This is a genomic window from Mesorhizobium sp. WSM4848, from assembly GCF_055811375.1.
In genome coordinates, this window is the sequence record NZ_JBVVPX010000034.1 from 1 (window position 1) to 57671 (window position 57671).

Genomic DNA, 57671 nt, shown 5'->3' on the forward strand with positions numbered 1-57671 from the left:
CAGCATCGGCGGCAGCGCCACCGGCAGCATCGGTGGCAGCGGCAGCATTGACGGCAGCGGCAGCGTCAGCGGCAGCGTCGGAGGCAGCGGCAGCGTCGCGCGCTGACGACGGCGGGCAATAGCGGCAATGTTAACGCCGGATTCGGCAACGGTGGCGAAGGTCCTGCCGACGAGATCGAGATTGCCTGAGTCATGACCTGACCGCGATCAGCGCCGCGAACGCATCGCGGGCAGCCTGTCGACGCGGAGCCAGCCGTGCTTCGTGCTCAGCGGGCCAGCTTGCGGGGATGTAGCGGTTGATCGCCGCCTCGACCAACGCACGCGAACCACGCAGATCGCGAACCAGCACATTGGCCTCACCCTTTCGCCGACCTTGACTGGCGATGTAGTTCTGGACGTAGGGCTTGCGGTGATCGGGGTGACCCGGATCGCCGAGGTCCTTGCCGCTGCCAGTCTCCAAGTTCTCGATCCAAGGCAGGCCGAGGTCGGCCGATCTGCTCGCGTGTCAGACCGATGCGCTCGACGCGGTCGGCGACGGATCGAAGTCGACGCCCTTGACGGTACGGCGTCTGCTTGGCTGGTGTAGCAGGATCGGTCCAAGCGGACAGATAAGCTTGCGGGATGAAGTGCTGACTCTTATTTTTGAAACGCGCCAAGCTGATCCCTGCCCTGCATACCCCATGGACCGCCGATACTCGCAGGAACCGAGGCGAAATCAACGAATGGCGCCGCCCTATTTCGCGGACACTATGCGGACACGGTTTTGCGGACACAGAAAATGACCGCCTGACCTGCTGCATCTGGTTGATTTTATTGGGCTTTTTGGTGAGCGCGCAGGGATTCGAACCCTGGACCTACTGATTAAAAGTCAGTTGCTCTACCGGCTGAGCTACGCGCTCCCGCGGGCTCAGGATGCCGCCCTCGAAATTGCGCGGAACATAGGGAGAGTGTCTCGAACGGTCAACCGGAAAAAGAGGCCTCGCTAGCCGGACTTTTCGCCGCCTCCTGACGCCTCGCTAGCCGTCTCGACAAGATCGGGGTGGCTGTCTCGCACAAAAGCCGAAACCTATTACAAATCAGCAGCTTGCTATTTTTCGCGGAACAATTGCGCAACCTGCCCGTTTTGTGGGCACAAGGGACGACGCTTTCAAGGAGAAGACCATGAACAGGATCATGTCGGGCTTGTTGGCGACCGCTCTTTCAGCGTCATTCGCTGTAGCGCAGATCGTGCCCGTCAACGCCCAGCCCATCTACGTGCCGCTGGGTCAGAACATCTCGTCGGATGTCCAGACCGTTCAGTATGAACGGTGGGGGTGGAGGAAGCGGGATTTCTCCCGTCGCGATTTCCGCCGTGATTCTTCCCGTCGCGATTTTCGTCGTTTCGCTCGTGACGACGATTTCAGGTATTGGCGCGGCTATCGCGGCTATCGCTACTATCGTCCCGGCTATCGCCGTTACGGCGACTACTGGTTCCCGCTGGCTGCCTTCGCCACTGGCGCGCTGATCACCGGCGCGATCGTCAACAACCAGTACCGCCGCGTCTATCGCGGCGATGCCCACGTGCAGTGGTGCTACAACCGCTACAGATCTTACCGGACCTATGACAACACGTACCAGCCTTACTACGGCCCCCGCCGGCAGTGCATCTCGCCCTATTGATAACCCAGGGCAGAGCTGAACAAGAGTCGTTGAAGAGAAGAGCCTGCGCCGGCAACGGCGCAGGCTTTTTCTTTTCGGTGCGCGGATCTACAGCGTGCTCAGTGTCCGGCGCACAGCATGGCGCCAACCCGCCAGCTTTGCGGAACGGACCGATGCATCCATGTCCGGTCGAAACCGTCGCTCCAGCGCCCAGCTCCTGGCGAATTCCCTTGTCTTCGGCCAGGCGCCCGCCTTCGAGCCGGCCAACCATGCCGCGCCGAGCGCCGTCGTCTCCAGGATGGTCGGACGGTCGACCGGCGCATCGAGGATGTCCGCAAGCCGCTGCATCGTCCAGTCCGACGCCACCATGCCGCCATCGACCCTGAGAACGGTCTTCGCTGACGCGCCCTTCCAGTCCCTGCGCATAGCGTCGAGCAGGTCGCGCGTCTGGAACGCGACGGATTCGAGTGCGGCGCGGGCAAATTCCGCCGGGCCCGTGTTGCGGGTCAGCCCGAAGATGGCGCCGCGCGCCTCGGCGTCCCAGTGCGGCGCGCCAAGCCCGACGAAAGCCGGCACCAGATAGACTTCCTGGGTCGGGTCGGCGCCCGCCGCCAGCACGCCGCTCTGCTCGGCCTTGCCGATCACCTTGATGCCGTCGCGCAGCCATTGCACGGCAGCGCCGGCGATGAAGATCGACCCTTCCAGCGCATAGGTGGTCTTGCCGTTCAGCCTGTAGGCAATGGTCGTCAACAGACGGTTCTTCGAGCGCACCAGATCGCTGCCGGTGTTGAGCAGCGCGAAGCAGCCGGTGCCATAGGTGGATTTCATCATGCCCGGCTCGAAACAGGCCTGGCCGATGGCCGCTGCATGCTGATCACCGGCCACGCCGAGGATTTTTATCTCCGAGCCAAAGAGACTTTTCTCGGTGATTCCATAGTCGTCAGCGCAATCCTTCACCTGCGGCAGCATTTTTCGCGGTATGCCGAGAATGGCCAGCAGCTCGTCGTCCCAGGCATTGTTCTCGATGTTGTAGACCAGCGTGCGCGAGGCGTTGGTGGCATCGGTGGCGTGAACCTTGCCGCCGGTCAGCCGCCAGATCAGAAAGCTGTCGATGGTGCCGGCCAGCAATTCGCCCTTGTCGGCGCGTTTTCTGGCGCCCTTCACCTTTTCCAGCATCCAGGCGATCTTGGTGCCGGAGAAATAGGGATCGAGCAGCAGTCCGGTCTTTCTGGTGAACTTCTTCTCCAGCCCCTGCTTCTTCAATTTCTGGCACAGCGGCGCGGTACGGCGGTCCTGCCAGACGATCGCGTTATGGATCGGCGTGCCGGTCGCCCTGTCCCAGATGACGACGGTCTCGCGCTGGTTGGTGATGCCGATGGCCGCGACATCCGACGCATCGCGGCCGGCGCTCTTCAGCGCAGCCTTCGCCGTCGCCACGACGCTCGACCAGATTTCCTCCGGATCATGCTCGACCCAGCCGGAGGCCGGATAATGCTGGGTAAATTCCTTCTGCCCGCTGCCCACGACCTTCATTTCACCGTCGAACAGGATCGCCCGGCTCGATGTCGTCCCTTGGTCGATTGCTAGGATAAGGCCAGTCATTCTCACTCCCTCGGCGCAAACAGGGGAGACGGCAAGATGCCGCCTCCCCCGATTGGTGCGATGCGGGCGCGGACGCCCGGACCGATGCTCAGTTGCTCCAGCTCTTGACCAGCTCGTCGTAGTTGATGGTCTGCGGCTTGTCCTTCTCCGGCTCGATCTTCAGCTGCGGCGCGAGATTGCCCTTGGCGACGGCATCGGCGTTCCACTCCTCCAAGGTCTTTTCCTCGGCGAGTTTCGGTCCGATGTCGCCCTGCACCCCAGCGCGCTCCAGGCGCTCAAGCACCTCTTCCTGCTCGGCACAGAGCGAGTCCATCGCCTCCTGCGGAGTTTTGGCACCCGACGAGGCGTCGCCGATCGCCTGCCACCAAAGCTGTGCCAGCTTCGGATAGTCAGGGACGTTCGTACCCGTCGGCGACCACTGGATGCGGGCCGGCGAACGGTAGAACTCGATCAGGCCGCCGAGCTTCGGGGCGCGGTCCGTGAAGCTCTTGTGCTGGATCGTGCTCTCGCGGATCAGCGTCAGGCCGACATGGGCTTTCTTAACGTCGACTGTCTTCGAGGTGACGAACTGCGCGTAGAGCCAGGCTGCCTTGGCGCGGTCATCGGGCGTCGACTTGAGGAGCGTCCAGGAACCCACGTCCTGGTAGCCGAGCTTCATGCCGTCCTTCCAGTACACGCCATGCGGCGACGGAGCGAAGCGCCATTTCGGCGTACCGTCCGCGTTCACGACCGGCAGCCCGTCCTTGACGAAGGAGGCGGTGAAGGCAGTGTAGGTGAACATCTGCTGCGCGACCGTGCCCTGCGACGGGACGGGGCCGGATTCGCCGAACGTCATGCCCTGGGCTTCCGGCGGCGCATAGGCCTTCAGCCAATCCAGGTACTTCTGGATCGAATACACGGCAGCCGGGCCGTTGGTGTCGCCGCCGCGAGCCACGCACGAGCCGACGGGCCGCGACTTCTCGTCGACCTTGATGCCCCATTCGTCGACCGGAAGACCATTCGGCAGCCCCTTGTCGCCATTGCCGGCCATCGACAGCCAGGCATCGGTGAAGCGCCAGCCGAGCGACGGATCCTTCTTGCCGTAGTCCATGTGGCCATAGACCTTCTTGCCGTCGATCTCGCGGCCGGTGAAGAATTCGGCGATGTCCTCATAGGCCGACCAGTTGACCGGAACGCCAAGGTCGTAGCCGTACTTGGCCTTGAAATCGGCCTTGTTCTTCTCGTCGTTGAACCAGTCGTAGCGGAACCAGTAGAGGTTCGCGAACTGCTGGTCGGGCAGTTGATAAAGATCGCCGTCCGGAGCGGTCGTGAACTTGGTGCCGATGAAGTCGGCGAGGTCGAGGTTGGGGTTGGTGACATCCTTGCCCTCATTCGCCATCCACTTGGTCAGGCTGCGCACCTGCTGGTAGCGCCAGTGGGTGCCGATCAGGTCGGAGTCGTTGACGTAGGCGTCGTAGATGTTCTCACCCGACTGCATCTGGGTCTGCAGCTTTTCAATGACATCACCCTCGCCGATCTCGTCATGGGTGATCTTGATGCCGGTGATGGCCGTGAAGGCCGGGGCCAGTACCTTCGCTTCGTAGTCGTGAGTTGCAATCGGTTCGGAGACGACCTTGATATCCATGCCCGCGAAAGGCTTCGCGGCATCGATGAACCATTGCATCTCGGCTTCCTGGGCGCCGCGATCGAGCGTCGACAAGTCCTTGATTTCGGTATCGAGGAAGGTCTTGGCTTCATCCATCCCGGCGTAGGCCTGGCCTGCTCCCCAGAGCAGGACAAGCGCAGTCGTTGATGTCAAAAATTGCCGTCTCATGTGTTTCCTCCACTGTTTCAGTTTCAAGTGCGATCGAAGCAGCCGCCGGCACGCGGCCGCCCCAACAGTTTCCCCCTCTATACGTAGCGGAACACGCCGATGGCGTAGACCACGGAGAGAGCGAGAGCCCACCACAGGTTGGGTCCGCCAAGACCCAGCCAAGCGAGATGGATAAAGGCGCTGCCAAGCAGCGATAGGAAGAGACGGTCGCCGCGCGTCGTCTCGAAGCGCAAGACGCCGATGCGCGGATTGCCGCCCGGCGAGGCGTATTCCCAGACCGCCATGCCGCAGAGCAGCAGGAAGATGGTGCCGAAGAAGGCGGCGGTCGGCCAGGTCCAGGCCATCCAGGAGAAGCTCATGATCACACCCTCCCCAGGGCAAAGCCCTTGGCGATAGTGTTGCGCATGAACTCTTGCGTTCGTTTCATCACACCCTCCCCAGGGCAAAGCCCTTGGCGATATAGTTTCGCACGAACCAGATGACGAGCGCGCCCGGTATGATGGTGAGCACGCCGGCTGCGGCCAGCACGCCCCAGTCGAGGCCCGAGGCCGAAACCGTGCGCGTCATGATCGCAGCGATCGGTTTTGCGGCGGTCGTGGTCAGTGTCCGCGCGATCAGCAGTTCCACCCACGAGAACATGAAGCAGAAGAAGGCCGCGACGCCAACGCCGCTCGCGATCAGCGGCATGAATATCTTCAGGAAGAAGCGCGGGAAGGAATAGCCGTCGATATAGGCGGTCTCATCGATTTCCTTCGGCACGCCCGACATGAAGCCTTCAAGGATCCAGACCGCCAGCGGCACGTTGAACAGGCAATGCGCCAGCGCCACGGCGATGTGCGTGTCGATCAGGCCGAAAGCCGAATAGAGCTGGAAGAACGGCAGCGCGAACACCGCCGGCGGCGCCATTCGGTTGGTAAGCAGCCAGAAGAACAGGTGCTTGTCGCCGAGAAAACGGTAGCGCGAGAAGGCATAGGCTGCCGGAAGCGCCACGGCGACAGAAATCACCGTGTTCATAACCACATAGATGATCGAGTTGATGTAGCCCCTGTACCAGGACGGATCATTAAAAATGACCGCGTAATTGGCAAGCGTCGGGTTTCTCGGCCACAGCGAGAAGGCGCCGAGGATCTCCTGGTTGGTCTTGAAGCTCATATTGACCAGCCAGTAGATCGGCAGCATCAGGAAGATGATGTAGATCGTTGGCACCAGCCACCAGAACCGCGACTCCTCGCCCCGCCGCCGCATCTTGCGGGCCAGCGCGGCGTTCGCCGTCTGCGCTTCCGCTGTAGCGGGGGTTTGCGGCATGAGCGTTCGTTCGTTGGCCGTGGTATCCTCGAGGCGCGCCATCTCACCGCTCCGCATCGTAGGCTGTCATGACGGTGTAGAACACCCAGGACAGGAGCATGACAATCAGGAAATAGACGATCGACATGGCCGCCGCCTCACCGAGGTTGAACTCGCCGATGGCCAGCTTCACCAGATCGATCGACAGGAAAGTGGTGGTGTTGCCGGGGCCACCGCCGGTGACGACGAACGGCTCGGTGTAGATCATGAAACTGTCCATGAAGCGCAGCAGGACCGCGATCAGCAGCACACGGTTCATCTTCGGCAGCTGGATGTAGCGGAAGATCGCCCAGCGCGACGCCCCGTCGATCTTCGCCGCTTGGTAATAGGCGTCGGGGATCGAGACCAGCCCTGCGTAGCAGAGCAGGACGACGAGGCTCGTCCAGTGCCAGACATCCATCAGGATGACCGTGACCCAGGCGTCGATTGGATCGTTGACATAGTTGTAGTCGAAACCCAGCCCCGACAGGGTATGGCCCAGCAGGCCGATGTCAATGCGGCCGAACACCTGCCAGATCGTGCCGACGACGTTCCACGGGATGAGCAGCGGCAGCGCCATCAGCACCAGGCAGACCGGAACGCCCCAGCCCTTCTTCGGCATGTTGAGCGCAATGAAGATGCCGAGCGGAATCTCGATGGTGAGAATGATGGCCGAGAAGACCAGGTTGCGGCCCATTGCTTCCCAAAACCGGTCGGAATGCAGGATTTCCTCGAACCATTCCGAACCCGCCCAGAAGAAGACGTTGTTGCCGAAAGTGTCCTGAACCGAATAATTCACGACCGTCATCAGCGGGATAATCGCCGAGAAAGCCACCAGCAACAGCACCGGCAGCACCATGAACCAGGCCTTGTTGTTCCAGGTCCTTTCCATGCTTAGCCTCCCATTTCGACGCGCCAGGAATCGGCATAGATGTTGATGCCGGCCGGGTCGAAAGCGATCTTCGGATCGGCGGGAATGTCCTCGTCCTCGCCGATGATCGCCGCGATGTCGCGGCCTTCGAAACTGGCGCGCACCACCTTGTGGCGGCCGATATCCTCGACCTTCCGGATTGAAACCGGCATGCCGCTAGCGCCAAGCCTGATATATTCGGGACGGATGCCGAGTTCGATCGCACCGGTGATCCCGGCCTTGGGCGCGCCCGGCAATTCGATCGTCTGGCTGCCGAGCCGCGCGCTCCTGCGTTCGACCGCGACCGGCATGACGTTCATGCCCGGCGAGCCGATGAAATAGCCGACGAATGTATGCTTGGGACGCTCGAACAGTTCGGCTGGAGAGCCGATCTGCACGATCTCGCCCTCATACATGACGACGACGTTTTCGGCGAAGGTGAGCGCCTCGGTCTGGTCGTGCGTGACATAGACCATGGTGAAACCGAAGCGCCTGTGCAATTGCTTCAACTGCGAGCGCAGCACCCATTTCATATGCGGATCGATGACGGTCAGCGGCTCGTCGAACAGGATCGCATTGACATCGGAGCGCACCAGCCCGCGTCCAAGCGAGATCTTCTGCTTCTGGTCAGCGGTCAGCCCCCTCGCCTTTCGCTTGGCCATGTCGGCCAGACCGGTCATTTCCAGGGTTTCGCGCACCTTCCGGTCGACGTCGGGTTCCGAAACGCCGCGGTTGCGCAGCGGGAAGGCCAGGTTGTCGTAGACGGTCATGGTGTCGTAGATGACCGGGAACTGGAACACCTGAGCTATGTTGCGCTCCTGCGTCGACAGATTGGTCACGTCCTTGCCGTCGAACAGAAGCTCGCCGTGCGACGGATACAACAAGCCGGAAATTATGTTGAGCAGCGTGGTCTTGCCGCAGCCCGACGGCCCCAGCAGCGCATAGGCGCCGCCGTCCTCGAAGGCATGATGCACCTCCTTCAGCGCATAGTCCTTATCCGACTTCGGATGCGGCCCGTAGGCGTGGCGGATGTGATTGCAGTCGATGCGCGCCATGTGCCCTCCTCCTCCTCAAGCCGCCAGCATCTGTGGCGGCGTGGCCGAGCGGCCGTTCGCGTCGAACACCATGATGTGCCGCGGATCGATGAATACCTCGATGGTCTGGTCCGGCTCGAACACCAGAATGCCGTGCTCCAGCATGACCCAGCGGACATCGGCGAAATCGAGATGCACAAAACTTTCAGAACCGGTGATCTCGGTGACCGACACCTTGGCTTTCACCGGAACCGCTGACGGGCTCGGCCGGGCAAGGGAGAGATGGTGGGGCTGGAAGCCGATCGTATAACTCGTATCGGCAATACCGGCGAGTTCAGCCGGCACAGGGAGGCTCACCCCACCATCAAGAAGGAAGCTCGAACCGCTCTTCTTCAGCACGATCGTGTTGAGCGGCGGATCAGCGAAAGTCTTGGCCGTGACGAGGTCGTTCGGCCTGCGGAAGACGTCGATCGTCGGGCCGAACTGGGTGATGCGGCCTTCGGAAAGCGTCGCCGTGTTGCCGCCGAGCAGCAAGGCTTCGTGCGGCTCGGTCGTGGCGTAGACGAAGATGGTGCCGGTCGCCGCGAAGATCTTCGGCAATTCCGCGCGCAACTCCTCGCGCAGCTTGTAGTCGAGGTTGGCTAGCGGCTCGTCGAGCAGCACGAGGCTGGCGTTCTTGACGATGGCGCGGGCCAGCGCGGTGCGCTGCTGCTGGCCGCCGGAGAGGCTGAGCGGTGTGCGATCGAGAAAGGGCGTTAGCTTGAGAAGGGCTGCGGCATTGCGCACCTCCTTGTCGATCTTTGCCCGCTCGGCACCGGCCACCCTCAGCGGCGAAGCGATGTTTTCGTAAACGGTCATCGCCGGATAGTTGATGAACTGCTGGTAGACCATGGCGACGTTGCGCTTCTGCACCGGGATGCCGGTGACTTCCTTGCCATCGAACCAGACCGAGCCGGATGTCGGCACGTCAAGGCCGGCCATCAGCCGCATCAGGCTGGTCTTGCCGGAAAGCGTCGGCCCGAGAAGGACGTTGAGCGAGCCGTGCTGAAGCGTCAGCGACACGTCGCGTATATGCTCCGTCGCCCCGACCGTCTTCGTCACGTTTCTCAGTTCCAGCATGATGCCTCCTCCCAGGCTTTCTGCATGACTATTCGGCCGCCGCGACATGGCGCCGGCTTATCCCGCGCATGAATTCGTCGAGCGCTGCCGCCTGCTCGCGGCTCAGCTGCAGGCCGCGCTTGGTTCTGCGCCACAATACATCTTCGGCCGTCATCGCCCATTCATTTTGAACGAGGTAGCGCACCTCGGCCTCGTAGAGATCGGCGCCAAAGTTGCGGCCAAGGTCGGCATTCGACCTGGCGAGGCCCAGCAGCATCCTCGCGCGAGTCCCGTAAAGCCGGGTCAGGCGGCGCGCCAGGCGCGCGTCGAGGAACGGATAGGCCGTTTTCAGTTTCGCCACTTCGGCGTCGAAGCCGCTGGCCGGGAAATCGCCGCCCGGCAGCGGCGCGTTTGCCGTCCACGGCTTGCCGCGCTTGCCGAGAAAACCCTCGATTTTCTCGAGCATCGATTCCGACAGCCGGCGATAGGTGGTGATCTTGCCGCCGAAGGAGTTGACGATCGGCGCCGTGCCTTCGCCGCCGTCGGTCTTCAGCACATAATCGCGGGTCGCTTCCTGCGCCTTCGAGGCGCCGTCGTCATAAAGCGGGCGTACGGCGGAATAGGTCCAGACGATGTCCGAACGCTTGATCGGTTGCGCGAAATATTCGCTCGCCGCAGCACAGAGGTAATCGATTTCGGCGTCGCTGATCTTCACGTCGCGCGGATCGCCGGAAAAGTCCCGGTCGGTGGTGCCGATCAGCGTGAACTCTTCCTCGTAGGGGATGGCAAAGATGATGCGGCCATCCTTGTTCTGAAAGAAATAGGCGCGCGGATCGTCGAATTTCTTGCTGATGACGATATGGCTGCCCTGTACCAGCCGGACATTGTGCACGTCGTTCAAGCCGACCGTAGCCGACAGCACGTGGTCGACCCATGGGCCGGCGGCGTTGACCAAAAGCCGCGCCTTGACCTCCTCGGTGTCGCCGGTCTGCGTGTTTTCCAGCCTGACCGTCCAGAGTTCGCCTTCACGGCGTGCGCCGACGACTTTCGTGCGGGTTCGTATCGTTGCGCCGCGATCGGCGGCGTCGCGGGCGTTCAACGCCACCAGCCGCGCATCGTTGACCCAGCCGTCGGAATATTCGAAGGCCTTGTGAAACAACGGCTTTAGCGGCTTGCCGGCTGGGTCGTTTGCCATATCCAGCGTCTTGGTCGCCGGCAGCAATTTGCGCCCGCCAATGTGGTCGTAAAGGAAAAGCCCGAGCCTGATCAGCCAGGCTGGGCGCAGGCCCTTGGCATAGGGCAGCACGAAGCGCATCGGCCAGATGATGTGCGGCGCGTTCTTCCAGAGGATTTCGCGCTCCATCAGCGCTTCGCGCACCAGGCGGAATTCGTAGAACTCCAGATAGCGCAAGCCGCCATGGATCAGTTTGGTCGAGCCCGAGGACGTGCCGCTGGCCAGATCATTCATCTCGGCAAGAAACACCGAGAAGCCGCGCCCAACCGCATCGCGGGCAATGCCGCAGCCGTTGATACCGCCACCGATGACGAAGATGTCATGGATCGGGGATGCGCTCACAAAAAGTCCTCCCGGATTTCGCATTGCAGCATATTTAGGTTTTTACGAAACCGTGTCGGGATTATTTCGAAATAGGAACGAATGTCAAACGAAATATAAACAGCAGGAGTTGCCGCAACGGCACCATCTAGGAGAGCGAGGTTTCGATCAGTTGAACCTCTGCTTCCTGGCAGATCTTGCGCACCGACGGGATGTCGCAGCGGTCGGTGATGAAAGTGTTGACCTGCGACAGGTGGCCGATGCGAACCGGCGCCGTCCGCTCGAACTTGGTCTGGTCGGAAACCAGGATGACATGCCGGGCATTGGCGATGATCGCCTGCGCCACCTTCACCTCGCGAAAATCGAAATCGAGCAACGCACCGTCATGGTCGATCGCCGAGGCGCCGATCACCGCGTAGTCGACTTTGAACTGCCTGATGAAATCGACCGCCGCCTCGCCGACCACACCGCCGTCGGAACCACGCACGACGCCGCCGGCAATAACAACTTCGATGGAAGGATATATGCGCATCCTGTTGGCAACATTGATATTATTGGTGATGACCATCAGGCCGGCATGATCGAGAAGCGCCTTGCTGACCGACTCCGTCGTGGTGCCGATATTGATGAACAGCGAGGCGTTGTCCGGGATCAGCCTGGCTGCGGCGCGGCCGATCGCCTCCTTCTCGTCGGCGGCGATCTTGCGCCTCGCCTCATATTCCATGTTCTCGATGCCGGACGGGAACAGCGCCCCGCCATGGATACGGGAAAGCAGGCGCTGGTCGCACAGATCGTTGAGGTCCTTGCGGATGGTCTGCGGCGTCACGTTGAAATGCGTTGCCAGATCGTCGACCAGCACGCGGCCATTGTCCTTGGCCATCTGGATGATTTCGGAATGACGCGGCGACAGATACATTGGTGACCCCCCGTTTTCGTTTTTCTTGTCTATAGCGGAAAACGAAAGCAATGAAAAGGTATGAGCCGGCTAACGAAATTGCATGCGTCCAAAGACAAACCTCGACGCAACTTTGCGGACCAATTTCAGGCCAGCCCGCGGGCGATTTCGGTGATGACCTCGAAAGCGGTGTCGACATCCGCCGCCGTCGTCTCGAACTGGCCGACCTGAAAACGGATCGCGACCTGCCCGTCCACCCGTGTCTGCGTCAGGTAGATGCGGCCATCGTCATTGATCGCGTTGACTAGCCGCAGGTTGTGTTGGTCCGAATTTGTGCCGGCCACCAAATGCCGGAACGAGAACAGCGACAGCATCGGCTCCGAGACGATCTCGAAATCCGGTTCCCTGGCCAGCCGCTCGGCCAGCCCTTCGCTCCAGGCGACATGGTTGCGGATCATGGTCCGCAGATTTTCCAGCCCGTGGGCGCGCAGCAGAAACCACAGTTTCAGTGCGCGAAAGCGCCGCCCGAGTGGCACTGACCATTCGGAATAGTCGATGATGCCGTCGCGCCCATGCGTCTCCAGGAATTCGGGCTTGATGGCCAGCGTGCGAACGAGATCCTCCGGCTGGCGGATGAACTGAACCGAGCAATCGAACTGCGCACCCAACCATTTGTGCGGATTGAAGACGATGGAATCCGCGTGCTCGGCGCCGGCCCAGAAATGGCGAAACTCGGGGCAGATCATCGCTGATCCGGCCCATGCGGCATCGACATGCAGATGGAGCCCATGGCGCTTGGCCACCGCGGCAACGCCGGCAACGTCATCCGTGCCACCGGTGCTGGTGCCGCCCACGCTGGCGATGATGCCAGCCGGCAGCATGCCATTTTCGCGATCGGCGACGATTGCTGCTTCTAGGGCGATGACATCCATGGCGCGGAAGCGGCCGGCAACAGGAATGCGCACGAGATTATCCTCGCCGACGCCCGACACCCAGATCGCCCGGTCGATGGAGGTGTGGACCTGATCGGAAGAATAGACGCGCAAGATCGGCTGGCCTTGCAGGCCCTTCTTGTTGCCCTGCCAGTCGAGCGCGCGCTCGCGCATGGTCAGCACGGCGGCGAGCGTCGCCGACGATGCCGAATCCTGCATAACGCCGGAAAACCCTTCCGGCAGGCCAAGCGCCTGACGCATCCAGTCGACGACGCGCGTCTCGAGTTCGGTCGCTGCCGGCGAAGTCTGCCAGAGCATGCATTGCGCGGCCATCGCCGAGACCAGATATTCGGCCACCACCGAGACCGGTGCGGCATTGGCCGGGAAATAGGCGAAGAAGCGCGGATGCTGCCAATGCGTCATGCCGGGCAGGATTTTTCGCTCGAAATCGGCGAAGATTGCCTGCATCGTTTCGCCATGTTCCGGCGGCGAGACGTCGATGCTTTTAAAGATTTCGCCCGGCTCGACGAGCGGCCGCACCGGTCTTTCGCGAAGTGTGCTCCTGTAGTCGGCGCCCCATTCGGCCGCGCGCAGCGACCATTCCCGGAATTCGTTGCTATTCATCTTGCTCTCCGTCGCATCGGGTCCAGCGATCAAAGAGCACGAAAAACGGAGGCTTTCACTCGGGAAAGTCAGGCAAGCTCGCAAAAGCAGCCTTCAGCGCGTTCGACCAGCCGTCCGAGATCGTCCGATAATATTGGTCTTCCTGGGCTATCCGCTTCTTCAGGCTGACCTTGAAGGCGTCCTTTTCGTAGAACAGCAGGTCGAGCGGCAGACCGACCGACAGGTTCGATTTCAGCGTCGAGTCGAACGACACCAGCAGCAGTTTCACCGTCTCGGCGAAACTCATCGCCTTTTCATAGGCGCGGATGATGATCGGCTTGCCGTATTTGGTCTCGCCGATCTGGAAGAACGGCGTGTCTTCGGTCGATTCGATGAAATTACCTTCCGGATAGATCATGAACAGCCGCGGCGCGCTGCCCTTGATCTGGCCGCCGAGGATGAAGGAGGCATTGAAATAGGAATCGGCCTTTTCGCCCGCCGGCGACGAACTGGCGATGACTTCCTTGACGGTGTCGCCGACCAGCCGCACCGTCTGGTACATCGACGGCGTTTCAAGCAGCGTGGCGTGGCGATCGGCCACCGCCTTGGTGCGTTCGTCGAGCAGGCTGACGACAGCTTGCGTCGTCGCCAGATTGCCGGCCGACATCAGCACGATGACGCGCTCGCCTGGCTCCTCCCAGACGTGCATCTTCTTGAAGGTCGAGATCGAATCCATGCCGGCATTGGTGCGTGTGTCCGACATGAACACGAGCCCACGATCGATCTTCAGGCCGACGCAATAGGTCATCGAATCTCTTTGGCAGCAAATCTTGCCGGGAATTACTGCTCCACGGTGACGGTGACCGCAAGCTGTTCTTCCGCTTGTCCCAGCCGAATTCCCGATACGGGCGTGGCGTCGCGGTAATCACGGCCGGTTGCCACCTTCACATAGCGTTCGTCGGGAGAAATCCCGTTGGCGACGTCGAACGCGACCCAGCCAAGGCCTGCAACATGCGCTTCGGCCCAGGCATGGCTCGCCGCCTGCTCGACCGCCGCATCCATCATCAAATAGCCGCTGACGTAGCGGGCCGGAAACCCCATGGCCCGCGCGACGGCGGCAAAGATGTGGCTGTGGTCCTGGCAGACGCCCGTCTTGAGCGCCAGCGCGTCCTCGGCCGGGGTCGCCGCATTGGTGGTGCCCGGCGTATAGGCGACGCGCTCGCCGATCAGGGCCATCAGCCGGTGCAACCTTTCGATATCGGCGCCCTCGCCGACCGAGGCCGCGAGTTCGCGAATGCCGCCGCCGATCGTGGTCAACGGCGTTTCCTGGCCAAACAGCCAGAGCGGCGCGAAACCCTGATGTGGCCCGGAGACGCCTGATGTGTCGCGTGTCACCACCTCGCCCGATGCCTCGACGGTGATGAAATCACGGTCGCCTTCGACGCTCAACAGCCGCGTGTCGTTGCCGAAATGGTCGGTGAAGCGCACTTCTTCGCGCGCCCCTTCGATCTTCAGCGCCCAGGACAAGACGGTCTGCGTCGGTCCGCTGACTGGTAGCAGCCGCAGCCGCTGCAACAGATAGTGCACCGGCGCATCGTAGCGATATTCGGTCCGGTGAGTGATCTTCAGCCGCATTGCTCTCGTCCCCTGAGCATGATCTTTTCCGGAAACCGGCTTCCACTTTCCGGGATCATGCTCGTCCCCTGAGCATGACCTTTTCCGGAAACCGGCTTCCACTTTCCGGGATCATGCTCAATTAAACCTGTAGTCTTGCGCGATCTCGTCGCCGAGCCTGGTGTTGTCGCGGATGAAATTGGCGAGGAATTCATGCAGGCCGGCGTCGAATATGTCCTTGATCGAGCCGGCGGCCAGCATCGCCTGGGTCTTGCCGGCTGTCACATGACAGGCATGGCGCTCACCATAATCGTCGCCCAGGAATTTCAGGTGCTCCGTCAGGAAACGGTAGCAGAAGGTCAGCGAGCGCGGCATGCGAACGTTGAGGATCAGATAGTCGGCAATGTTGGTCGGCTTATAGTCGGCCTCGTAGACCCAGCGATAGGAGCGATGCGCCGAAACCGAGCGCAGGATCGATTCCCACTGGTAGTTGTCGAGCGTGGAGCCGACCCACGAGATCGACGGCAACAGCACGTAGTATTTCACGTCCAGGATGCGCGCCGTGTTGTCGGCGCGTTCCACATAGGTGCCGAGCTGCGAGAAATCAAAAATCTCGTTGCGCAGCATGGTGCCGTAGAACGAGCCGCGGATCAGCGCCGTTTCGCGCTTGATCGCGTCGAGCACGCTGGGCAAATCACGTTCGTCGATCGGCTTGGCCAGGATGCGCTTCAGCGACATCCAGGCCTCGTTGATGCTTTCCCAGGTTTCGCGCGTCAGCGCGGTGCGCACCATGCGGGCATTGTTACGGGCCGTTTCGATCGACGCCATCGTGCTCGACGGGTTGGATGTGTCGCGCAGCAGAAAATCGGCAACGTTGGCGGCGGTATACTCGGAATATTTCTGCGTGAAGGCAGCGTCCGAACCGGCACTGAGCAGCACCGAATTCCACTCTTCGGAGGCGTTCTGGGTGCGGGTCAGCGCCATGCGCAGCCCGGCATCGACCAGCCGCGCCATGTTTTCCGCCCGCTCGATGTAGCGGTTCATCCAGTAGAGCCCGTTGGCGGTGCGGCCGAGAAGCATCTCAATCTGCCTCGATCTCGAGCGAATAGCGAATAGCGAATAGCGAATAGGGGAAAAAAGACTTCATGACTTTTGTTGCAGACTCCTGATCATCGAACGCAACATCTTCCCGATCTCCTCGGTTTGGTTAAGCAACCGACCACCCTCTTTCTCAACCACCAAGCCCACTCTCCCGGACAAGATCAGGTGCATTTCCAATTCTTTAAGAGAACCTTGAGCGATGCGCAGAAATTGAATGAAGGCTCCCGTATTTTCTCGTCCGTGACCCTCCGCGATGTTAGCTGCGATTGACGCCGCCGAGCGCCTTATCTGAGAGGTTATTCCGTATGCTTCCTTGCTCGGGAACCCTGTCGTTACAGAATAGCAATCTACCGCCAATTCGATGGCTGCCTTCCAAACAATCAGGTCCCTGTAAGAATTAATCGCCGTCGCACACCCCCTATTCGCTACTCGCTATTCCCTACTCGCTACTTCCCACTCTAATCGTCCAGCACCCAAGTATCCTTCGTTCCGCCGCCCTGGGACGAATTGACCACCAGCGAGCCTTCCTTCAGCGCCACACGCGTCAGCCCGCCCGGCACGATCTGGATGCGATCAGATACCAGCACGTAGGGCCTGAGATCGACATGGCGCGGCGCCAGCCCCTTGTCGGTCAGGATCGGACAGGTCGACAATGCCAGCGTCGGCTGGGCGATGTAATTCGACGGTTTTGCCGCGAGTTTTTTGGAAAAATCCTCGCATTCCTTCTTGGTCGCCGCCGGCCCGACCAGCATGCCGTAGCCGCCGGAGCCATGCACCTCCTTCACCACCAGCTCGTCGATGTGTTCGAGCACGTATTTCAGGCTGTCCGGCTCCGAGCAGCGCCAGGTCGGGATGTTGCCGAGGATCGCTTTGCGACCGGTGTAGAACTCGACGATCTCGGGCATGTAGGAATAGATCGCCTTGTCGTCGGCGATGCCGGTTCCCGGCGCATTGGCGATGGTGATGTTGCCGGCGCGGTAGACATCCATGATGCCCGGCACACCCAGTGCCGAGTCCGGGCGGAAGGTCAGCGGATCGAGGAAGGAATCGTCCACCCTTCGATAAAGCACGTCGATCTGCTTGTAGCCTTCGGTCGTGCGCATCGCGACGTGGCCATCGACGACGCGCAGATCCTGCCCCTCGACAAGCTGCACGCCCATCTGGTCGGCAAGGAAGGCATGTTCGAAATAGGCGGAGTTGAAGCTGCCCGGCGTCAGCACGGCAATGGTCGGCGCGCCTCTGGTGCCTTGCGGCCGCACTGCCGCCAGCGACTGGCGCAAGAGCTGCGGATAGTTTTCCACCGGCCGCACCTTGATCTGCTGGAACAGCTCGGGAAAGAGCTGCATCATCGTCTCGCGGTTCTCCAGCATGTAGGAGACGCCGGACGGCGTGCGAGCATTGTCCTCCAGCACATAGAACTCGTTCTCGCTGATGCGAACGATATCGACGCCGATGATATGGGTGTAGACGCCGGCCGGCGGCCGCACTCCGATCATCTCCGGCAGGAACGCCTCATTCTTGGCGATCAATTCCTTGGGGACGCGACCGGCGCGCAAAATCTCCTGGCGGTGGTAGATATCGTCGAGAAAGGCGTTCAGCGCCTGGACGCGCTGCTCGATGCCTTGCGTCAGCCGTCGCCATTCATTGCCGGAAATGATGCGCGGAACGATGTCGAAGGGAATAAGGCGCTCGGAGGCTTCCTGCTCGCCATAGACGGCAAAGGTGATGCCGGTCTTGCGAAAGACGCGTTCGGCATCGTGCATCTTTTCGCTAAGCCTGGCCGGATCCTGCTCCTTCAGCCAGCGATCGTAAGCCGAATACGGTTTTCTCAATCCGGAGACTTCCGGAAGCATTTCGTCGAACGCTGCCAATCGCATACTCCCCTGTCAGGCCATTTCACTGGCGTCACGCGAGAAAATCAAGCGCAATCGGCGATTTGGAGGATGTTGGCGATCAGTATGTCGCGACCTGCCTAAAATTAGGGCAGCGCCGATATGGCTGGGTCAGGCTTTGCCTTGTGCCCGGGCAGGTGGCAGGCGCCGCTCAGAACGCGCGGAAGGTGACGACCGTAAACGTGTCCTTGATGCCGGGAAGAATCTGCACCTTCTCGTTGACGAAGTGGCCGATGTCTTCCTCGTCGTCGACGTAGAATTTGGCGAGCAGATCGTAGTCGCCGGCTGTCGAGTATATCTCCGAGGCGATCTCGGCATCGGCCAACGCGCCGGCAACGTCATAGGACTTGCCCAGATCGCACTTTATCTGCACGAAAAATGCCTTCATTGCCCGGTTCCTGCTCAGCTTTCACGCATAGGCGGCCCTTGTGGCAGACTGCCGCCCGGCTTTCAAGCAAGCTTAACTGGAGCCGAACGGCGAATCTTCGCTGGTGCTGAAACCGTGAAGCGCCGCCGGAAGTCAAGGCAGCCCAGGCAACCATCGACAAATGAGCTGAAGCCCTTCATCGCCGATGACGGTGCCGCCGCCTACAGCTTCGCCCCCCGAACGTGAAGCGCATCTTTCCGACCATCGACAGCTTCATGAACATAATGCCAAGATCTGCCATTTGCACTGCGCTCGATTTCAGTCATCGGCAGACGACACCGGTAGTTAGAAAGTATTGGCGGGTCGTTGATACGGCCGACAAAAGGTTTGGAGGCATTTGCCCTCGGTGGTGGCTTCGTTCCTTTCCCTAAATTAGCTCTTCGCGGTATGCTGCCGCATTTCTAGGGTTAGCGGGGTGCCGTTTGCCCTCTGATGCGATTATCATTTTGGCGGCGGGGGGCGGGAAGGCGTGAGAGGGATTCTTGATGCGGTCGTGATAGGCGCTGGCTCGGCCGGGCTTGGCGTCAGCTATTTCCTGCAACAACGTGGCTGCGCGCACCATATTCTCGAGCGAGGCCGAATAGGAGAGACGTGGCGAACGCAGCGCTGGGACTCCTTCCGGCTGAACTCGACAAATATACGCAGCATACTACCCGGCGATTCCTACGACGGGCTGGACCCTTGGGGCGCGATAACGCACGACGGATTCGTCGCCTATCTGGAAGGCTATGTTGACCGGCACCGATTGCCGGTGCGCACCGGAATGGCGGTTGAGCAGCTGAATCGAGAAGACGGAGCCTACCGAGTCACGACTGATCGCGAGACGCTTCTGGCTCGTACGATCGTGATTGCAACCGGCAACCAGAGCCGCCAGATCCGACCGCCTTGGTCGTCCGACTTGCCGACGGCAGTTCGCCAGGTCGATTCCTCTGCCTATCGCAACCCGGCCGAGCTCGCTGACGGCGCCGTGCTGGTGGTCGGGAGTGGCCAGTCGGGCGGCCAGATTGCCGAGGATCTGGTGCATGCCGGACGTCGGGTGTTTCTGGCGACGAGCCGCACCGGGCGCCTGGTACGCCGCTATCGCGGCGGCGACTCGTTCAACTGGCTCACTGTATCCGGCTTTGCCGACGTCCCGCGCCGGGACCTCATCGTGGAAAGCGGCAGGCTGCCGAGGCGTCCACTGCTCGGGGCAACCCACACGATCAGCCTGCAATCGCTGAGCACGCAAGGGGTGGTGCTGCTCGGCCGTTTCGGGGGCGTTGTGAACGGCAACCTCACCTTCGGCGACGAGGTCGGCGACCACATGCGCTTCGCAGACCAGGCCTCGGCGGACGCGAAGCGGGTGATCGACGAGTACATCGAGCGCGCCGGACTCGATGCGCCGGCGGCTGAGGATGATCCAGCCGAAACGGTTGCGCCACGTTTGGCTGATCCGCCGATCCGCTCCATCGAGTTGGCCGCAAGCGGCATTTCATCGGTAATCTGGTGCACCGGCTTCTCGGGCGACTTCTCATGGGTGAAGCTTCCCGGCGCCCTCAATGCGGCGGGCCAGCCCGTACACGAGGATGGTATCGGCACCCTTCCAGGACTCTATTTCGCCGGCCTCGATTTTGCGTCAACGCGGAAGTCAGGCACCATACCAGCCGTTGCCAAGGAGGCGTGCCAGATGGTGGACCACATCGTCAAAAGATGAGTGGGCCCACTGGCAAGAACGCCTAGAGTGGATCGCGAGGTCGTGTCGAGGACACCAAACGTCAGACTGGGATATCTCCCTTCGCCCAGCCCTCGGAAATCTCTGCCGCCCGCGCCTCAAAGGCGCCTGCTTCGATGGCGGCACGAATGTCCTGCATCAGCTTCTGATAGTAGGAAAGATTGTTCCAGGTCAGAAGCATCGCCCCCAGCGCCTCTTGCGAGCGAACCAGATGGTGCAGGTAGGCGCGTGAATAATCTCTAGCGGCCGGGCAGTCGCTCTCCTCGTCCAGCGGCCGCGGATCGTCGGCATGGCGGGCGTTGCGCAGATTGACCTTGCCGCGCCTTGTATAGGCGAGGCCATGACGGCCGGCGCGTGTCGGCATCACGCAATCGAACATGTCGATGCCGCGCGCCACCGATTTCAATATGTCGTCAGGCGTGCCGACACCCATCAGATAGCGCGGCCTGTCCGCCGGCAGCTCCGGGCAGGTGATGTCGAGCATTTCGAGCATCACCGGTTGCGGCTCGCCGACCGCCAGCCCGCCGATCGCGTAGCCCTTGAGGTCCATCGCTTTCAGCGCCTGCGCCGAGCGCAGCCGCAGGGCCGCTATGTCGCCGCCCTGGACGATGCCGAACATCGCCTTGCCCTGCTGGTCGCCGAACGCCGTCCTGCAACGCTCGGCCCAGCGCAGCGACAGCTCCATCGCCCGCTCGATCTCTTTCTCCATGGCCGGCAGCGCGGTGCATTCGTCGAGCTGCATCTGGATGTCGGCGCCGAGCAGTCCCTGGATTTCGATCGAGCGCTCGGGTGACATCTCATAGGCGGCGCCGTCGATATGGGAGCGGAAGGTGACGCCCTTTTCGGTCAGTTTCCTCAGCTTCGACAGCGACATCACCTGGAAGCCGCCGCTGTCGGTCAGTATCGGATGCGGCCAGCGGGCGAATTCATGCAGACCGCCAAGCCGCGCCACACGCTCGGCGCCCGGCCGCAGCATCAGATGATAGGTGTTGCCAAGGATGATGTCCGAGCCGACGCCGCGCACCTGATCCATATACATGGTTTTGACCGTGCCGCCGGTGCCGACCGGCATGAAGGCCGGCGTGCGGATTTCTCCGCGCGGCATGGTGATGGAGCCACGCCGCGCTTTGCCGTCGGTCGCCAGCACCTTGAAGGTGAACGCTTTAGTCATTGAATTCCTTGTTCTATACCGGGCGCGCGTCCATCGTTCTCCTGCTTGAACAGCAGGCTTGCATCTCCGTAGGAGTAGAACCTGTAGCGGTTCTCGATGGCATGCGCATAGGCCGCACGCATCGTTTCCAGACCGCAAAACGCCGAAACCAGCATGAACAGCGTCGAGCGCGGCAGATGGAAATTGGTCATCAGCATGTCGGCGGCCTTGAAGCGATAGCCGGGCGTGATGAAGATGTCGGTCGGACCCGACCATCCGGCCAGCGTGCCGTCCTCCCGCGCGGCGCTCTCCAGCAGCCGTAACGACGTCGTGCCGACGGCGATGATGCGCCCGCCACGCGCCTTTGCCGCGTTCAGCGCCTCGGCGGTTTCCGGGCTGACCGAACCGATCTCGGCATGCATCTTGTGGTCGGCGGTGTCGTCGACTTTCACCGGCAGGAACGTGCCGGCGCCGACATGCAGGGTGACGAAGCGCTGCTCGACGCCCTTGGCATCGAGCGCGGCGAAAAGCTCGGGCGTGAAATGCAGACCGGCAGTGGGGGCCGCCACAGCCCCCTCCTCCTTGGCATAGATCGTCTGGTAGTCGCTGCGGTCGCGCTCGTCGTCGTCGCGCTTCGAAGCGATATAAGGCGGCAGCGGAATGTGGCCAACGGCGTGCAGCGCCTCGTCGAGAAACGGACCTGAGAGGTCAAAACCAAGCAAAGCCTCGCCGGCCTCGCCCTTCTCGATCACGGTGGCATCGAGCTGGCCGAGAAAGCAGGAACTGGCGTCATGGCCGAAATGGATGCGGTCACCGGCGACGATGCGCTTGCCCGGCCGCATGAAAGCCAGCCAGCGGTCCGGCGCCACCCGCATGTGCAGCGTGGCTTCGATTTGCGCCGCCGCTTCGCCGCGCCGCCTGATGCCCTTTAACTGTGCCGGAATGACTTTGGTATCGTTGAAGACCAGCACGTCACCGGTCTCGAGCAGCGACGGCAGCTCGCGCACCGTCCGGTCTTCGAGGCCCTCACCCGGCCTGACAACCAGCATTTTGGCTTTGTCGCGCGGTTCTGCCGGTCGAAGCGCGATGCGCTCTTCCGGCAGATCAAAGTCGAAAAGATCGACGCGCAAGAAAATCCCGCCTCAAAATTCCGGGCAGGACACCGCCCAGGCGCCAACACCGTCGATGCTCAGCGTGCCGCCCATTGCGGAATTGGACTGTTCCCTGGCCTTGACCAGTCGCAATTTGGCGACGATCGAGCTGATGCCCTCGTCGGTGAGATCGATCGCCACGTGCTGGTCGTCCTCGAATGCCTGTCCGACGATGACTTTCGTCGAACCCGGCTGACTGTCGGTGGTCCAGTTCCTGCCGCCGGCATCAAGCCATACACGCGCAACCGCGATGACGGCAGTGTGCCCCATCAGGACGTCGATCGATGCTGCGTCGCCTTCAGCGCTGCAAACGATCGATTCCGTCGCCAGCGCCGGAGCGGCCGCCGCGGCAAGCATCAGAGTGATAGCCGCGACAGCCCAGGAGGTCATTTCACGTCTGCCGCGACCTTCAGCGACACGATCTTGTCGGGATCCGGCACCGGCTCGCCGCGCTTGATCTTGTCGACATTGTCCATGCCTTCGATGACCTGGCCCCAGACCGTGTATTGGCGGTTGAGGAAGGCGGCATCGTCGAAGCAGATGAAGAATTGCGAGTTGGCCGAGTTCGGGTTCTGCGAGCGCGCCATCGAGCAGGTGCCGCGGCCGTGATTGGCGTTGGAGAACTCCGCCTTCAGGTCGGGCTTGTCGGAGCCGCCGGTGCCGGCGCGCGCCGGTGCGAAAGAGGGCTTGCTGGAATTGCCGAATTTCACGTCGCCGGTCTGCGCCATGAAACCGTCGATGACGCGGTGGAACACCACGCCGTCATAAGCGCCTTCGCGCGCCAGGTCCTTGATGCGGCCGACATGGCCAGGCGCCAGATCGGGAAACAGTTCGATGACGACCGTGCCCTTGGTCGTTTCCATGATGAGTGCGTTCTCGCGGTCCTTGATCTCGGCCATGTCAGAATATCCTTTGAAATAAATGGGTTTACTTGCCGTCGGCGGCGATGCGCACCTTGATCATGCGATCGGGATCGGTGACGACCCCGTTCTGCGCTGTGTCGCCTTTCTTGATCTTGTCCACCAACTCCATGCCGTTCTCGACATTGCCGACGATGGTGTACTGGCCATCGAGCGGCGGCGCCGGCGCGAACATGATGAAGAACTGCGAATTGGCGGAATCCGGGTCCTGCGAGCGGGCCATCCCGACCACGCCGCGCTGATAGCGCTCGGTCTTCGAGAATTCGGCCGGCAGGTCGGGAAGATCGGAACCGCCGGTGCCGACTGCGTCGGCGCTGAAGCCGTTCTTCATGTTGCCGAACTTCACGTCGCCGGTCTGCGCCATGAAGCCGTCGATGACACGGTGGAAAGCGACGTTGTCATAAGCGCCCTGGCGCACCAGCTTCTTGATCTGCTCGACATGCTTCGGCGCGAGATCGGGCCTGAGCGCGATGGTCACGTCGCCGTCCTTCAGCGTGATGATCATCGTGTTTTCCGGTTCGGCGGCGAACGCCGAAACGGATGCGGTCACAAGACCGAAAACAACGACAAAGCAGGTGGCGAGCCTTTTGAGCTGCATGGGATCTTTCTCCGAAAACCTTTGTTTCACGCATGTCGTTGCCCCAAACCGGGTTCCACTTTAGGCGACATGCATTATTTCGCGAATTTGGCGGTGAGCGCGCCAGCCACGGCCGCCGGCACGAAGGGGCGGATGTCGCCGCCCATCGAGGCTATCTGACGGACAAGTGTGGCGGTAATGGTTCGCACCGAAGGGCTGGCGGGCAGAAAAACCGTCTGCAGTTCCGGCGCCATGGTCTCGTTCATACCGGCCATCTGCATCTCGTAGTCGAGATCGGTGCCGTCGCGCAGGCCACGGATCATGATCGAGGCGCCCTGCTTCCTGGCAGCGTCGATGACCAGCCCGTCGAAAGCGACGACCTTGATGCGCGCGCCGTCGCGGCCGAATTCGGCCTTCGTCGCAGCTTCGATGAGGCCGACCCGCTCCTCGAATGAAAACAGCGGTTTCTTGCCGGGATGAATGCCGATCGCCGCATAGACGGTGTCTGCCACGGCCAGCGACGCCTTCAGCACGTCGAGATGGCCGTTGGTCGGCGGGTCGAAGGAGCCGGCATAAAGGGCGATGCGTTCGGTCATGGCAGGGTGCTTCTAGCGAGCCTCTCTGGCAAAGGCAATCCGATCAGCGAGTCGCCGATGCACGTCGCCGCAAAAGCCTGCCTTGGGCCTGCCCCAGGGCCTGACCCGAGGGTGCGCAGCGGCTTTGGAACAACGGCATCCACCTAAACGGGACTTCTAAGCGCATCGCTTGAGCCACGATAATCGCGATGCGCTTTGAGTGAACCTTTTGGCCGAGATGAACGACCAATGAATGGGCCGATCACGAAGGCTTCACGCAGCGTTCATTAGATTGCAGCTTCAGAAGATGAAACCAAAACCCCATTTGATCGTTGCTAGGTGCAGGAGAACACGCACATGCTGATCTACATGCTCGCCACCGCAATGACCGTCGCCATGCTGATCGCCACCGTATTCGGGCTGCATCAGGAAGCAGGGCGTGTCCGCGCCAAGGCCAATACCAAACGGTTCGAAGGCTTCGGTATCCGCAAGCCTTATCGCCACTTCTGAACCGGCCGCTATCTGTTGACGGCGCCGGTCCCACGGGCCGGCACTCCCCAATCAAGGCCTAGTCGACGTTGTTGTCCGGGCCAGCGCCTTCAGTACCGGTATCCAGGGTTGCGTCGCCCTCGACGCTCTCTTCGGCTTCCTCGTCCGACTGCGGTTCCGTTATCCGCTCCACCGAAACGACCTTCTCGCCGTCAGCTGTGTTGAAGATTGTCACGCCCTTGGTGGCGCGGCTGGCGAAGCGAATTCCGTTGACCGGCACGCGGATGACGGTGCCGCCATCCGAGACAAGCATGATCTGGTCGTCATTGCCGACCGGGAAAGTCGCCACCAGGCGGCCGATCTCAGCCACTTTCGACACATCGGTGGCGCGGATACCCTTGCCGCCGCGCCCTATCTGGCGGAAATCATAGGAAGACGAGCGCTTGCCGTAGCCATATTCCGTCACCGTCAGCACGAACTGCTCGTGTGCCTTGAGGAATTCGTAGCGCTCGTCGGAAAGCTCCGTCTCCTCGCCGACCTCCTCATTGGTGAGCTGGAAGTCTTCGTCCTCGCCCGCCGCAATGCCGGCGGCGAGCCGCCGTTCGGCCGCCACCCGCTTGAGATAGGCGGCGCGCTCGGCCGGCGACGCATCGACATGTTCGATCACCGCCATCGAGATCACCCGGTCGGTGGCAGCCATGGCGATGCCGCGCACGCCGACCGAATTGCGGCTCTGGAAGACGCGCACGTCGCTGACCGAAAAGCGTATGCACTGGCCGGAGCTTGCGGTCAGCAGCACGTCGTCATTGTCGGTGCAGGTCTCGACGCCGAGTATCTCGTCGCCTTCCTCTTCCAGCTTCATGGCAATCTTGCCGTTGCGGTTGACCTGGACGAAGTCCGACAGCTTGTTGCGGCGCACCGTGCCGCGCGTCGTGGCGAACATCACGTCGAGTTCGCCCCAGCTGGTCTCGTCCTCAGGCAGCGGCATAATGGTGGTGATGCGTTCGCCCTGCTCCAGCGGCAGCATGTTGATCAGCGCCTTGCCGCGTGACTGCGGGTTGCCGATCGGCAGGCGCCACACCTTTTCCTTGTAGACGATGCCACGCGAGGAGAAGAACAGCACCGGCGTGTGCGTGTTGGCGACGAACAGCCGGGTGACGAAATCCTCTTCCTTGGTCGACATGCCGGAGCGGCCTTTGCCGCCGCGGCGCTGCGCCCGGTAGAGCGACAACGGCACACGCTTGATGTAGCCGGAATGGCTGACCGTCACGACCATGTCCTCGCGCTGGATTAGGTCCTCGTCTTCCATATCCGCCCCGCCCTCGGACAGCTCGGTGCGGCGCGGCGTGCCGAACTCGTCGCGCACCGCGGCAAGCTCGTCCTTGACGATCTGCTGAATGCGGGCGCGCGACGACAGGATGTCCAGGTAATCCTTGATCTCGTCGCCAATCGTGTTCAACTCGTCGGCGATCTCGTCGCGGCCGAGCGCGGTCAGCCGCTGCAGGCGCAGTTCGAGGATGGCGCGCGCCTGTTCCTCGGACAAATTGTAGGTGCCGTCATCGTTGATGCGGTGGCGCGGATCGTCGATCAGCAGGATCAGCGATTCAACGTCGCCAGAGGGCCAGCGCCGCTCCATCAACTGCTCGCGCGCCGTCTGCGGATCCGGCGCGGTGCGGATCAGCTTTATCACCTCGTCGATGTTGGCGACGGCAATGGCAAGGCCGACCAGCACATGGGCACGGTCGCGCGCCTTGCGCAGCAGGAATTTCGTGCGCCGGCTGATCACGTCCTCGCGGAAGGCGACGAACGCCTTCAGCATGTCGGTCAGCGTCAGCAATTCCGGCTTGCCGCCGTTCAGCGCCACCATATTGGCGCCGAACGACGTCTGCAGCGGCGTGAAACGGTAGAGCTGGTTGAGGATGACGTCGGCGACCGCGTCGCGCTTCAGTTCGATGACGACACGGTAGCCCTGGCGGTCGCTCTCGTCGCGGATGTCGGAAATGCCCTCGATGCGCTTGTCGCGCACCAGCTCGGCCATCTTCTCGATCATCGACGACTTGTTCACCTGATAGGGAACCTCGGTGATGACGATCGATTCACGGTCGTTGCCGCGCGCCTCGACGTTGACGCGGCCGCGCATGACGATGGAGCCGCGGCCGGTCGAATAGGCGCTGTAGATGCCGGAACGGCCGAGCACGATGCCGCCGGTCGGGAAATCCGGCCCTGGAATGATCTCCATCAGCGCCGGCAGATCGATCGCCGGATTGTCGATGAGGGCAATGGCGCCGTTGCAGACCTCGCCCAGATTGTGCGGCGGGATGTTGGTGGCCATGCCGACGGCGATACCGCCGGAGCCGTTGACCAACAGGTTCGGGAAGCGAGCCGGCAGGACTTTCGGTTCGCTGCCGGACGCATCATAAGTGTCCTGGAAATCGACGGTGTCCTTGTCGATGTCTTCCAGCAGCTCATGCGCGACCTTGGTCAGCCGCGATTCGGTGTAACGCATCGCCGCCGGCGGATCGCCGTCGATCGAGCCGAAATTGCCCTGCCCGTCGATCAGCGGCACGCGCAGCGACCAGTCCTGCGCCATCCGCACCAAGGCGTCGTAGATCGAGGCGTCGCCATGCGGATGGTATTTACCCATCACGTCGGCGACCGGGCGGGCCGACTTCACATATTTGCGGTTCCAGTGATAGCCGCTCTCGTGGGCGGCGTAGAGGATGCGGCGATGCACCGGCTTCAGCCCGTCGCGCACGTCGGGCAGCGCACGGCTGACGATCACGCTCATCGCGTAATCGAGATAGGAGCGCTGCATCTCCTCGATAATGGATATCGGCTCGATGCCGGTCGGGCCGCCGTCGGCGCCGCGCGGTGTCTTCTGGTCGGTCAAATCAGGTCACAATCTAATCGGGAATCACTTGGTGCTTATATAGGAAGCCGGGTCGAAACTCCAACGTCCACGGCAGTTTTCCAGTGGCGATTTTTGTGGTGATTTCAAAAGGATATCACTGATTGCGACGATATGGCCGAGGCGCTTTCGCGGCCGCCGGGGCAAAGCTCATTGTCAGGCCAATTTTTTGCCTCACAAAGCCGGGACGGCGGTTGCGCTCGGCGATTTGTCGCCCTGCTGCCGGAGCCGGTAGGCGCCGGGCGCCTCCCCCATCACGCGGCGGAAACGGCGGTTGAAGGTCGACAAATCGTTGAACCCGGCCTCGAAGGCGATCGTCGAGATCGCCTCGTCCGACATGCGCAGCCGCACCGCCGCCCTGTGCAGCCGGGTTTTCAGCACGAACTGGTAGGGCGTCATGCCCGCGACATGCCGGAAGCTGCGCAGGAAATGGTAAGGACTGGTTGCCGTTTCGCTTGCAAGCTCGGCGAGCGAGACCGGCCTTTCGGCATCCTTTTCGATGCGCCGCACCGCCTCCGCGACGCGTTTCTGATCGCGGCGGCTCGGTGACCGGGCAGCGGGCGTGATACCGGAGGCGACGGCTGCGCCGGCAATCCGCAGTCCGAGTTCCTCGAACGCCTCGATATCGGCCATCTCGCGCGCGGCTTCCGCGTCGGCCAGCAGCCGTGCCAGCGCCGGCAAGGGCGGCAGAAGCGGCGCCTCGAAGGCCAGCTTCTTCGCGCCCGGCATGTCGGCGGCGATCTGCTCCATATAGGCCGGGCTGAAATGATAGGAGATGCAGCGGTCGCCGGCGCCATGCTCGTGCCCACACTCGTAGCAAGTGCCAGCGTTGCCGAGCAGGAGCGCACCCGGCGTCAGCATCGCCGTGCCCTGGCGTGCGCGGTAGCGGAAGGTGCCGTTGGTCACCACGGCGACGCAGAAGTTGCGATGCTCTTCCTCGAACGGGCGATCAGCGGCGCCGGCGGTGCAGACCACGTCCGACACCCGCCAGCCTTTTCCGGACGCCAGTGTATGCACGCTCGTCGTCATGGCCGAAACATAGCAATTTTTCCCAAGCGCAAGAAGACTGCCAAGGCCGATTCTTCCCGGTCTCCTGACAATGTGGGCAGAAACTATGTTCAATTCATCTTCCTTTGCCGAAGCCTTGCACAGTGACGGGCCAGCCGCAGGCCTTGCCGAGAAACTGGATCTTTACGGCCGCTTCGTCGGCGCCTGGACGTTCGATGCCACGCGCCATCTCGAAGACGGCCAGGTGTTGACCGGGCGTGGCGAGGTGCATTTCGGCTGGGTGCTCGAGGGCCGCGCGATCCAGGACGTATGGATCTTGCCCGCGCGGAACACTGGCGCACAGGGCTCGCTCGGCAAATGGACCTTCTATGGCACGACACTGCGCGTCTATGACCCCGGCGTCGATGCCTGGCATATCTTCTGGAGCGATCCGCGCACCCAGTATTACAGCCGCCAGCTCGGCCGCGACGAGGGCGACACCATCGTCCAGCAAGGCGCCGACGGCACCGGCGCTTCGGTGCGCTGGAGTTTTTCCCGGATTACCGAAAACTCCTTCCGCTGGCTGGGCGAACGCTCGCAGGACGATGGCGTGACCTGGCGGCTCGAAGTCGAGTTCCTGGCGCGGCGCGCGAGTGGAAGTTAATGGGTACCGAGGAACGCAGCGGTGCGAAATGAGAGCCGCAGCGATCCTTCCCACCCCCTCTGTCCTGCCGGACATCTCCCCCGCAAGGGGGAAGATCGGATATCACATCGGCCTACGCCAAATCTCCAACGTTGAACAAGATGGCGCGGCTAGCTGAGCTGCCATCTCCCCCCTTGCGGGGGAGATGGCCGGCAGGCCAGAGGGGGGTGCTGTCCCGCCGACATCAGAAGATTTCCGGCACGCGGGCAGTTTTCTCCACCAGTTTCCACCACCCCGGCTTTGCTCTACCAATGCAGGCTCTCGGGCACGGCCCGGCGGGGAGGGTCAGAGATGCCGAGCTTCGACAGCCTGTTCAACGCGTTCGTCACCATTCTGGTGACCATCGACCCGCCCGGCCTGGCGCCGCTCTTCCTCGCCGTGACGCGCGGCATGAACCGCGAGGAGCGCAACCAGGTTTCCGTGCGCGCCTCGATCATCGCTTTCCTGGTGATGGCGCTGTTTGCAATCGCCGGCGCATCGATCCTGTCGGTGTTCGGCATCACGCTGCCGGCCTTCCGCGTCGCCGGCGGGTTCCTGCTGTTCTTCATCGCCTTCGAAATGGTGTTCGAGCGCCGGCAGGACCGCAAGGAGAAGATCGGCGACGTCGCCATCACCAAGGACATGATCCACAACATCGCCGCCTTTCCGCTGGCGATCCCGCTGATCGCCGGTCCGGGCGCAATTTCAGCGACCGTCCTGCTGTCCGGCTCGTTTCCAGGTTTTGGTGCGCAGGCAGCCCTTGTCGGCATCATCGCGATCTGCCTTGTCATCACCTATCTGGTGTTCGTGCTGGCCGAGCGCATCGACCGGGTCCTCGGTCAGACCGGCCGCTCGATCCTGACACGGCTGCTCGGTGTCATCCTGGCGGCGCTCGCCGTGCAGTTCGTCGCCGACGGCGTCAAGGCGTTGATGGCGGCATGAAAATGAAAGCGGCCTCGCGCTTGATTGCCGAGGCCGTCATTTTCGGCTCCCCGCTCGCGCCACGAACCGCCACTGGCGGGCGCTATCCTACTTAGCCGTCGTATCAATAACTTCGAAGTCGTGGGTGATCTCGGCAGTCTTGGCGATCATCGCCGAGGCCGAGCAGTATTTTTCGATCGAAAGATCGATTGCCCGTCTGACCTTGTCATGCGAAAGCGCTCGGCCCTTGACGATGAAATGCATATGGATGCGGGTGAACACCCGCGGCTCCTTCTCCGCCCGGTCGGCATCGAGTTCGACCACGCAGTCTTCGACCGCCTCGCGCCCCTTTTCGAGGATGTGGACGACATCATAGGCCGAGCAGCCGCCGGTGCCGAGCAGCACCAGTTCCATCGGGCTTGGCCCCGGCGTCTTGCCATCCGGTCCGAACGCGGTCCCAAGCACCACCTTGTGACCGCTGCCGGACTCGCCGACGAAAGTGCGCTCCTCGACCCATTTGATCCGTGCTTTCACCTGATACGTCCTTTCACCGTGCACCGCTCAAACGCACAACGTCCCGAAAATCCGAGACAGATTTTCGGGACGCCAATGCGTGGCCTCAAGTAGCTGGTTGTCAGCTCGTGCAGAGCCGCTCGCACCGAGGGATCAGAACGGAATTTCGTCGTCGAGTTCGCGCGACGAACCGCCGCCACCCTTGTTGCCGCCACCGCCGCCGCGATTGAGACTCTCGCCCGGGCCGGACTGGCCGAAATCGGAACCGCGGCTGCTGCCGCCACCGGCGTAGCTGCCGACCTGACCGCCCTCGCCCTGCCCGCGTGCGTCGAGCATCTGCAGCTCGCCACGGAACTTCTGCAGCACGATTTCGGTCGTGTAGCGGTCATTGCCGGTCTGGTCCTGCCATTTGCGCGTCTGCAACTGGCCCTCGACATAAACCTTCGCACCCTTCTTCAGATACTGCTCGGCGACCTTGGCGAGCTGCTCGTTGAAGATCACGACATTGTGCCACTCGGTCTTTTCCTTGCGCTCGCCGGAAGTCTTGTCGCGCCAGCTTTCCGACGTGGCGACGCGGATATTGACGACCGGCTCACCCGAATTCAAACGGCGGATTTCCGGGTCCGCCCCGAGATTGCCCACCAGAATGACCTTGTTGACGCTACCCGCCATGACACTTCTCCACGCTCATCCGAAAACAAATTTTTCTCGCTCTCACCTTATAGACTGCGGACAATCCCCGCCTGCCGTGGCTGGCTTTTCCCACAAGGTTTTTGTTCTCTTTTCGTTCTAGTCTCATTTGACCCTTATTGTCAAGGAATGTCAGCAACAAGTAGTATCTTGGGCCTGGAAATTCCACGATATCTGGCCGCCGGGATCGAAGGTTGAACACAATGAAGGCAGTTGCACATGAGGACCAGCCGCAAGAAGAGTGGCGAGCGGGAGTACAAACCCGCATGCACGTCTCGGCCCGCAACGGCGCAGCTCAACTTTGCATATTTGAACAATGGGTCGAGCCCTGGGTTGGCGCCCCGACACATTGGCACCCGGTCGAGGAAGTGCTTACCGTGATCGCTGGCAAGGCCGAAATGTGGATCGATGAGGAGCGTGTCGTCTTGATTCCCGGGCAGTCCCTTGTTGTTCCCGCGCACAGCAAACATGGCTTCCGAAACGTCGGCTCAGAAATGCTTCATATCCACGCCGTGCTCGCGTCTCCAATTTTCGAGGCGACGTTCGACGGGTCCCCCGAGATGGTGAGACACTGGCTTCTAACGAGCCTGTAAAACAGCTCCCTGCCTAAAACACCGCCATCCTAAAGCACCGCTTGCCAAATCAATAAGTGTCGACTTATGCTTCTATCATGATCGAAGCCGAGATTTTTCGAGCGCTATCCGACCCGACGCGCCGCGCCGTCTACGAACGGCTCGCCGCCGGCGAGATGACCGTATCGGAACTGTGCAGCGGCATGAGCGTGTCGCAACCGGCCGTCTCGCAGCATCTCGCAGTGCTGCGCGGCGTAGCATTCAGACACGGCGGCAGACTCGATCGAGTTCGAGTGCGAACTTCCGCACCCGCCGGAAAAAGTGTGGCGGGCGCTGACGGTGCCGGACCTGCTCGCGGCCTGGATGATGCCGAACGACATCAAGCCGGAGATCGGCAGCCGCTTTGCCTTTGCCAAGGCGGATGCACCGATCGAGTGCGAAATTCTCGACGCCGAGCCCGAACGCCTGCTGCGTTACTCCTGGCGGGAGCGGCCGGCGCCTGGCAATACAGCGCATCCGCTCACCAGCCCGCTGGATAGCCCAATGGATAGCATCGTCACCTTCACGCTCGACCGCACAGTGTCGGGCGGCACGCATCTGCGCATCGTCCACGACGGATTTGCGCGAGTAGCTACGCCTGCGGTTGCCGGCGCCGGTTGCCGGCTTTCGCTCAACGCACACAGCCCCAGACAGATCATGGCCGCAAACACGCCTCGCCTCTCCCTGCGCGCGGCCTGAGCGGCACAACGGAGAAAAGCGATGAGCGGTTTTGCCAATCTGGTGCCGATGGTGATCGAGCAGTCGAGCCGCGGCGAACGCGCCTTCGACATTTTCTCGCGGCTGCTGCGCGAGCGCATCGTCTTCATCAACGGTCCGATCGACGACAATGTGTCGGCGCTGGTCTGTGCCCAGCTTCTGTCGCTGGAATCCGACAACCCGGACAAGGAGATATCGCTCTACATCAACTCGCCAGGCGGCGTGGTGACCAGCGGCTTCGCGATCTACGACACGATGCAGTATATAAGCAGTCCGGTATCCACCGTCTGCATGGGCTTGCCGCCTCGATGGCCTCGTTCCTGCTGATGGCCGGCACACCGGGGCGACGCATCGCGCTGCCCAACACCAGCATCCTGCTGCATCAGCCGTCAGGTGGTTTCCAGGGCCAGGCCTCCGACATCCAGCGCCACGCCGAAGGCATCCTCAGGACCAAGCGGCGCATGACCGAGCTTTACGCGCACCATTGCGGTCGCACATGCGAAGAGGTCGAACGCACGCTCGACCGCGACCATTTCATGACCGCCGCGGAGGCAAAGACCTGGGGCCTTGTCGATCATGTTTTCGATACGCGCAAACAGGCGGCTTGAAAGCCGAACGCCATGAGCGATAAAAACCAAGCCGTTCGGCCAGTTTGATCGCCACCGGTCTGGCGTCGGCCAGAGTGCGGCGATACAGTCCGCCGATGTCCAGGATTTCACGCGTTTGCTTGAACCGGCCGATTATCGGTATCGCCGTCGCGGCGATTACCTCCGGCACGGCAGGCTCCCCCTTCTCCCCTTGTAAGGCAGGGCTGTCCGGGGAAAGTTTTTCGGTTGCATACCGGGCTGCGGACGACTCGCATCGATTGCATTTTTCGACTTTTGGACCCCGAGCGGTGCTTCTCTTTCCGCATGCGCACCGGTCGAACGACGAAACGGACGCGGGCCATACCCTTCGGGGTTGCAATGCACCGCCCAAAGACTCGTCCGAGCTGCACAAGAACTTTCCCCGGACAGCCCTGCTTGTAAGGGGAGAAGGCAAGACCGCTATTACCCGCCCCCGGCGATAGGACATCGACCATCGCTGCCACAATGTCAGAAGTGCCAGGCACTCGTGCGCTTGCGGCTCTGAAATGAACAGCCCCGCCGCTGCTTCCGCAAACGGTCGGGGCTTTTTTGGATCTGAAATCCAAACTGGCCGGGAGTACACTGCCGGCTTTTGATTTCGGATGCTTCGCGGCATTCAGCCGACGATCCGACTAGTAGTCTCTGATTTTAATGGGATCGGCAGGTCACGGTTTGTCGGGCGGCGCAAAACGCCTGGCCCTGGCACTTATGCCTGCCGCGGCTCCAGCGACACGTGGAGCCTCAAGGGACTGTCCGGTGGAGTCATTCCTCTGCTCTCCTTTTCTGTCCATTGCGACTGGTGTCGTCCGAAGCGCATATCGCAAAAGCCTGCGGCGTCTCGCAGGCCACCTTGGGGCGGCGAGGCCATCGAAAGACGGTCGGCTTCGGTGACGTTTGGAGTCTGCCCCCCTGAGCCCGAGACGTCAACAGTTGGATAGCCGATTTACCAAAACGTGATCGCTTGTGTGGCGAATCCGAAATTTGCATCCGTTTTAAGCAGCGCGACATCGGCTGTGGACTACATGGACGCATTTGTCAGGAGCGTGTTCGGCCTTTGTTCTTTCCGCTTGCTCGCCCGCGCGAAAGACGGTTAAAGGCTTGGTCGAGAGTTCTCTCGAAACGGTGGCGAAAATACCTACATGGGAGATGGCCGGGACAACCCGCCATCCCACGAGATTCCAGATCTGAGGCGGCGACCGGCGATGGCCGACCATAAATATCTTTCGATTCGCGGGGCGCGCGAACACAATCTGAAGAATGTCGATCTCGACCTGCCGCGTGACAGCCTGATCGTCATGACCGGCCTGTCGGGGTCAGGCAAGTCGTCGCTCGCTTTCGACACCATCTATGCCGAGGGCCAGCGCCGCTACGTCGAGAGCCTGTCGGCCTATGCGCGGCAGTTCCTCGAAATGATGCAAAAGCCTGATGTCGACCAGATCGACGGCTTGTCGCCGGCCATCTCCATCGAGCAGAAGACCACGTCGAAGAACCCGCGTTCGACGGTTGGCACCGTCACTGAGATCTACGACTACATGCGGCTGCTGTTCGCGCGCGTCGGCATCCCCTATTCGCCGGCCACCGGCTTGCCGATCGAGAGCCAGACGGTGTCGCAGATAGTCGACCGCGTGCTGGCGGTCGAGGAAGGCACCCGTCTGTTCATCCTGGCGCCGATGGTGCGAGGCCGCAAAGGCGAATACCGCAAGGAACTGCTGGAGCTGCAGAAAAAGGGTTTTCAGCGCGTCAAGGTCGACGGCGTCTTTTACGAAATCGCCGACGTGCCGGCGCTGGACAAGAAGTACAAGCATGACCTCGACGTCGTCGTCGACCGCATCGTCGTGCGCGGCGATCTGGCGACGCGGCTTGCTGATTCCATCGAGACCGCGCTGAAGCTCGCCGACGGGCTGGCGGTGGCCGAATTCGCCGACCGGGCGCTCGACGCCAGCCAGACCGGCGAGGATTCGGTCAACAAGTCGAAGAACGAGACGCATGAGCGCATCCTGTTCTCCGAAAAATTCGCCTGCCCGGTGTCCGGCTTCACCATTCCCGAGATCGAGCCTAGGCTGTTCTCCTTCAACAACCCGTTCGGCGCCTGCCCGACCTGCGACGGCCTCGGCAGCCAGCGCGCCATCGACGCCAGCCTGATCGTGCCCGACGACAATCTGTCGCTGCGCGCCGGCGCCGTCAGCCCATGGGCGAAATCGACCTCGCCCTATTACGTGCAGACGCTCGAGGCGCTGGGCAAGGCTTATGGCTTCAAGCTCGGCGACAAGTTCCGCGACCTGACTGCAGAGGCAAAGCATGCCATCCTGCACGGCACCGGCGAGCGCGAGGTCACTTTCCAGTACGATGACGGGCTGCGCTCCTACCAGACGACAAAGACCTTCGAAGGCGTCATCCCCAATCTCGAACGGCGCTGGAAGGAAACCGAATCTGCCTGGATGCGCGAGGAGATCGAGCGCTTCATGTCGGCCACGCCTTGCCCGGCCTGTCGCGGCTACCGGCTGAAGCCGGAAGCGCTTGCGGTGAAGATTGCCGGCAAGCACATCGGCGAGGTCACCGAGCTGTCGATCCGCAAGGCCGACCAATGGTTCACCGAACTGCCCGCCGCGCTCAGCGACAAGCAGAACGAGATCGCGGTGCGCGTGCTCAAGGAAATCCGCGAGCGGCTACGTTTCCTCAACGATGTCGGGCTCGACTACCTGACGCTGTCGCGCAATTCCGGCACGCTGTCGGGCGGCGAGAGCCAGCGCATACGGCTGGCCTCGCAGATCGGCTCCGGCCTCACCGGCGTGCTCTATGTGCTGGACGAGCCGTCGATCGGCCTGCACCAGCGCGACAATGCGCGCCTGCTCGACACGCTGAAGCATTTGCGCGACATCGGCAACACGGTGATCGTCGTCGAGCATGACGAAGACGCCATCCTGCATGCCGATTATGTCGTCGATATCGGCCCGGCCGCCGGCATCCACGGCGGCCACATCATCGCGCAGGGAACGCCGCAGCAGATCATGGCCAGCCCCGCCTCTATCACCGGCAAATATCTGTCCGGCGAGCTCGAAGTGGCGACGCCGGCGGTGCGGCGCGAGGCCAAGAAGAACCGGCGCCTGAAGATCGTCGGCGCGCGCGGCAACAATCTGAAGAACGTTACCGCCGAAATCCCGCTCGGCACCTTCACCGCCGTCACCGGCGTCTCCGGCGGCGGCAAGTCGACCTTCCTGATCGAGACCTTGTTCAAGGCGGCGTCGCGCCGCATCATGGGTTCGCGCGAGCACCCGGCCGAGCACGACCGCATCGAGGGCCTCGAATTCCTCGACAAGGTCATCGATATCGACCAGTCGCCGATCGGACGGACGCCGCGCTCCAATCCCGCCACCTATACCGGCGCCTTCACGCCGATCCGCGACTGGTTCGCCGGCCTGCCGGAATCCAAGGCGCGCGGCTATCAGCCAGGTCGCTTCTCGTTCAACGTCAAGGGCGGCCGCTGCGAGGCCTGCCAGGGCGACGGGGTCATCAAGATCGAGATGCACTTTTTGCCCGACGTCTACGTCACCTGCGACGTCTGCCACGGCAAGCGCTATAACAGAGAGACGCTCGACGTCCTGTTCAAGGGCAAGTCGATTGCCGATGTGCTCGACTTGACGGTCGAAGAAGGCGTCGATTTCTTCGCCGCAGTGCCCGGCGTGCGCGACAAGCTGGAGACGCTGAAACAGGTCGGCCTCGGCTACATCCATGTCGGCCAGCAGGCGACGACTTTGTCGGGCGGCGAGGCGCAGCGCATCAAGCTGGCCAAGGAACTGTCGCGCAAGGCGACCGGCAAGACGCTCTACATCCTCGACGAGCCGACCACCGGCCTGCATTTCCACGACGTCGCCAAGCTCTTGGAAGTGCTGCACGAACTGGTCGACCAAGGCAACACGGTGGTCGTCATCGAGCACAATCTCGAGGTGATAAAAACCGCGGACTGGGTGCTCGACCTCGGTCCCGAAGGCGGCGACGGCGGCGGCGAGCTGGTGGCCTCAGGCACGCCGGAGGATATCGTCCGTGAAAAACGCAGCTACACCGGCCAGTTCCTTAGGGAACTTTTGGAGCGGCGGCCCGGAGGCAAGCGCGAAGCGGCGGAGTGAGTGAAGGCTGGCTGGCGTTTGAGAGAACCTTCAAATGAAGATCAGAAGAACGTTTGCCGGTGATCTTGATGCTGTCGTCCGGCTGACGCAAGTCGCCTATGCGCCGCCCTACGCCCAATCCGCTTTTCGACATGGCTAAAGCTGGGGAAACGATCGGCCTGATCTATTTCAACCCGGGAGGACGACAGTGACTCAATCTGGAAAAATCCGCGCCGGCATGGGCGGCTGGACCTTCGAGCCATGGGACACGTCCTTTTACCCGGACAAGTTGTCCAAGGCGAAGCAGCTGCAATACGCGACCCGGCAGGTGCCCACTATCGAGGTCAACGGCACTTATTATTCGAGTTTCAAGGAGCCGACCTTCGTCAAGTGGGCAAACGAGGCGCCGGATGGTTTCGTCTATTCGCTGAAAGGCAACCGTTTCGTCACCAACCGCCGCGTGCTCGGTGAGGCCGGCGAGTCGATGATGCGTTTCCTGGGGTCGGGCCTCGCCGCACTCGGCGACAAGCTCGGGCCGATCCTGTGGCAGTTCGCGCCAACCAAAAAATTCGACGCGGACGATTTCGAGGCTTTCCTCAAGCTGTTGCCTGAAAAGCAGGACGGCGTTGCGCTGCGCCATGCGGTCGAGGTGCGCAACGACAGCTTCGCCGTGCCGGAATTCGCCGCCCTGGCGCGCAAATACAAGGTCGCGATCGTCTATGCCGACCACGCCAAATATCCAGCAATCGCCGACGCCACCGGCGATTTCGTCTACGTCCGGCTGCAGACCGGCAGCGACGACAATCCCGACTGCTACACGCCAAAGGCGCTCGACGAATGGGCGGCGCGGGCAAAGACCTGGGCGCAGGGCAAGGCGCCGGCCGACCTGCCGCGCGCCGATCCCTCAACCGAAGCATCGGTCAAACCGCGTGATGTGTTCGTCTACTTCATCACCGAAGGCAAGGCCCGCGCGCCGTCCGGCGCCATGGCGCTGATGAAGCGCGTCACAGGCTGACGCCCGCTGTGGGCGATCCGCCTGGCCGACTCCTAAACGGACCGGCTATGCGGCGCGCTCACCGGAATCTCGATCAACCAGGACGATCTCATTGTAGGTGTCGAGATCGACGAAGAACACTTTGGTGAGCTCCGCGATCAGTTCGTCGTGGTCGTATCCTTGCGATTTCAGAATATCGATGGCGGTCATGATGTCGACGCGCTCGGTAAGCCGTCGTTTCTGGTGGTCCTCGAGGTAACGTTCCATCGGCTGCCCTGGCCCAAGTGCCCCAAATGCGTTTGACAACGATCAGATCGCCGGAAGGGGACTGCTTGCACGGAACGTGCCGGCTGAGCCTGCGCCCTCGCCTTGATCTGTCGACGAGACTGATACGGAAAGCGGCCGACTCAACAAGGCCAAGTAAATCCTAGCATGCAATCTTCAGCGCGCCAGAGGCGTTCAGGAAAGACTGAGCAGCCCCTCGTGATTTCGTCATCCTTGGGCGCAGCGACGCGAAGCGGAGCGAAGACCCAAGGATCCATGCCGTAACTTCTGGGCGTCGCCACGGGGCAGAATCCAGGATGGGTGCGCCGGAGAACGGGGCTATCTTGACCGCTGCACTCCTTGGCTGACGGCACGGCATGGATCCTGGGGTCTGCGCCGCGTCGCTTCGCTCCTTGCTTCGCCCCAGGATGACGACGGGAGAGAGAGAGAGAGAGAGAGAGAGATGGTTCGGCTAATCTCGAGGGTCTGCGCTAAACGGTCAGGAACTTCCTCACATCCGCCCGGTCGAGATCCTCGGCCGGGCCGGTGTGGACGATCAAGCCGCGGTCCATGATGTTGACCTCGTCGGCCAGTTCCCGGCAGAAATCGAGATACTGTTCGACCAGCAGAACCGCGATATCTGCCTGGTCGCGCAGATAGCGGATGGCGCGGCCGATATCCTTGATGATCGACGGCTGGATGCCCTCGGTTGGCTCGTCGAGCACCAGCAGTTTCGGCCGCATTACCAGTGCCCTGCCAATGGCAAGCTGCTGCTGCTGGCCTCCGGACAGGTCGCCGCCGCGGCGCGCGAGCATCTGCTTCAGCACTGGGAACAATTCGAAGACGTGGCCGGGAATGTTGCGGTCGGCGCGCTTCAATGGCGCAAAGCCCGATTCGAGGTTTTCCCGCACGGTGAGCAGCGGGAAGATCTCCCTGCCCTGCGGCACGAATGCGATGCCCGACCGGGCGCGATCATACGCCGCGCTCCGGTCGAGCGCCTTCCCCTCGAAGGCAACGCTTCCGCTCGTCAGCCGGTGGTGGCCGACGATCGATCTCATCAAACTGGTTTTGCCGACGCCGTTGCGGCCGAGCACGCAGGTGATCTTGCCGGCGCCGGCCTTCAGCGAGACGCCACGCAGCGCCTGGGCGGCGCCATAGTGGAGCGTGGCGTTGGAGACTTCGAGCATGTCAGCGCCTTCTCCAGCGCCTGAAGAACGAAAGATCGAAATGATGGAACGGAACGCGCCAGACCATGATCATCTCCCCAGATAGACTTCGACGACACGTTCGTCGGCCGAAACGAAATCGAGCGAGCCTTCGGAAAGCACCGAGCCTTCGTGCAGGCAGGTGACCTTGACGCCGAGCTCGCGCACGAAATGCATGTCGTGCTCGATGACGATGACCGAGTGGTCGCGAGCAATATCCCTAAGCAGCCGCGCGGTCTCCTCGGTCTCGGCGTCGGTCATGCCGGCGACCGGTTCGTCGACCAAAAGCAGCTTCGGATCCTGCGCCAAAAGCATGCCGATCTCGAGCCATTGCTTCTGTCCGTGGCTGAGATTGGCGGCGAGCTCGTCGCGCTTGTCACCGAGCCGGATGATGCCGAGGATGTCGTCGATCTGCCGCGCCTCCGCCGCCGAGCGGCGATGGAACAGTGCCGGGAAGATCGAGCGTGGGCCCTTCAGCGCCAGCATCAGGTTGTCCTCGATCGTGTGGCTTTCGAAGACCGTCGGCTTCTGGAATTTCCTGCCGATGCCCATCATGGCGATCTCGGCCTCGTCATGTTTGGTCAGGTCGACCTGCCCGTCGAAGTAAACCTCGCCCGCGTCGGGGCGCGTCTTGCCGGTGACGATGTCCATCATCGTGGTCTTGCCGGCGCCGTTCGGACCGATGATCGCCCGCATCTCGCCCTTGTCGAGCACCAGCGACAAATTGTTGATGGCGCGAAAGCCGTCGAAGGAAACTGAGACGCCGTCGAGATAGAGGATGGTGTTGCTCTTCGACATCGCTCACTCCGCCGGCTGCGGTTCGGGGCCCGACGCGGACCAGTCGCCAGGCGTTCTCGCAGCCGAGCGAACGATCTTCGGCGGTGGCGGGACGGCAGGATCTGTGCCGGACTCCTCATTGATCGAGGCTGCGCGCAGCGCCCTGGCATTGCCGCGCCAGGAATCCCACATGCCGACAATGCCCTTTGGCAGGAACAGCGTGACGGCGACGAACAGTCCGCCCAGCGCAAACAGCCAGAACGCCGGCAGCACGCCGGTGAACCAGGATTTGCCGGCGTTGACAACGAGCGCGCCGATGATGGGCCCGACGAGGGTGCCGCGTCCGCCGACGGCCGCCCATACCACGACCTCGATCGAATTGGACGGCTCGAACTCGCCTGGATTGATGATGCCGACCTGCGGCACGTAGAGCGCGCCGGCAATGCCGGCCATGACAGCCGACACGGTGAAGGCGAACAGTTTGACGTTTTCCGCCCGCCAGCCGAGAAAGCGCGTGCGGCTCTCGGCGTCGCGCACCGCCATCAGCAGCTTGCCGTATTTGGAACCGACGATCGCCCAGGTGACGAAGACGGCGAGCGCCAGCATGACGGCGCTGGCCGCGAACAATGCCGAGCGCGTCGCATCGGCCTGCACGTTGTAGCCGAGAATATCCTTGAAGTCGGTCAGGCCGTTGTTGCCGCCGAAACCCATGTCGTTGCGGAAAAACGCAAGCAGCAGCGCATAGGTCATCGCCTGGGTGATGATCGACAGATAGACGCCGGTGACGCGGCTGCGGAAGGCGAACCAGCCGAAGACGAAGGCGAGCAGGCCGGGCACCGCAAGCACCATGATCGCGGCAAACCAGAAATGGTCGAAACCGTACCAGAACCACGGCAATTCCCCATAATTCAGGAACACCATGAAGTCCGGCAGCAGCGGATTGCCGTAGACGCCGCGCGAGCCGATCTGGCGCATCAGATACATGCCCATCGCATAGCCGCCGAGCGCGAAGAAAGCGCCGTGGCCGAGCGAAAGGATGCCGCAATAGCCCCAGACGAGATCGAGCGCCAAGGCGAGCAGCGCATAGCAGAGATACTTGCCGGTGAGCGCGACGACATAGGACGGCACGTAGAACGCACTCGTCGGCGAGACCGCAAGATTGAGCAGCGGCACGATGATGGCGACCGCCAAAAGGATGAAGATCGTGATGGCGATGCGGCGGTCGGCGCCGGCGGCGAAGAAGCGTCCCGTGATCATGCTTCCACCGACCTGCCCTTCAGCGCGAACAGGCCACGCGGGCGTTTCTGGATGAACAGGATGATGAGGACCAGCACGACGATCTTGCCGAGAACCGCCCCGGCATAGGGTTCGAGGAACTTGTTGACGATGCCGAGCGAGAAGGCGCCGACCAGCGTGCCCCAGAGATTGCCGACGCCGCCGAAGACGACGACCATGAAGCTGTCGATGATGTAGCCGCGGCCGAGATTGGGCGAGACATTGTCGATCTGGCTGAGCGCGACACCGGCGATGCCGGCAATGCCGGATCCCAAGGCAAAGGTCAGCGCGTCGACCCACGGCGTCCTGATGCCCATCGAAGCGGCCATGCGGCGATTGGCGGTGACGGCGCGCATCTGCAGGCCCCAGGGCGTGCGCTTCATCACATAAAGCAGCACCGCGAACACGCCGAGCGCGAATACCAGTATCCAGAGCCGGTTCCAGGTCACCGCAAGCTGGCCGATGCCGAACGAACCCGACATCCACGACGGATTGCCGACCTCCTGGTTGGTCGGCCCGAAGATAGTGCGCACGGCCTGCTGCAGGATGAGCGAGACGCCCCATGTCGCCAGCAGCGTCTCCAGCGGCCGGCCGTAGAGGAAACGGATCACGCCCCGCTCGATGACGAGGCCGACGAGCGCCGCGACCGAGAAGGCGAGCGGCAGCGCGATGACCAGCGACCAGTCGAACAGGCCGGGAAAGGAGTTTCTGATCACCTCCTGCACGACAAAGGTCGTGTAGGCGCCGAGCATGACCATTTCGCCATGCGCCATGTTGATGACGCCCATGACGCCAAAAGTGATGGCGAGGCCGATCGACGCCAGCAGCAGCACCGATCCGAGCGAAATGCCGTACCAGATGTTCTGGCCGGCATCCCACAGCGCCAGCGTCGAGTTGATGTTGGCGATCGCCGCGGTCGCCGCGTCCTTGACCGCGCCTTCGGAACTGGCCTCGACGGCAGTGAGCAGGGACAGCGCGTTGCGATCGCCGCGCCCGCCGATCAGCGCGACCGCCGCCAGTTTGTCGGTCTCCGGCCTGTCGGACACTAGAAATGATGCGGCGCGGGCCTGTTCGAGCAGCGCTTTGACGCTTGCCACGGTCTCGCTGGCGATTGCGGCATCGAGCGGCTCGATGTTTGTCGCGTCGGGCGTCTTGAACATGGTGTCGGCGGCGGCAATGCGCGCGGCCGGATCTTTTGCGCCGAGCGTCAGCGTGCCCAGCGCATCGCGGATGGCGCGGCGCAGCGTGTTGTTGACTTTGATCTTGGTAATCTCGCTTTTGGCCGCGTCGCCGGATTTTTCACCGCTCAGCGGGTCGAGCAGCTCAACGCTGCCGCCAGCTGCCTTGCCGATGAAAACCAGCGAATCGGCCTTGCGGACGTAGAGATCGCCCTCGGCAAGCGCGCCAAGCGGACGTTCGACGGCAGTATCACCGGTGGCGGCGAGCTCGCGCACGACAGCTTCGGTGGCCGAGAAATTAGAGGCAGTGGCAAATTTGGCGATGACGGCGCGCAGATCCGCTTCGGCAGCGTTCGACGGCGACAGCATTCCCAGGAGGAGCAGCAGCGTCAGGCCGATCGCGCGGGTGAGGATCATCGATTTCTGGCGGCTCTTGAGGGTTGAAACTTCGCGTCCGGGCGAGCTGGAGGAGAGAACGAGCTCGCCCGGACGCGTCGCGGTCCCGGTCGCGGAGAAATCCACGACCGTCAGACCCGGGAGGATCAGTTGGTTCCCTTGCCGCCGCACTTGCCGGTCGCGACATTGAAGTTGCCGCAGGACAGAGGCGCGCGCCAATCGGAGATCAGGTCCTTCGAATCGGCCAGATAGTCGGACCACTCGTCGCCCATCACCAAGCCAGACGTCTGCGAGACCGTCTCGAACTGGCCATCGGCCTGGATTTCGCCGATCAGCACCGGCTTGGTGATGTGATGGTTCGGCATCATCGTTGAATAGCCACCGGTCAGGTTCGGCACCGAGACGCCGATCACGGCGTCGATGACCTTGTCAGGATCGGTGGTGCCGGCCTTCTCGACCGCCTTCACCCACATGTTGAAACCGACATAGTGGGCTTCCATCGGGTCGTTGGTGGTGCGCTTGTCGTTCTTGATGAATTTGTGCCAGTCGGCGATGAACTTGGCGTTCTCGGGCGTATCGATGCTCTGAAAATAGTTCCAGGCGGCGAGATGACCGACGAGCGGTGCGGTGTCGAGACCGGCAAGCTCTTCCTCGCCGACCGAGAAGGCCATGACCGGGATGTCCTCGGCCTTGATGCCCTGGTTGCCAAGCTCCTTGTAGAACGGCACGTTGGCGTCGCCATTGACCGTCGAGACGACGGCGGTCTTCTTGCCGGCGGAACCGAACTTCTTGATCGCCGCGACCTCGGTCTGCCAATCGGAGAAGCCGAACGGCGTGTAGTTGACCATGATGTCTTCGGCGGCGACGCCCTTGGCTTTCAAATAGGCTTCGAGGATCTTGTTGGTGGTGCGCGGATAGACGTAGTCGGTGCCTTCAAGCACCCAGCGCTTCACCGAACCGCCGTCCTCGCTCATCAGATAGTCGACAGCCGGGATAGCCTGCTGGTTCGGCGCCGCACCGGTGTAGAACACGTTGCGCTCGCTCTCCTCGCCCTCATACTGGACGGGGTAGAACAGGATGTTGTCGAGCTCGCTGAACACCGGCAGCACCGATTTGCGCGACACCGAGGTCCAGCACCCGAACACCGCCGCGACCTTGTCCTTGGAGACCAGCTCGCGCGCCTTTTCGGCGAACAGCGGCCAATTCGAAGCCGGATCGACGACGACCGCTTCGAGTTTCTTGCCGAGCAGGCCGCCCTTTGCATTCTGCTCTTCGATGAGCATCAGCATGGCGTCCTTCAGCGTCGTCTCCGAAATCGCCATGGTCCCCGACAGCGAGTGGAGAATACCCACCTTGATCGTGTCGTCAGCCGCCCTGGCAGGAACGCTCATCAACAGGCCGGCCGTGACCGCGCCTGCCGAAAACATTTTTGTTATTGTCGAGAAACTGCCCCGCATATTTCAAAACTCCCTGACTGGTTGATCGCATCGCAAACAGACCATGCAACGGCTGTGCCAACCGCAGGAGCAAAATTGAGTGGATCTGGATTTCCTAGCCCTATCAGCCGGTTAATATATTAGCCGCCAAAGATAAGCGCCGCCGCCAGTGCTCTGCTTGAGAAAAAACTTCCCACTACAGCCTAATTTTTGATCGCTCGCGAATTAATGCATTAATTTTGAGCAAAACCGCGTCCAAGACCGCGAACCGTTGCAGCGCTGCGGGAAAATGGGGCAAGATCGATCTTCAAAAGAGCGACCGCATGACCTCCAGGATTTCTCGCATTTTCAGCACCATGCTTCTGGTTGCGGCAACCGGCAGCGCCCGCGCCGACTTCACCGATGGCAAATTGCCGGACGGTACCTATCACTGCGAAGTCTATCTGCTTGGCATGTTCCTCAGCCTTGGCGACATCACCGTCAAGGGCAATGTCTATAGCGGCCCGGTGAGCTTCGGAACCGCCCGGCAGGGCTACAACTATCAGATGAATGCAAATGGCGAGATCACCTGGTTGGGCCCGTTGGGCGGCTACACGACCGGCGGCAACTCGATCTCGCTCACGCAAGCCACCCTGGACGGTCAAACCAGCCCGTCCTTCGACATCATCATGAAGCAGCCTGACGGCGCCTTCACCGCCTCGACCTGCACGAAGCGTTGAACGGCCGACAAAAAGAGGCGCGAAACCTTGTGAGGCTCCGCGCCAGCAGCAGTCGGGAGGGTATGGCTAAATGCTTTTGGCCGACATTTGTCCGGCAATGTACTCGGCCTGACGGATCGCCAGCGACACGATCGTCAATGTCGGATTTTCAGCCCCGCCCGTGGTGAACTGGCTGCCATCCGACACGAACAGGTTCTTGATATCGTGCGCCTGGCCATGCTTGTTGACGACGCCGTCGGCCGCCTTCTCGCTCATCCGATTGGTGCCGAGATTGTGGGTCGACGGATAGGGTGGCGTCGGGAAGGTCCGCGTCGCCCCGACCGCCTCGTAGAGCGCCGAGCCCTGTTTGTAGGCGTGGTTGCGCATCGCCGCGTCGTTGGCATGGTCGTCGAAATGGACGTCCGCCACCGGCATGCCGTGCTCGTCCTTGATATCGGCATGCAGCGTGATGCGGTTTTCCTGGCGCGGCATGTCCTCGCCGACGATCCACATGCCGGCCATGTGGTCGTAGTGGTCGAGCGCCGTGGTGAAGGAACGCCCCCAGCCGCCGGGATTGAGGAAGGCGGCCATGAACGGCAGGCCGAGCGACAGCGTCTCGAGCTCGTAGCCGCCGACGAAGCCGCGCGAGGGATCGTTGCGGGCCTCATCGCGGATGATACCGGCCATGGTAGTGCCGCGATACATATGCACCGGCTTGTCGAAGATGCCGTAGACCGAGCCGGTGGTGTGGCGCATGTAGTTCTTGCCGACCTGCCCCGATGAATTGGCAAGGCCGTCGGGAAACTGGCTCGATGCCGAATTGAGCAGCAGCCGCGGGCTCTCGATCGAATTTCCGGCGACGGCGACGATGCGGGCCTTCTGTTCCCTCAGCATGCCGTCCTTGTCGGCATAGACGACGCCGGTTACCTTGCCTGACGCATCGTGGTTGATCTTGATGGCCATGGCATTCGGCCTGACCTCGAGATGGCCGGTCGCCTCGCCCTTGGGAATCTCGCTGTAGAGCGTCGACCATTTGGCGCCCCATTTGCAGCCCTGGAAGCAGAAGCCGGTCTGCTGGCAGGCATTGCGGTCGTCGCGCGGCTCGGAATTGATTGCCATCCGGCCGGTGTGGCACTCCTTGTAGCCGAGCTTGTCGGCGCCGGCCTTCATCACCTTGAAGTTGTTGTTGCCGGGAAGGCCCGGGATGTTGTTGGTGAGCGTCACGCCGAGCTTGTCTTCGGCCTTTGCGTAGTAGGGCTCCAACTCGGCAAGCGTGATCGGCCAGTCGAGCAGGTTCGCGCCTTCCAGTTTTCCGTAAGTCGAAAGCGTTTTGAATTCGTGCTCCTGGAAGCGCAGCGAGGCGCCCGCCCAGTGCGTGGTCGAGCCGCCGACCGCCTTGACGATCCATGCCGGCAGGTTGGGGAAATCCTTCGCCACCCGCCAGTCGCCCGAGGTCGTGCGCTTGTCCGTCCAGGCGAGTTGGGCGAATGAATCCCACTCGTCATTGATGAAATCCTCGTATTCGTGACGGGCGCCCGCCTCCAGGATGACGACATCGATGCCCTTCTGCGCAAGTTCATTGCCGAGCGTGCCGCCGCCGGCGCCCGAGCCGATGATGACGACCACGCCGTCGTTGTTGAGATCAAATGGTGCTGCCAAGGTTTCCTCCCATGATGTCTGTTGTGTGCGGTTGCGACGATGGGGGCTCAGAGCCACTCGATGTCGTCGAACCCGCGCGCCATGTAGCCGCCCTTGGAGTAGGATTCGCCTTCGTAGCCGAAGATCGGCCAGACCGCCTTCTGGTTGTAGAGGCCGACGACAAGCCCGCCGCGGACGGCCTGGAAGAACGGCGTGTCCTGGATATCTCTGAGCATCGCAACGCGCTGCTCCTCCCAGCCGAGACCGGTGTAGCCGCCCTTGCCCGATTTGAAGTCGAGATCGGCGATACCCTTTTCGATAAGGTCCTTGTGGGCAGGGTCCTTGCCGGCCTGCTCATCATGCGCCTTGACGGCGATCGCGTAATATTTGTCAGGCACTTGGTCGTGCGGGTAGATGTCACGCGCCAACTGGATCAGGGTCGCCATGGTTTCGGGCTTGAGCGCGGTTGTTTCGAGACCCCAGGCATGTTCCGGGCTGATGACGGCACTGCCTGAAATGACCAGCAGCGCGCCGACACCGCTGCGCTTCAGTAGCTCGCGGCGCGATAGCCCTGGCTTCGTTTCATGGACCGGCTTGCTCTCATAAATCGTGACCAATTGTTCCTCCCTTGCTTGCTATTTGCACCCGAAGGTGCCCTGGCTGGCGCCGCGCTGGCCGGCGCGGCCGTACTATCTCCTATTGGAACCGGCCCTGACGCTGCAGAACCTCGATCTTGTAGCCATCGGGATCCTCGATGAAGAAGAAGCGTGCGAGCAGCGCTCCGTCGCGGTTGAACTCGACGATCTTCTTCGGGTTCAGGCCAAGCGCGCCGAGCCGGTCATGTTCGCTGTCCAGATCGGCGACCGAAACCGCGAGGTGGCCGTAGCCGTCGCCGAGCGCATAAGGCTCCTGGCGGCCTTTGTTGACGGTGAGCTCGACTTCGAGCTCCGCCTCGGCATTGCTCAGATAGATGAGCGTAAAGGTTTCGAAATCGAGCCGTTCGGCGACGTCCAGTCCAAACGCTTTCCGGTAGAAGTCGACGGACCGGGCCTCGTCGAGAACCCGGATCATGGTGTGGATCGGCTTCGCCAAATGACACTCCGTGCGGTAAGCGCGAATGTGCGCGTCGTCGTATTATGCGCGGCTTGCAGCAAACGTGGTGGCAGCCGATTACCACGCGCTAATCTAACGACGGAGTGGGAACCGCTTAAGGACGAAAGTCCGATTGCTGTTTTCCGCTTTCCAGCTGAAGATAATTGGCCACGATAGGCACTGCCCAAAGGCGCGAATCACTGCTGATTGCGCCCAAAATCAATAAGAACGGCCAGACCAATAGGAACGGGAGGTAACGATGTGCAGGGTTTTTGCCGGGCAGGACCCGGAGGGCTACCGGCAGATCAACCGGTCGATCCGTATTGACGGGCATTCGACCAGCATTCAGCTCGAGGCGACGTTCTGGGAATTGCTCGACGAGATCGCCGACAGCCAGGGCCTGACGACGCCGAAATTCATCTCGAAGCTTTATGACGAGGCCATCGAGATCAATGGCCAGATTCCGAACTTCGCCTCGATGCTGCGCACGACCTGTGCTCTCTATCTGCGCGGCCATCGGCCCGGCATCGAAGAACACACGGCGCCGAAGCGGCAAGCAGCTTAAGTTTCGATCGCGACATCGAGCGCCAGCCGGGTCATATCGGTGAAGAGCGCCTGGCGTTCGGAATAGTCGGTCTGCTCGCCGGTCACCACATTGTCGACGACAGTCAGGACCGACAGGGCCCTGGCGCCGAAATGCGCGGCAATGCGATAGAGCGCACTGGTCTCCATGTCCACGGCCAGCGCGCCCTGTGCCTGCGCTTCGGCGAAGCGGTCGCGCCCCTTGGGATGATAGAATATGTCGCTGCAGATGGTCAGCCCGGCCTGATATTCGATGCCGATTTCGGCAGCCTGGGCCAGGGCTTGGGAAAACAGCTGCGGATCGGGTCCGGCATCAGCATCATAGAGCCCAAAAACCTGGCCGCTCGCGGCACTTTCACCCCGTACCGCTTGCGAGATCACCAAACTGCGCAGTTTAACCGCAGCAGTCAGGGCACCACAGGTACCGGTGCGGATCAGTGTCCTCACGCCATGGAAGTCCAGCAATTCATGCGCGTAGATCAGGAATGACGAGACGCCGATGCCGGTGGACTGGATGCTGACGGGCTTGCCGCGAAACAGCCCGGTAAAACCGAGGGCCTCCCTTCGACGGTTGACGCAGCGCGGCGCCTCGAGAAAGGTTTCCGCCATCCATTCGGCACGCTGCGGATCGCCCGGCAACAGAACTGTCGCCGCATAATCGCCCTTGCCTGCCTCGTTGTGCGGCGTCACGGCATGCTCCCCCAAAACCCGCCGCCTGTTCCCCCAATATCATGGCAGTCTCACGCCATTTCGCAAGTGCGAATTAGTGAGCCCTAAGATTCCAGCACGTCCTTGACGATCGTGGCCAGTTGCTTGAGCGAAAACGGCTTCGGCAGGAAACCGAAATGCGCGTCTGCCGGCAGGTTCTTGGCGAACGCGTCCTCCGCGTAGCCGGAAACGAAGACGAATTTGATGTCCGGCTGCCGCTTGCGCAATTCGCCAAGCAGCGTCGGCCCATCCATTTCCGGCATCACCACATCGGAAACGACAATGTCGACCTTGCCGCCGAGCGCCTCGAAGATTTCCAGCGCCTCGACGCCCGAGGACGCTTCGTGGACGGTGTAGCCGCGCGACGTCAGCGCCCGCATGCCGCCCATGCGCACGGCATCCTCGTCCTCGACGAGCAGTACCGTGGCCGAACCTGACAGGTCCTTGGCTGCGTCGGCGACCTTTGCCGGTGCAGCCGGCGCCTCGCCGGGCTCGCCTGCCGTTCTCGCCTCAGCAACGTAGCGCGGCAGGAAGATGCGGAACACCGATCCTTTGCCGACCTCGGAATCGCAGAAGATGAAGCCGCCTGTCTGCTTGATGATGCCATAGACCATCGACAGGCCGAGGCCGGTGCCCTTGCCGACCTCCTTGGTGGTGAAGAAGGGTTCGAAAATCTTCTTGAGCACTTCGGGGGCGATGCCGCTGCCGGTGTCTTCAACTTCGACCACCACATAATCGGCGGGCCCAAGTTCGCGGTAAGGAAGGCTCTTGCTCTCCTGTGTGGTCACGTTGCGGGTGCGCACGGTGAGCTCGCCGCCGTTCGGCATCGCATCGCGCGCATTGACCGCCAGATTGACCACCACCTGCTCAAACTGCCCGATGTCGACCTTCACCGGCCACAGATCGCGGCCATGATCGACCTTCAGCTTGATGTCGTTGCCGACCAGACGGGCCAGCAGCATCCGCAGATCGGCAAGCACGTCGGTCAGGTTGAGCACCTCCGGCCGCAGCGTCTGCTTGCGCGAGAAGGCCAGAAGCTGCCGCACCAGCGAGGCCGCCCGGTTGGCGTTCTGCTTGATGTTCATGATGTCGGGGAAGGACGGGTCCGACGGGCGGTGGTTGGTCAACAAGAGGTCCGACGCCATGATGATGGCGGTCAGCACATTGTTGAAGTCGTGTGCGATGCCGCCGGCAAGCTGGCCGACCGCCTGCATCTTCTGGCTTTGCGCCATCTGGCCCTCGAGCGCCTTCTGCTCGGTGGTCTCGACGGCGTAGACGATGGCCGATTCTTCGGCGCCCTCGCCGGTGCCGTCGGCAACCGCGTTGACGTAGAAGCGCATGTGCCGTTCTTCATTGCCGGGCAGCAGCGTATCGATCGGTTCGATATCGGCCTGCCGTTGTCGCGCTTTTTCGAACGCCGCTGCAAAGGCGGGGCGGTCGCGCTCATGGATCACCGTGTCCAGCCGCACGCGCCGATCGACCGCGTCCCCGTCGACGACGGAGGAAAACAGCGACAGGAAAGGCGCGTTGGTGCGCAGGATGCGTCCGCGGTTGTCGACAGCCGCTATTGCCATCGGCGTCGAATTGAAGAAGCGGGTGAAGCGGATCTCCGAGGCGCGCAGATCGGCGGAAGCGTCCTCGCCTTGCGTCCGGTTGAGCACGATGGTGCGCGTCGGCCCGTTGGCGCCCTCGCGGCTGGCCGAAACCCGATGCATGAAACGCACGGGCAGCGCCTCGCCCTTCACTGTCGTCAGATCGAGATCGATGACCGCATTGCGGGTGGTGCCGGGATCGGCCTTGACCGAGCGGACCAGTGCCATGCCGTCGCCGGCGACGATCTCCGGAAGCGTGACGGCACCAGGCGTGAAGCTCGTCAGGTCGATGCCCAGCCACTCCGCAAGCGTGGCGTTGATGTAGGTGACGCGGCCTTCCTGGTCGGCCGAAAAGAAGCCGGCAGGCGCATGGTCAAGATGGTCGATAGCCTCCTGCAGATCAAGGAAGAACCGCTCCTGCTCGGCCCGTTCTTTCGAGACGTCGGCGAGTTGCCAGGCGAGCAAGGGCAGCCGCTGGCCGGGGACGCTGAAGGCGCGGGCGCGGACACGGTACCAGCGCGAGCCCGGCTCAGCGCCGGGTCGAATGGATTGGGCAAGCCGAAACTCACCGTCGCCGGGCTGGCCGTCGCGCAGGCCGGAGGCGAGCCGGTATATGGTCACCGAGGCCTCGGGAACATCGGACAGCAACCCTTCGACGGTCTTTAGATCCGCCGCAGAAGCCGCGCCCGTCATGTCGGCATAGGCCCGATTGGCATAGACGACACGACCCTTGGTGTCGGTGACCAGAAGGCCTTGCGACATTGAATCGACGAAGGCTTTCGACAGCTCGTCACTCGTCGAGCGCGGTGCGATCTGCACGAAGCCGATGGCGGTGGCGAACAGGAAGCCGACACCGATCATCGCCAGCACGCCAAGCATTCCAAGCAGGAATGGATCGCCGAGACGTTCTCGGAAAAGGCCGAAAATGATCGCCGCTCCTGTCAGGACAACGATGAAGACGATGAGCCGGGTGACCGCGCCCGGTCGCGTGTTCTGGTCGACGATCGGTACCGGATAGAAATCGCCGCGCGCTTCCTTGGCCATGTGCCCCCTGCTCGTGAATTCCGGTACTTGCCCCTGCCCGGTTGAATCACATTCTCAGGGTCCGGAAAAGGCCTTGGCGGCAACTGTCCGCTAAAAATGACACCCGTTCGGCGCCTGGGTGCGGTGAATCCGAAATTCGCATCATCCTGGTCCAGCGCGGGGCGAATTTCGGATTCATCACACCAGCAACTTGCTGAAAAATCCAGTGTCGTGGGTTGAAGCGGGAACCCTGACGCCCGCAATTCGCAGAAACTTGAAATCCACCACATCGGTGTTTCAAGCTGTTCACGAAGCGCGAAACGTAACTTGCAGTCGCGTGCCGCAACAGTCTAGTGTCGCGGCTTCTTCGAAAGCTGATTTTGGGGGCACCAATGCTGCAGTGGCTGGATAGCGTGGCGGGTCCTGGTTATGCCGCGGCAATCCTGTGGACCTTTGTCGCGCTTGTCCTTGTGGTCATCGTTCTCATCATCATCAAGCTGGTCCGCAATCTGACTTTTGGAACATTCGTTGCCGGCGGCAGGAACCGCAAGACGCGGCTGGCGGTGATGGACGCCACCGCAGTCGACAGTCACCGACGGTTGGTGCTGGTGCGCCGCGACGATATCGAGCACCTGCTGCTGATCGGCGGCCCGACCGACGTCGTCGTCGAACGCGACATCAGGCTGTCGGCGCTGCGCCGTCCTGCACTGACCGGAGATGGTGGCGGCCATCAGCCGGCACCGCCGCCGCGCGCGCCGCAACCGGCTCCCGCGCCAGTGCGGCAAGCACCGTCTCCGCCGCCGGCAAGCACGGCCCCATCGCCTGTCCGGCCGCATCAGCCCCCACCGGCGCCGGCGCCGCGGCCAGCAGCTCAAAGCCCTCAATCGGCGACCATCACGCCATTGCCCGCCTACACCAATGCCGTTCGGTACGCGCCATCGCCGGCAAGACAGGATTCCCCGGCAAAAGAGGATTCCATTGACGATACGCTGATGAGGGAGCTCGAGGTCTCGTTTGATGACCCGCACCCGGCCAAGCCGGAGAGCAAGCCAGCGGTGAAAGCGCCGTCGTCTCTCGATGACGAGATGACGAAGCTTCTCGGCGAGTTGTCCAGCCAGAAGAAATAACCGGCCAACAGCCAACAAAAAAATGGCCGGAGACCGGCCATGACAAATTCGCTATTGGCTGCTTTTTAGACGCTTCGCCCGTTTAGACGCTTCGCCCGTGCTTCAGTCGTCGCGGTAGACCTTCTCGCGGCGTTCGTGGCGCTCCTGCGCCTCGATCGACAGGGTCGCGATCGGACGCGCATCGAGCCGCTTCAGCGCGATCGGCTCGCCGGTTTCCTCACAATAGCCGTAAGTGCCTTCATCGATGCGCTGAAGCGCTGAATCGATCTTTGAAATGAGTTTCCGCTGGCGATCTCGGGCGCGAAGTTCGATGGCGCGGTCGGTTTCCGAAGAGGCGCGATCGGCGAGATCGGGGTGGTTGGCGTTTTCCTGCTGTAGGATTTCGAGAGTTTCGCGCGCTTCGCGCAGTATGTCATTCTTCCAGGTGACGAGCTTCAGGCGAAAGTAGGATTTCTGCCGCTCGTTCATGAACGGCTCGTCTTCGGAGGGTACGTAATCGGCGGTAACGATGTCGTTCATTCGACTCACCCAGAAAGCCCCAAATTTGGCGCCTATATATTCACGGACCGAATGCTGCACAAGCGCAATCGACGAGAGATTCACGCAATTGTTAATCTCGGCCAAAATGCCATGGGCCGCATCATTCGCATGAAGGGCGCGACCGAATTCGTGTATGATTCGTTGGGTTTGTGGGGGCCGGCCATTGTGCGCAAGGCCTTTCTAATGACTAATCCCGCAGCGCCTTTTGACGAGTTTCGGTGTTTGGCACAAGCGAGGGACCGGTGAGCAAGCTTTATCTGCTGAGGCATGCGAAGGCCGGATGGGCCCTGCCGGGCATGCGCGATTTCGATCGTCCGCTCGACGCATCCGGCGTCGCCGACGCCGAAACGATGGGTGCGGTCATGCGGGCCTGCAACTACGTCCCGGACCTAACCCTTTGCTCGAATGCAAAGCGCGCGCGCCAAACGCTGGAAGGCCTGGCCGGTCACACCGATACGGGCCGGGTGCTGTTCCTGGAGACGCTCTACAGCGAGGATGCCGCCGGCTATCTCAACCTCATCCGCGGCAATGGCGGGCCAGGCTCGCTGCTCATCGTCGGCCACAACCCGATGACGGAAGATCTCACCATCGCGCTTTCGGGCGAAGGCGACGAGGCTGCAAGGGGAATGCTGAACCACGGCTTCCCGACCTCCGGCCTCGCGGTCGTCCGCTTTCCGGGCGGTCTTGCCAACGCCGCGCAAGGCACCGGCTATCTCGAAGCCTTCCTGACGCCGGCCGATATCTGACGCCATTTCAAACGTAACCGGCAGCGCCTATATCGGGGCGGACCGAAGCCCCGAGAGACCGCATTTTGGCATCATCGCTGACCACTTTCACCGACGAGGCGAAGATTGCCCTGGATACGCTTTCGGGGCGTGCTACCGGGCTTTTTTCGCCATCGCTGCGGCTGGGTGTTACCGGCCTCTCCCGCGCCGGCAAGACGGTGTTCATCTCAGCCTTTGTCCACAATCTGATCCATGGCGGGCGGTTGCCGCTGTTTGAGGCGCAGAAATCGGGACGTATCGCCCGTGCCTTCCTCGAAGAGCAACCCGATGACGCCGTGCCGCGATTCCAGTACGAGGACCACATCGCGGCCCTGGTCAACGACCGCCTGTGGCCGGATTCGACGCGTGCCATTTCCGAACTGAGGCTTACCATCGAATTTGAATCGGCCTCCGGCTGGAGCCGCATGTTCTCATCAGGCAGATTGTCGATCGATATCGTCGACTATCCTGGGGAATGGCTGCTTGACCTGCCGCTGCTCGGCAAATCCTACGCCGATTTCTCACGCGAAGCCTTTGACATGGCCGTGCTGCCGGTGCGCGCCGACCTTTCGCAGGAATGGCGCGCGCTCTCCGCCGCAATCGACCCGAATGCCGACGCCGACGAGATGACGGCGCGACGCCTCGCCGAGAGCTTCGCCGCATATCTCAAGGCATGCAAGCTCGACGAGCGGGCGCTTTCGACCCTGCCACCCGGCCGTTTCCTGATGCCCGGCGATCTTGAGGGCTCCCCGGCGCTGACCTTCGCGCCCTTGCCGGGCCTGAGCGAGCGGCGGGCGCGGTCCGGGTCGCTTCAGGCGATGATGGAGCGGCGCTACGAAGCCTACAGGACGCATGTCGTGAAGCCGTTCTTCCGGGAGCACATCACGCGCCTCGACCGTCAGATCGTCGTGATAGACGCCTTGCAGGCCTTGAATGCGGGGCCCGGCGCGATGGCCGATCTCGAACGTGCGGTGACCGAAATCCTCGCCTGTTTCCGCCCCGGCCGCGGCAATTTCCTGACCGACTTTTTTTCAAGGCGCATCGACCGCATATTGGTGGCGGCGACGAAGGCGGACCATCTGCACCACGAAAGCCACGACCGGCTGCAGGCGATCGTGCGGCGGCTCGCCGACCGCGCCGTGGCGCGGGCGAATTTCACTGGCGCCGATGTCGACGTGGTCGCCCTGGCGGCGGTGCGAGCGACCCGGGAAGGCACGGTCAAGCAAGGCCGTGAAACGCTGCCGGTCATCATCGGCACACCGTTGAAAGGTGAAAAGATCAACAGCGAAACATTTGATGGCAGAACAGAAACAGCCATATTTCCCGGTGACTTACCGGAGAAAATTGATGCAGTGTTCGATGTCTCTGGACGAGACCAGCGGCAGAACCCAGGCCATCGGCAAAGCCCAGGCCATCGGCAGGGCAGTGATGACCCGGCGATCCGCTTCGTGCGCTTTCGCCCGCCAAAGCTCGAACGCACCGCCGAAGGGGTCACGCTGTCGCTGCCGCATATCAGGCTCGACCGCGCCCTGCAGTTTTTAATCGGAGATCATCTGGCATGACCCCGACCCGCAAGCCGGCGGCATTTCGCATCGAGCCGGACGCCCCGCCAAAGCAACAGGCGGCCTTGCGCCAGCCCGACGCCGCTGCGGCCAGAAAGCCGCGCACCGTGAACGCTGACCTTGCCGTGGTCACGCCGGCGGAAATCGACGTTTTCGACGAGCCGGACATCATCGCCGCCGAACCGCCGCCGGCGACCGCGCCGCGGCAGCGCTCGATATCAGGCAGCCTGTTCTTCGGCGCATTGGGCGTTCTGGTTTCGCTGGCCCTCGGCCTTTGGACCGACCAGCTGATTCGCGATCTGTTCGCCCGTGCCGAATGGCTGGGTTGGCTGGCCGCCGGTATGGCCGTGATCGCGCTGCTCGCGCTTCTGGTCATCCTTGCCCGCGAGTTCCTGGCGATCGCCCGCCTCGCCGAGGTCGAAAAGCTGCAGAAGCGGGCGCTCGACGCCATCGCCCGCGACGATCCGAAAGCCGCTCGCGCCGTGGTCGACGAACTGTCGGCCTTTGTCGCGGCCAAGCCCGAAACTGCGGCCGGCAGACGCGCCCTGGCAGACTTGCGCGACGAGATCATCGACGGTGGCAATCTGGTGCGCCTGGCCGAGACCGAAATCCTCGGCCCCCTCGATGCGCGCGCCAAGGTGATGATCCTCGAAGCGGCAAAGCGTGTGTCACTGGTGACGGCGGTCAGCCCTCGCGCTCTGGTCGACGTCGCCTATGTCGTGTTCGAAGCCGGCCGGCTGATTCGCCGCCTGTCGGAGCTTTATGGTGGCCGGCCGGGCACGCTGGGGTTCTTCCGGCTGGCACGCAGCGTTCTCGCCCATCTGGCAGTGACCGGCTCGATTGCCGTCGGCGACAGTTTCGTGCAGCAGATCGTCGGCCATGGCCTTGCCGCCCGGCTCTCGGCAAAACTTGGCGAAGGCGTCGTCAACGGCATGATGACGGCGCGCATCGGCATTGCTGCGATGGAGACCGCAAGGCCACTGCCCTTCAGTGCCGCGAGGCGGCCCGGCATGGGCGATTTCCTGTCCGCGCTGACATCATTTGCAACCAAA

General features: G+C 62.1%; 54 protein-coding genes, 1 tRNA gene and 2 pseudogenes (1 of these 57 running past the window's edge). 17 read left to right on the forward strand and 40 right to left on the reverse strand.

Annotated features, from left to right (window positions below; all coding sequences use genetic code 11):
• Window positions 1-190 precede the first annotated feature (190 nt).
• Both AC0L16_RS25680 and AC0L16_RS25685 read right to left on the reverse strand, forming a co-directional pair.
• A complete protein-coding gene (locus AC0L16_RS25680; protein ID WP_473624065.1) occupies window positions 191-460 on the reverse strand; it encodes a hypothetical protein in 270 nt (89 codons plus the stop codon).
• 363 nt (window positions 461-823) lie between these two features.
• Window positions 824-899: transfer RNA gene (locus AC0L16_RS25685), tRNA-Lys, on the reverse strand.
• A 262-nt stretch (window positions 900-1161) separates the two neighbouring features.
• Here AC0L16_RS25685 and AC0L16_RS25690 point away from each other — a divergent pair.
• Window positions 1162-1659 carry a BA14K family protein gene (locus AC0L16_RS25690; protein ID WP_473624066.1) on the forward strand — a complete coding sequence of 166 codons (498 nt, stop codon included), beginning with the start codon at window positions 1162-1164 and terminating at the stop codon, window positions 1657-1659.
• A gap of 87 nt (window positions 1660-1746) precedes the next feature.
• On the opposite strand, the gene glpK is transcribed toward AC0L16_RS25690, so the two are convergent.
• The 16 genes from glpK to AC0L16_RS25770 form a co-directional block, all read right to left on the reverse strand.
• On the reverse strand, window positions 1747-3240 hold the full coding sequence (gene glpK, locus AC0L16_RS25695) for a glycerol kinase GlpK (protein WP_473624068.1): 1494 nt from the start codon (window positions 3238-3240) through the stop codon (window positions 1747-1749).
• Between the two features lie 88 nt (window positions 3241-3328).
• On the reverse strand, window positions 3329-5053 hold the full coding sequence (locus tag AC0L16_RS25700) for an ABC transporter substrate-binding protein (RefSeq protein ID WP_473624070.1): 1725 nt from the start codon (window positions 5051-5053) through the stop codon (window positions 3329-3331).
• Window positions 5054-5130: 77 nt separating this feature from the next.
• Window positions 5131-5412 (reverse strand): DUF2160 domain-containing protein, encoded by a 282-nt coding sequence (locus AC0L16_RS25705; protein ID WP_473624071.1) that lies wholly within the window; start codon window positions 5410-5412, stop codon window positions 5131-5133.
• 67 nt (window positions 5413-5479) lie between these two features.
• The gene (locus tag AC0L16_RS25710) at window positions 5480-6358 is read right to left on the reverse strand and encodes a carbohydrate ABC transporter permease (RefSeq protein WP_473624145.1); all 879 of its coding nucleotides are present in this window, start codon (window positions 6356-6358) and stop codon (window positions 5480-5482) included.
• Between the two features lie 43 nt (window positions 6359-6401).
• Window positions 6402-7268, reverse strand: coding sequence for a carbohydrate ABC transporter permease (locus tag AC0L16_RS25715; protein ID WP_473624073.1), 867 nt, complete (start codon window positions 7266-7268; stop codon window positions 6402-6404).
• 2 nt (window positions 7269-7270) lie between these two features.
• Entirely contained in the window at window positions 7271-8341 is a 1071-nt protein-coding gene (locus AC0L16_RS25720; protein ID WP_473624074.1) for an ABC transporter ATP-binding protein, read from the reverse strand.
• A gap of 15 nt (window positions 8342-8356) precedes the next feature.
• Complete coding sequence (locus AC0L16_RS25725; protein WP_473624075.1) at window positions 8357-9439, reverse strand: ABC transporter ATP-binding protein; 1083 nt, start codon at window positions 9437-9439, stop codon at window positions 8357-8359.
• Between the two features lie 28 nt (window positions 9440-9467).
• Complete coding sequence (glpD, locus tag AC0L16_RS25730; RefSeq protein ID WP_473624077.1) at window positions 9468-10994, reverse strand: glycerol-3-phosphate dehydrogenase; 1527 nt, start codon at window positions 10992-10994, stop codon at window positions 9468-9470.
• A gap of 127 nt (window positions 10995-11121) precedes the next feature.
• Complete coding sequence (locus AC0L16_RS25735; RefSeq protein WP_077384040.1) at window positions 11122-11889, reverse strand: DeoR/GlpR family DNA-binding transcription regulator; 768 nt, start codon at window positions 11887-11889, stop codon at window positions 11122-11124.
• 125 nt (window positions 11890-12014) lie between these two features.
• Entirely contained in the window at window positions 12015-13424 is a 1410-nt protein-coding gene (locus AC0L16_RS25740; protein WP_473624078.1) for a pyridoxal phosphate-dependent decarboxylase family protein, read from the reverse strand.
• 55 nt (window positions 13425-13479) lie between these two features.
• Window positions 13480-14211, reverse strand: a complete 732-nt coding sequence (locus tag AC0L16_RS25745) for a proteasome-type protease (protein ID WP_473624080.1) — start codon at window positions 14209-14211, stop codon at window positions 13480-13482.
• 32 nt (window positions 14212-14243) lie between these two features.
• Window positions 14244-15038 (reverse strand): transglutaminase family protein, encoded by a 795-nt coding sequence (locus AC0L16_RS25750; RefSeq protein WP_473624081.1) that lies wholly within the window; start codon window positions 15036-15038, stop codon window positions 14244-14246.
• 117 nt (window positions 15039-15155) lie between these two features.
• The gene (locus tag AC0L16_RS25755) at window positions 15156-16097 is read right to left on the reverse strand and encodes an alpha-E domain-containing protein (RefSeq protein ID WP_473624082.1); all 942 of its coding nucleotides are present in this window, start codon (window positions 16095-16097) and stop codon (window positions 15156-15158) included.
• A gap of 63 nt (window positions 16098-16160) precedes the next feature.
• Entirely contained in the window at window positions 16161-16520 is a 360-nt protein-coding gene (locus AC0L16_RS25760) for a four helix bundle protein (RefSeq protein WP_473624146.1), read from the reverse strand.
• Window positions 16521-16576: 56 nt separating this feature from the next.
• Complete coding sequence (locus AC0L16_RS25765; protein WP_473624083.1) at window positions 16577-17989, reverse strand: circularly permuted type 2 ATP-grasp protein; 1413 nt, start codon at window positions 17987-17989, stop codon at window positions 16577-16579.
• A 172-nt stretch (window positions 17990-18161) separates the two neighbouring features.
• On the reverse strand, window positions 18162-18398 hold the full coding sequence (locus AC0L16_RS25770) for an Lrp/AsnC ligand binding domain-containing protein (RefSeq protein ID WP_095492825.1): 237 nt from the start codon (window positions 18396-18398) through the stop codon (window positions 18162-18164).
• 532 nt (window positions 18399-18930) lie between these two features.
• Here AC0L16_RS25770 and AC0L16_RS25775 point away from each other — a divergent pair.
• Complete coding sequence (locus tag AC0L16_RS25775) at window positions 18931-20130, forward strand: flavin-containing monooxygenase (protein WP_473624148.1); 1200 nt, start codon at window positions 18931-18933, stop codon at window positions 20128-20130.
• 61 nt (window positions 20131-20191) lie between these two features.
• On the opposite strand, the gene tgt is transcribed toward AC0L16_RS25775, so the two are convergent.
• The 6 genes from tgt to coaD form a co-directional block, all read right to left on the reverse strand.
• A complete protein-coding gene (gene tgt / locus AC0L16_RS25780; protein ID WP_473624084.1) occupies window positions 20192-21319 on the reverse strand; it encodes a tRNA guanosine(34) transglycosylase Tgt in 1128 nt (375 codons plus the stop codon).
• A complete protein-coding gene (queA, locus tag AC0L16_RS25785; RefSeq protein WP_473624086.1) occupies window positions 21316-22428 on the reverse strand; it encodes a tRNA preQ1(34) S-adenosylmethionine ribosyltransferase-isomerase QueA in 1113 nt (370 codons plus the stop codon). Before queA ends, tgt begins: the two co-directional genes overlap by 4 nt.
• Before the next feature lie 12 nt (window positions 22429-22440).
• Window positions 22441-22839: a hypothetical protein gene (locus AC0L16_RS25790; RefSeq protein WP_473624087.1), complete on the reverse strand. Its 399-nt coding sequence runs from the start codon at window positions 22837-22839 to the stop codon at window positions 22441-22443.
• Window positions 22836-23348, reverse strand: coding sequence for a peptidylprolyl isomerase (locus AC0L16_RS25795; protein WP_473624088.1), 513 nt, complete (start codon window positions 23346-23348; stop codon window positions 22836-22838). The genes AC0L16_RS25790 and AC0L16_RS25795 overlap by 4 nt, the downstream gene beginning before the upstream one ends.
• Window positions 23349-23376: 28 nt before the next feature.
• The gene (locus AC0L16_RS25800; protein ID WP_473624090.1) at window positions 23377-23967 is read right to left on the reverse strand and encodes a peptidylprolyl isomerase; all 591 of its coding nucleotides are present in this window, start codon (window positions 23965-23967) and stop codon (window positions 23377-23379) included.
• Window positions 23968-24041: 74 nt separating this feature from the next.
• The gene (gene coaD / locus AC0L16_RS25805) at window positions 24042-24542 is read right to left on the reverse strand and encodes a pantetheine-phosphate adenylyltransferase (protein ID WP_027151950.1); all 501 of its coding nucleotides are present in this window, start codon (window positions 24540-24542) and stop codon (window positions 24042-24044) included.
• A 336-nt stretch (window positions 24543-24878) separates the two neighbouring features.
• On the opposite strand from coaD, the gene AC0L16_RS25810 reads away from it, so the two are divergent.
• On the forward strand, window positions 24879-25031 hold the full coding sequence (locus AC0L16_RS25810) for a hypothetical protein (protein ID WP_473624091.1): 153 nt from the start codon (window positions 24879-24881) through the stop codon (window positions 25029-25031).
• A 58-nt stretch (window positions 25032-25089) separates the two neighbouring features.
• Here the strand turns inward: AC0L16_RS25810 and gyrA are convergent, their stop codons facing one another.
• Together gyrA and AC0L16_RS25820 are read right to left on the reverse strand one after the other, a co-directional pair.
• Window positions 25090-27900, reverse strand: coding sequence for a DNA gyrase subunit A (gyrA, locus tag AC0L16_RS25815; protein WP_473624092.1), 2811 nt, complete (start codon window positions 27898-27900; stop codon window positions 25090-25092).
• A gap of 192 nt (window positions 27901-28092) precedes the next feature.
• Window positions 28093-28947 (reverse strand): helix-turn-helix transcriptional regulator, encoded by an 855-nt coding sequence (locus AC0L16_RS25820; RefSeq protein ID WP_473624093.1) that lies wholly within the window; start codon window positions 28945-28947, stop codon window positions 28093-28095.
• 85 nt (window positions 28948-29032) lie between these two features.
• Between AC0L16_RS25820 and AC0L16_RS25825 the strand changes: the two genes are divergently transcribed.
• Window positions 29033-29569: a hypothetical protein gene (locus AC0L16_RS25825; protein WP_473624094.1), complete on the forward strand. Its 537-nt coding sequence runs from the start codon at window positions 29033-29035 to the stop codon at window positions 29567-29569.
• Window positions 29570-29899: 330 nt separating this feature from the next.
• Entirely contained in the window at window positions 29900-30529 is a 630-nt protein-coding gene (locus AC0L16_RS25830) for a MarC family protein (protein WP_128168113.1), read from the forward strand.
• An 87-nt stretch (window positions 30530-30616) separates the two neighbouring features.
• Here the strand turns inward: AC0L16_RS25830 and AC0L16_RS25835 are convergent, their stop codons facing one another.
• Window positions 30617-31042, reverse strand: coding sequence for an OsmC family protein (locus AC0L16_RS25835; protein ID WP_473624095.1), 426 nt, complete (start codon window positions 31040-31042; stop codon window positions 30617-30619).
• A gap of 132 nt (window positions 31043-31174) precedes the next feature.
• On the reverse strand, window positions 31175-31693 hold the full coding sequence (locus AC0L16_RS25840; protein WP_091593708.1) for a single-stranded DNA-binding protein: 519 nt from the start codon (window positions 31691-31693) through the stop codon (window positions 31175-31177).
• Window positions 31694-31914: 221 nt separating this feature from the next.
• On the opposite strand from AC0L16_RS25840, the gene AC0L16_RS25845 reads away from it, so the two are divergent.
• From AC0L16_RS25845 to AC0L16_RS25870, 6 genes and pseudogenes are all read left to right on the forward strand, one after another.
• Window positions 31915-32304, forward strand: coding sequence for a cupin domain-containing protein (locus AC0L16_RS25845; RefSeq protein WP_473624096.1), 390 nt, complete (start codon window positions 31915-31917; stop codon window positions 32302-32304).
• A 77-nt stretch (window positions 32305-32381) separates the two neighbouring features.
• A pseudogene (locus AC0L16_RS25850) lies at window positions 32382-32561 on the forward strand (ArsR/SmtB family transcription factor); the annotation flags it as partial.
• A 61-nt stretch (window positions 32562-32622) separates the two neighbouring features.
• Window positions 32623-33021: an SRPBCC family protein gene (locus AC0L16_RS25855; RefSeq protein WP_473624098.1), complete on the forward strand. Its 399-nt coding sequence runs from the start codon at window positions 32623-32625 to the stop codon at window positions 33019-33021.
• Window positions 33022-33042: 21 nt separating this feature from the next.
• Window positions 33043-33647, forward strand: a pseudogene (locus tag AC0L16_RS25860) (ATP-dependent Clp protease proteolytic subunit).
• A gap of 1220 nt (window positions 33648-34867) precedes the next feature.
• On the forward strand, window positions 34868-37789 hold the full coding sequence (gene uvrA / locus AC0L16_RS25865; protein ID WP_473624099.1) for an excinuclease ABC subunit UvrA: 2922 nt from the start codon (window positions 34868-34870) through the stop codon (window positions 37787-37789).
• Between the two features lie 187 nt (window positions 37790-37976).
• Entirely contained in the window at window positions 37977-38783 is an 807-nt protein-coding gene (locus tag AC0L16_RS25870; protein ID WP_473624100.1) for a DUF72 domain-containing protein, read from the forward strand.
• Between the two features lie 45 nt (window positions 38784-38828).
• Here the strand turns inward: AC0L16_RS25870 and AC0L16_RS25875 are convergent, their stop codons facing one another.
• The 6 genes from AC0L16_RS25875 to urtA all read right to left on the reverse strand — a co-directional run bounded on the left by AC0L16_RS25875 (window position 38829) and on the right by urtA (window position 45314).
• A complete protein-coding gene (locus tag AC0L16_RS25875) occupies window positions 38829-39029 on the reverse strand; it encodes a hypothetical protein (RefSeq protein ID WP_473624102.1) in 201 nt (66 codons plus the stop codon).
• 488 nt (window positions 39030-39517) lie between these two features.
• Complete coding sequence (gene urtE, locus AC0L16_RS25880) at window positions 39518-40213, reverse strand: urea ABC transporter ATP-binding subunit UrtE (protein WP_023801155.1); 696 nt, start codon at window positions 40211-40213, stop codon at window positions 39518-39520.
• A 69-nt stretch (window positions 40214-40282) separates the two neighbouring features.
• On the reverse strand, window positions 40283-41029 hold the full coding sequence (gene urtD, locus AC0L16_RS25885) for an urea ABC transporter ATP-binding protein UrtD (protein WP_473624103.1): 747 nt from the start codon (window positions 41027-41029) through the stop codon (window positions 40283-40285).
• Window positions 41030-41032: 3 nt separating this feature from the next.
• Window positions 41033-42265, reverse strand: coding sequence for an urea ABC transporter permease subunit UrtC (urtC, locus tag AC0L16_RS25890; RefSeq protein ID WP_473624104.1), 1233 nt, complete (start codon window positions 42263-42265; stop codon window positions 41033-41035).
• On the reverse strand, window positions 42262-43878 hold the full coding sequence (urtB, locus tag AC0L16_RS25895) for an urea ABC transporter permease subunit UrtB (protein WP_473624106.1): 1617 nt from the start codon (window positions 43876-43878) through the stop codon (window positions 42262-42264). Before urtB ends, urtC begins: the two co-directional genes overlap by 4 nt.
• A gap of 125 nt (window positions 43879-44003) precedes the next feature.
• On the reverse strand, window positions 44004-45314 hold the full coding sequence (urtA, locus tag AC0L16_RS25900) for an urea ABC transporter substrate-binding protein (RefSeq protein WP_473624107.1): 1311 nt from the start codon (window positions 45312-45314) through the stop codon (window positions 44004-44006).
• Window positions 45315-45616: 302 nt separating this feature from the next.
• Here urtA and AC0L16_RS25905 point away from each other — a divergent pair, with 302 nt between their 5' ends.
• Entirely contained in the window at window positions 45617-46012 is a 396-nt protein-coding gene (locus AC0L16_RS25905) for a hypothetical protein (protein ID WP_023801150.1), read from the forward strand.
• Between the two features lie 66 nt (window positions 46013-46078).
• Here the strand turns inward: AC0L16_RS25905 and AC0L16_RS25910 are convergent, their stop codons facing one another.
• From AC0L16_RS25910 to AC0L16_RS25920, 3 genes are all read right to left on the reverse strand, one after another.
• Window positions 46079-47650 carry a GMC family oxidoreductase gene (locus tag AC0L16_RS25910; RefSeq protein WP_473624109.1) on the reverse strand — a complete coding sequence of 524 codons (1572 nt, stop codon included), beginning with the start codon at window positions 47648-47650 and terminating at the stop codon, window positions 46079-46081.
• Window positions 47651-47697: 47 nt separating this feature from the next.
• Window positions 47698-48246, reverse strand: coding sequence for a gluconate 2-dehydrogenase subunit 3 family protein (locus AC0L16_RS25915; RefSeq protein WP_473624110.1), 549 nt, complete (start codon window positions 48244-48246; stop codon window positions 47698-47700).
• Window positions 48247-48325: 79 nt separating this feature from the next.
• A complete protein-coding gene (locus AC0L16_RS25920; RefSeq protein ID WP_473624111.1) occupies window positions 48326-48721 on the reverse strand; it encodes a VOC family protein in 396 nt (131 codons plus the stop codon).
• Window positions 48722-48980: 259 nt separating this feature from the next.
• Between AC0L16_RS25920 and AC0L16_RS25925 the strand changes: the two genes are divergently transcribed.
• On the forward strand, window positions 48981-49286 hold the full coding sequence (locus AC0L16_RS25925; protein ID WP_473624113.1) for a ribbon-helix-helix domain-containing protein: 306 nt from the start codon (window positions 48981-48983) through the stop codon (window positions 49284-49286).
• Here AC0L16_RS25925 and AC0L16_RS25930 read toward each other — a convergent pair.
• Window positions 49283-49993, reverse strand: coding sequence for a purine-nucleoside phosphorylase (locus tag AC0L16_RS25930; protein WP_473624114.1), 711 nt, complete (start codon window positions 49991-49993; stop codon window positions 49283-49285). The two genes, AC0L16_RS25925 and AC0L16_RS25930, sit on opposite strands and share 4 nt — an antisense overlap.
• An 83-nt stretch (window positions 49994-50076) precedes the next feature.
• The gene (cckA, locus tag AC0L16_RS25935; protein WP_473624116.1) at window positions 50077-52647 is read right to left on the reverse strand and encodes a cell cycle histidine kinase CckA; all 2571 of its coding nucleotides are present in this window, start codon (window positions 52645-52647) and stop codon (window positions 50077-50079) included.
• 371 nt (window positions 52648-53018) lie between these two features.
• On the opposite strand from cckA, the gene AC0L16_RS25940 reads away from it, so the two are divergent.
• Complete coding sequence (locus AC0L16_RS25940) at window positions 53019-53753, forward strand: hypothetical protein (protein WP_473624117.1); 735 nt, start codon at window positions 53019-53021, stop codon at window positions 53751-53753.
• A 102-nt stretch (window positions 53754-53855) separates the two neighbouring features.
• Here AC0L16_RS25940 and dksA read toward each other — a convergent pair whose 3' ends face one another.
• Window positions 53856-54272: an RNA polymerase-binding protein DksA gene (gene dksA / locus AC0L16_RS25945; protein ID WP_006202025.1), complete on the reverse strand. Its 417-nt coding sequence runs from the start codon at window positions 54270-54272 to the stop codon at window positions 53856-53858.
• Window positions 54273-54535: 263 nt separating this feature from the next.
• On the opposite strand from dksA, the gene AC0L16_RS25950 reads away from it, so the two are divergent.
• From AC0L16_RS25950 to AC0L16_RS25960, 3 genes are all read left to right on the forward strand, one after another.
• A complete protein-coding gene (locus AC0L16_RS25950) occupies window positions 54536-55039 on the forward strand; it encodes a SixA phosphatase family protein (RefSeq protein WP_473624118.1) in 504 nt (167 codons plus the stop codon).
• A 65-nt stretch (window positions 55040-55104) separates the two neighbouring features.
• Window positions 55105-56619 (forward strand): YcjX family GTP-binding protein, encoded by a 1515-nt coding sequence (locus tag AC0L16_RS25955; RefSeq protein ID WP_473624119.1) that lies wholly within the window; start codon window positions 55105-55107, stop codon window positions 56617-56619.
• On the forward strand, window positions 56616-57671 hold the 5' portion of the coding sequence (locus AC0L16_RS25960; RefSeq protein WP_473624120.1) for a YcjF family protein. The gene runs 33 nt beyond the window's last position; the window shows 1056 of its 1089 coding nt (coding positions 1-1056); it begins with the start codon at window positions 56616-56618; its stop codon lies beyond the right edge, outside the window. Before AC0L16_RS25955 ends, AC0L16_RS25960 begins: the two co-directional genes overlap by 4 nt.

Excerpts from the sequence above, each read along its gene's own strand:
- AC0L16_RS25840 (WP_091593708.1), bottom strand. The coding sequence starts at position 31,693 with ATGGCGGGTAGCGTCAACAAGGTCATTCTGGTGGGCAATCTCGGGGCG.
- AC0L16_RS25830 (WP_128168113.1), top strand. The coding sequence starts at position 29,900 with ATGCCGAGCTTCGACAGCCTGTTCAACGCGTTCGTCACCATTCTGGTG.
- AC0L16_RS25820 (WP_473624093.1), bottom strand. The coding sequence starts at position 28,947 with ATGACGACGAGCGTGCATACACTGGCGTCCGGAAAAGGCTGGCGGGTG.
- uvrA (WP_473624099.1), top strand. The coding sequence starts at position 34,868 with ATGGCCGACCATAAATATCTTTCGATTCGCGGGGCGCGCGAACACAAT.
- AC0L16_RS25940 (WP_473624117.1), top strand. The coding sequence starts at position 53,019 with ATGCTGCAGTGGCTGGATAGCGTGGCGGGTCCTGGTTATGCCGCGGCA.
- AC0L16_RS25725 (WP_473624075.1), bottom strand. The coding sequence starts at position 9,439 with ATGCTGGAACTGAGAAACGTGACGAAGACGGTCGGGGCGACGGAGCAT.
- glpK (WP_473624068.1), bottom strand. The coding sequence starts at position 3,240 with ATGACTGGCCTTATCCTAGCAATCGACCAAGGGACGACATCGAGCCGG.
- AC0L16_RS25790 (WP_473624087.1), bottom strand. The coding sequence starts at position 22,839 with ATGACCTCCTGGGCTGTCGCGGCTATCACTCTGATGCTTGCCGCGGCG.
- urtB (WP_473624106.1), bottom strand. The coding sequence starts at position 43,878 with ATGATCCTCACCCGCGCGATCGGCCTGACGCTGCTGCTCCTCCTGGGA.
- tgt (WP_473624084.1), bottom strand. The coding sequence starts at position 21,319 with ATGACTAAAGCGTTCACCTTCAAGGTGCTGGCGACCGACGGCAAAGCG.
- AC0L16_RS25800 (WP_473624090.1), bottom strand. The coding sequence starts at position 23,967 with ATGCAGCTCAAAAGGCTCGCCACCTGCTTTGTCGTTGTTTTCGGTCTT.
- AC0L16_RS25735 (WP_077384040.1), bottom strand. The coding sequence starts at position 11,889 with ATGTATCTGTCGCCGCGTCATTCCGAAATCATCCAGATGGCCAAGGAC.
- AC0L16_RS25905 (WP_023801150.1), top strand. The coding sequence starts at position 45,617 with ATGACCTCCAGGATTTCTCGCATTTTCAGCACCATGCTTCTGGTTGCG.
- urtC (WP_473624104.1), bottom strand. The coding sequence starts at position 42,265 with ATGATCACGGGACGCTTCTTCGCCGCCGGCGCCGACCGCCGCATCGCC.
- urtD (WP_473624103.1), bottom strand. The coding sequence starts at position 41,029 with ATGTCGAAGAGCAACACCATCCTCTATCTCGACGGCGTCTCAGTTTCC.
- AC0L16_RS25795 (WP_473624088.1), bottom strand. The coding sequence starts at position 23,348 with ATGGCCGAGATCAAGGACCGCGAGAACGCACTCATCATGGAAACGACC.
- dksA (WP_006202025.1), bottom strand. The coding sequence starts at position 54,272 with ATGAACGACATCGTTACCGCCGATTACGTACCCTCCGAAGACGAGCCG.
- AC0L16_RS25740 (WP_473624078.1), bottom strand. The coding sequence starts at position 13,424 with ATGAATAGCAACGAATTCCGGGAATGGTCGCTGCGCGCGGCCGAATGG.
- cckA (WP_473624116.1), bottom strand. The coding sequence starts at position 52,647 with ATGGCCAAGGAAGCGCGCGGCGATTTCTATCCGGTACCGATCGTCGAC.
- AC0L16_RS25710 (WP_473624145.1), bottom strand. The coding sequence starts at position 6,358 with ATGCCGCAAACCCCCGCTACAGCGGAAGCGCAGACGGCGAACGCCGCG.
- AC0L16_RS25845 (WP_473624096.1), top strand. The coding sequence starts at position 31,915 with ATGAAGGCAGTTGCACATGAGGACCAGCCGCAAGAAGAGTGGCGAGCG.
- urtA (WP_473624107.1), bottom strand. The coding sequence starts at position 45,314 with ATGCGGGGCAGTTTCTCGACAATAACAAAAATGTTTTCGGCAGGCGCG.
- AC0L16_RS25705 (WP_473624071.1), bottom strand. The coding sequence starts at position 5,412 with ATGAGCTTCTCCTGGATGGCCTGGACCTGGCCGACCGCCGCCTTCTTC.
- AC0L16_RS25875 (WP_473624102.1), bottom strand. The coding sequence starts at position 39,029 with ATGGAACGTTACCTCGAGGACCACCAGAAACGACGGCTTACCGAGCGC.
- AC0L16_RS25810 (WP_473624091.1), top strand. The coding sequence starts at position 24,879 with ATGCTGATCTACATGCTCGCCACCGCAATGACCGTCGCCATGCTGATC.
- AC0L16_RS25925 (WP_473624113.1), top strand. The coding sequence starts at position 48,981 with ATGTGCAGGGTTTTTGCCGGGCAGGACCCGGAGGGCTACCGGCAGATC.
- AC0L16_RS25715 (WP_473624073.1), bottom strand. The coding sequence starts at position 7,268 with ATGGAAAGGACCTGGAACAACAAGGCCTGGTTCATGGTGCTGCCGGTG.
- AC0L16_RS25770 (WP_095492825.1), bottom strand. The coding sequence starts at position 18,398 with ATGAAGGCATTTTTCGTGCAGATAAAGTGCGATCTGGGCAAGTCCTAT.
- AC0L16_RS25690 (WP_473624066.1), top strand. The coding sequence starts at position 1,162 with ATGAACAGGATCATGTCGGGCTTGTTGGCGACCGCTCTTTCAGCGTCA.
- coaD (WP_027151950.1), bottom strand. The coding sequence starts at position 24,542 with ATGACCGAACGCATCGCCCTTTATGCCGGCTCCTTCGACCCGCCGACC.
- AC0L16_RS25750 (WP_473624081.1), bottom strand. The coding sequence starts at position 15,038 with ATGCGGCTGAAGATCACTCACCGGACCGAATATCGCTACGATGCGCCG.
- AC0L16_RS25745 (WP_473624080.1), bottom strand. The coding sequence starts at position 14,211 with ATGACCTATTGCGTCGGCCTGAAGATCGATCGTGGGCTCGTGTTCATG.
- AC0L16_RS25720 (WP_473624074.1), bottom strand. The coding sequence starts at position 8,341 with ATGGCGCGCATCGACTGCAATCACATCCGCCACGCCTACGGGCCGCAT.
- AC0L16_RS25825 (WP_473624094.1), top strand. The coding sequence starts at position 29,033 with ATGTTCAATTCATCTTCCTTTGCCGAAGCCTTGCACAGTGACGGGCCA.
- urtE (WP_023801155.1), bottom strand. The coding sequence starts at position 40,213 with ATGCTCGAAGTCTCCAACGCCACGCTCCACTATGGCGCCGCCCAGGCG.
- AC0L16_RS25755 (WP_473624082.1), bottom strand. The coding sequence starts at position 16,097 with ATGCTTCTCGGCCGCACCGCCAACGGGCTCTACTGGATGAACCGCTAC.
- AC0L16_RS25700 (WP_473624070.1), bottom strand. The coding sequence starts at position 5,053 with ATGAGACGGCAATTTTTGACATCAACGACTGCGCTTGTCCTGCTCTGG.